44 protein-coding genes and 15 pseudogenes (1 of these 59 cut by a window edge) are annotated in these 57671 nt (G+C 59.5%); 37 read left to right on the top strand and 22 right to left on the bottom strand.

All coding sequences use genetic code 11. The features are described 5' to 3' along the window. On the bottom strand, nt 1–136 hold the start of the coding sequence (locus tag ACVIW0_RS36510) for a nodulate formation efficiency C protein (protein ID WP_461346246.1). 704 nt of this gene lie to the left of the window's left edge; only the first 136 of its 840 coding nucleotides appear in the window; it begins with the start codon at nt 134–136; its stop codon lies beyond the left edge, outside the window. A gap of 1341 nt (nt 137–1477) precedes the next feature. On the opposite strand from ACVIW0_RS36510, the pseudogene ACVIW0_RS36505 reads away from it, so the two are divergent. The 4 genes and pseudogenes from ACVIW0_RS36505 (at nt 1478) to ACVIW0_RS36490 (ending at nt 4671) form a co-directional block, all read left to right on the top strand. After that, a pseudogene (locus tag ACVIW0_RS36505) lies at nt 1478–2244 on the top strand (IS5 family transposase). 883 nt (nt 2245–3127) lie between these two features. Further along, a pseudogene (locus ACVIW0_RS36500) lies at nt 3128–3280 on the top strand (transposase); the annotation flags it as partial. Continuing rightward, entirely contained in the window at nt 3208–4230 is a 1023-nt protein-coding gene (locus ACVIW0_RS36495; protein WP_461357528.1) for an IS3 family transposase, read from the top strand. The pseudogene ACVIW0_RS36500 and the gene ACVIW0_RS36495, both read left to right, overlap by 73 nt. Nucleotides 4231–4449: 219 nt before the next feature. Next, the gene (locus tag ACVIW0_RS36490; protein ID WP_461346248.1) at nt 4450–4671 is read left to right on the top strand and encodes a hypothetical protein; all 222 of its coding nucleotides are present in this window, start codon (nt 4450–4452) and stop codon (nt 4669–4671) included. 4 nt (nt 4672–4675) lie between these two features. On the opposite strand, the pseudogene ACVIW0_RS36485 reads toward ACVIW0_RS36490, so the two are convergent. Continuing rightward, nucleotides 4676–4909: pseudogene (locus ACVIW0_RS36485) on the bottom strand (DDE-type integrase/transposase/recombinase); the annotation flags it as partial. Between the two features lie 677 nt (nt 4910–5586). After that, on the bottom strand, nt 5587–5760 hold the full coding sequence (locus tag ACVIW0_RS36480) for a 6-carboxytetrahydropterin synthase (RefSeq protein ID WP_461346249.1): 174 nt from the start codon (nt 5758–5760) through the stop codon (nt 5587–5589). A gap of 68 nt (nt 5761–5828) precedes the next feature. Here ACVIW0_RS36480 and ACVIW0_RS36475 point away from each other — a divergent pair, with 68 nt between their 5' ends. The 3 genes from ACVIW0_RS36475 (at nt 5829) to ACVIW0_RS36465 (ending at nt 8630) form a co-directional block, all read left to right on the top strand. Further along, on the top strand, nt 5829–6176 hold the full coding sequence (locus ACVIW0_RS36475; RefSeq protein WP_461357527.1) for a hypothetical protein: 348 nt from the start codon (nt 5829–5831) through the stop codon (nt 6174–6176). After that, nucleotides 6064–7197: an FAD-dependent oxidoreductase gene (locus tag ACVIW0_RS36470; protein WP_461346251.1), complete on the top strand. Its 1134-nt coding sequence runs from the start codon at nt 6064–6066 to the stop codon at nt 7195–7197. Before ACVIW0_RS36475 ends, ACVIW0_RS36470 begins: the two co-directional genes overlap by 113 nt. A 1160-nt stretch (nt 7198–8357) precedes the next feature. After that, nucleotides 8358–8630: a hypothetical protein gene (locus ACVIW0_RS36465; protein WP_461349791.1), complete on the top strand. Its 273-nt coding sequence runs from the start codon at nt 8358–8360 to the stop codon at nt 8628–8630. A gap of 297 nt (nt 8631–8927) precedes the next feature. Here ACVIW0_RS36465 and ACVIW0_RS36460 read toward each other — a convergent pair whose 3' ends face one another. Further along, nucleotides 8928–9221 (bottom strand): hypothetical protein, encoded by a 294-nt coding sequence (locus ACVIW0_RS36460; RefSeq protein ID WP_461346252.1) that lies wholly within the window; start codon nt 9219–9221, stop codon nt 8928–8930. Between the two features lie 869 nt (nt 9222–10090). Here ACVIW0_RS36460 and ACVIW0_RS36455 point away from each other — a divergent pair. Then, complete coding sequence (locus ACVIW0_RS36455; RefSeq protein WP_461346253.1) at nt 10091–10558, top strand: helix-turn-helix transcriptional regulator; 468 nt, start codon at nt 10091–10093, stop codon at nt 10556–10558. Between the two features lie 388 nt (nt 10559–10946). Here the strand turns inward: ACVIW0_RS36455 and ACVIW0_RS36450 are convergent, their stop codons facing one another. Beyond that, on the bottom strand, nt 10947–11489 hold the full coding sequence (locus ACVIW0_RS36450) for a hypothetical protein (protein ID WP_461346254.1): 543 nt from the start codon (nt 11487–11489) through the stop codon (nt 10947–10949). A 441-nt stretch (nt 11490–11930) separates the two neighbouring features. Here ACVIW0_RS36450 and ACVIW0_RS36445 point away from each other — a divergent pair, with 441 nt between their 5' ends. From ACVIW0_RS36445 to ACVIW0_RS36435, 3 genes are all read left to right on the top strand, one after another. Next, entirely contained in the window at nt 11931–12965 is a 1035-nt protein-coding gene (locus ACVIW0_RS36445) for a di-heme-cytochrome C peroxidase (protein ID WP_461346255.1), read from the top strand. Then, complete coding sequence (locus tag ACVIW0_RS36440; protein WP_461346256.1) at nt 12937–13593, top strand: c-type cytochrome; 657 nt, start codon at nt 12937–12939, stop codon at nt 13591–13593. Before ACVIW0_RS36445 ends, ACVIW0_RS36440 begins: the two co-directional genes overlap by 29 nt. Before the next feature lie 566 nt (nt 13594–14159). Continuing rightward, complete coding sequence (locus tag ACVIW0_RS36435) at nt 14160–14579, top strand: globin domain-containing protein (RefSeq protein WP_461346257.1); 420 nt, start codon at nt 14160–14162, stop codon at nt 14577–14579. 102 nt (nt 14580–14681) lie between these two features. Here the strand turns inward: ACVIW0_RS36435 and istB are convergent, their stop codons facing one another. Both istB and ACVIW0_RS36425 read right to left on the bottom strand, forming a co-directional pair. Next, the gene (gene istB / locus ACVIW0_RS36430) at nt 14682–15539 is read right to left on the bottom strand and encodes an IS21-like element helper ATPase IstB (protein WP_461356696.1); all 858 of its coding nucleotides are present in this window, start codon (nt 15537–15539) and stop codon (nt 14682–14684) included. Further along, the gene (locus ACVIW0_RS36425) at nt 15539–15916 is read right to left on the bottom strand and encodes a Mu transposase domain-containing protein (RefSeq protein WP_461346258.1); all 378 of its coding nucleotides are present in this window, start codon (nt 15914–15916) and stop codon (nt 15539–15541) included. Before ACVIW0_RS36425 ends, istB begins: the two co-directional genes overlap by 1 nt. A 217-nt stretch (nt 15917–16133) precedes the next feature. On the opposite strand from ACVIW0_RS36425, the gene ACVIW0_RS36420 reads away from it, so the two are divergent. Together ACVIW0_RS36420 and ACVIW0_RS36415 are read left to right on the top strand one after the other, a co-directional pair. Next, nucleotides 16134–16649 carry a transposase family protein gene (locus ACVIW0_RS36420; protein ID WP_461357526.1) on the top strand — a complete coding sequence of 172 codons (516 nt, stop codon included), beginning with the start codon at nt 16134–16136 and terminating at the stop codon, nt 16647–16649. Then, nucleotides 16535–16801 (top strand): annotated as a pseudogene (locus tag ACVIW0_RS36415) (ISL3 family transposase); the annotation flags it as partial. The gene ACVIW0_RS36420 and the pseudogene ACVIW0_RS36415, both read left to right, overlap by 115 nt. 72 nt (nt 16802–16873) lie before the next feature. Here ACVIW0_RS36415 and ACVIW0_RS36410 read toward each other — a convergent pair. The 3 genes from ACVIW0_RS36410 to ACVIW0_RS36400 form a co-directional block, all read right to left on the bottom strand. Next, on the bottom strand, nt 16874–17050 hold the full coding sequence (locus ACVIW0_RS36410; RefSeq protein WP_461349792.1) for a hypothetical protein: 177 nt from the start codon (nt 17048–17050) through the stop codon (nt 16874–16876). 154 nt (nt 17051–17204) lie between these two features. Next, the gene (locus ACVIW0_RS36405) at nt 17205–17753 is read right to left on the bottom strand and encodes a hypothetical protein (protein ID WP_461346259.1); all 549 of its coding nucleotides are present in this window, start codon (nt 17751–17753) and stop codon (nt 17205–17207) included. A 226-nt stretch (nt 17754–17979) separates the two neighbouring features. Then, nucleotides 17980–18378 (bottom strand): RidA family protein, encoded by a 399-nt coding sequence (locus ACVIW0_RS36400; protein WP_461349634.1) that lies wholly within the window; start codon nt 18376–18378, stop codon nt 17980–17982. 1675 nt (nt 18379–20053) lie between these two features. Between ACVIW0_RS36400 and ACVIW0_RS36395 the strand changes: the two genes are divergently transcribed. Together ACVIW0_RS36395 and ACVIW0_RS36390 are read left to right on the top strand one after the other, a co-directional pair. Continuing rightward, on the top strand, nt 20054–20500 hold the full coding sequence (locus tag ACVIW0_RS36395; protein WP_461346261.1) for a hypothetical protein: 447 nt from the start codon (nt 20054–20056) through the stop codon (nt 20498–20500). A 386-nt stretch (nt 20501–20886) separates the two neighbouring features. Then, a pseudogene (locus tag ACVIW0_RS36390) lies at nt 20887–21167 on the top strand (IS6 family transposase); the annotation flags it as partial. A 100-nt stretch (nt 21168–21267) separates the two neighbouring features. Here ACVIW0_RS36390 and ACVIW0_RS36385 read toward each other — a convergent pair. Continuing rightward, the gene (locus ACVIW0_RS36385; RefSeq protein ID WP_461346262.1) at nt 21268–21852 is read right to left on the bottom strand and encodes a DUF1842 domain-containing protein; all 585 of its coding nucleotides are present in this window, start codon (nt 21850–21852) and stop codon (nt 21268–21270) included. 302 nt (nt 21853–22154) lie between these two features. On the opposite strand from ACVIW0_RS36385, the pseudogene ACVIW0_RS36380 reads away from it, so the two are divergent. From ACVIW0_RS36380 to ACVIW0_RS36350, 7 genes and pseudogenes are all read left to right on the top strand, one after another. Continuing rightward, nucleotides 22155–22403, top strand: a pseudogene (locus ACVIW0_RS36380) (3'-5' exonuclease); the annotation flags it as partial. A 109-nt stretch (nt 22404–22512) separates the two neighbouring features. Further along, nucleotides 22513–23031 carry a 3'-5' exonuclease gene (locus tag ACVIW0_RS36375; RefSeq protein WP_461346263.1) on the top strand — a complete coding sequence of 173 codons (519 nt, stop codon included), beginning with the start codon at nt 22513–22515 and terminating at the stop codon, nt 23029–23031. Nucleotides 23032–23898: 867 nt separating this feature from the next. After that, nucleotides 23899–24462 carry a hypothetical protein gene (locus ACVIW0_RS36370; protein ID WP_461346264.1) on the top strand — a complete coding sequence of 188 codons (564 nt, stop codon included), beginning with the start codon at nt 23899–23901 and terminating at the stop codon, nt 24460–24462. A 340-nt stretch (nt 24463–24802) separates the two neighbouring features. Beyond that, a complete protein-coding gene (locus ACVIW0_RS36365; RefSeq protein WP_461346265.1) occupies nt 24803–25579 on the top strand; it encodes a cupin-like domain-containing protein in 777 nt (258 codons plus the stop codon). Further along, nucleotides 25572–26550, top strand: a pseudogene (locus tag ACVIW0_RS36360) (threonine/serine dehydratase). Before ACVIW0_RS36365 ends, ACVIW0_RS36360 begins: the two are co-directional and overlap by 8 nt. Nucleotides 26551–26568: 18 nt before the next feature. Next, nucleotides 26569–26747: pseudogene (locus ACVIW0_RS36355) on the top strand (ISL3 family transposase); the annotation flags it as partial. Between the two features lie 34 nt (nt 26748–26781). Next, a pseudogene (locus ACVIW0_RS36350) lies at nt 26782–27777 on the top strand (ATP-binding protein); the annotation flags it as partial. Nucleotides 27778–28530: 753 nt separating this feature from the next. Here ACVIW0_RS36350 and ACVIW0_RS36345 read toward each other — a convergent pair. From ACVIW0_RS36345 to ACVIW0_RS36335, 3 genes and pseudogenes are all read right to left on the bottom strand, one after another. Beyond that, nucleotides 28531–28668: a hypothetical protein gene (locus ACVIW0_RS36345; protein ID WP_461346267.1), complete on the bottom strand. Its 138-nt coding sequence runs from the start codon at nt 28666–28668 to the stop codon at nt 28531–28533. A 4-nt stretch (nt 28669–28672) separates the two neighbouring features. Beyond that, a pseudogene (locus ACVIW0_RS36340) lies at nt 28673–29820 on the bottom strand (IS3 family transposase). Between the two features lie 1015 nt (nt 29821–30835). Further along, nucleotides 30836–31105 (bottom strand): annotated as a pseudogene (locus ACVIW0_RS36335) (transposase domain-containing protein); the annotation flags it as partial. A 252-nt stretch (nt 31106–31357) separates the two neighbouring features. Here ACVIW0_RS36335 and ACVIW0_RS36330 point away from each other — a divergent pair. Beyond that, nucleotides 31358–32545: an IS110 family RNA-guided transposase gene (locus ACVIW0_RS36330; RefSeq protein ID WP_253610619.1), complete on the top strand. Its 1188-nt coding sequence runs from the start codon at nt 31358–31360 to the stop codon at nt 32543–32545. On the opposite strand, the pseudogene tnpC (ACVIW0_RS36325) reads toward ACVIW0_RS36330, so the two are convergent. The 3 genes and pseudogenes from tnpC (ACVIW0_RS36325) to tnpA (ACVIW0_RS36315) form a co-directional block, all read right to left on the bottom strand. Continuing rightward, nucleotides 32516–33955, bottom strand: a pseudogene (gene tnpC / locus ACVIW0_RS36325) (IS66 family transposase); the annotation flags it as partial. The gene ACVIW0_RS36330 and the pseudogene tnpC (ACVIW0_RS36325) sit on opposite strands and share 30 nt — an antisense overlap. A 47-nt stretch (nt 33956–34002) precedes the next feature. Beyond that, entirely contained in the window at nt 34003–34323 is a 321-nt protein-coding gene (gene tnpB / locus ACVIW0_RS36320) for an IS66 family insertion sequence element accessory protein TnpB (RefSeq protein ID WP_430642467.1), read from the bottom strand. Nucleotides 34324–34346: 23 nt separating this feature from the next. Beyond that, the gene (gene tnpA, locus ACVIW0_RS36315) at nt 34347–34748 is read right to left on the bottom strand and encodes an IS66-like element accessory protein TnpA (protein ID WP_253624599.1); all 402 of its coding nucleotides are present in this window, start codon (nt 34746–34748) and stop codon (nt 34347–34349) included. 659 nt (nt 34749–35407) lie between these two features. Between tnpA (ACVIW0_RS36315) and ACVIW0_RS36310 the strand changes: the two genes are divergently transcribed. The 4 genes from ACVIW0_RS36310 to ACVIW0_RS36295 all read left to right on the top strand — a co-directional run bounded on the left by ACVIW0_RS36310 (nt 35408) and on the right by ACVIW0_RS36295 (nt 41993). Continuing rightward, on the top strand, nt 35408–35614 hold the full coding sequence (locus ACVIW0_RS36310) for a hypothetical protein (protein ID WP_461346269.1): 207 nt from the start codon (nt 35408–35410) through the stop codon (nt 35612–35614). 467 nt (nt 35615–36081) lie between these two features. Then, the gene (locus tag ACVIW0_RS36305) at nt 36082–37515 is read left to right on the top strand and encodes an IS701 family transposase (protein ID WP_461346270.1); all 1434 of its coding nucleotides are present in this window, start codon (nt 36082–36084) and stop codon (nt 37513–37515) included. Between the two features lie 1117 nt (nt 37516–38632). Further along, nucleotides 38633–40435, top strand: a complete 1803-nt coding sequence (locus ACVIW0_RS36300; protein ID WP_461346271.1) for a hypothetical protein — start codon at nt 38633–38635, stop codon at nt 40433–40435. 115 nt (nt 40436–40550) lie between these two features. Continuing rightward, complete coding sequence (locus ACVIW0_RS36295) at nt 40551–41993, top strand: hypothetical protein (protein ID WP_461356695.1); 1443 nt, start codon at nt 40551–40553, stop codon at nt 41991–41993. Nucleotides 41994–42002: 9 nt separating this feature from the next. On the opposite strand, the pseudogene ACVIW0_RS36290 reads toward ACVIW0_RS36295, so the two are convergent. The 3 genes and pseudogenes from ACVIW0_RS36290 to ACVIW0_RS36280 form a co-directional block, all read right to left on the bottom strand. Further along, nucleotides 42003–42203, bottom strand: a pseudogene (locus ACVIW0_RS36290) (transposase); the annotation flags it as partial. A gap of 255 nt (nt 42204–42458) precedes the next feature. After that, the gene (locus ACVIW0_RS36285) at nt 42459–42668 is read right to left on the bottom strand and encodes a hypothetical protein (protein WP_461346273.1); all 210 of its coding nucleotides are present in this window, start codon (nt 42666–42668) and stop codon (nt 42459–42461) included. Between the two features lie 178 nt (nt 42669–42846). Further along, nucleotides 42847–43236: a hypothetical protein gene (locus ACVIW0_RS36280; protein WP_461346274.1), complete on the bottom strand. Its 390-nt coding sequence runs from the start codon at nt 43234–43236 to the stop codon at nt 42847–42849. 386 nt (nt 43237–43622) lie between these two features. Between ACVIW0_RS36280 and ACVIW0_RS36275 the strand changes: the two genes are divergently transcribed. Further along, complete coding sequence (locus ACVIW0_RS36275) at nt 43623–44516, top strand: ArdC family protein (protein ID WP_461346275.1); 894 nt, start codon at nt 43623–43625, stop codon at nt 44514–44516. Nucleotides 44517–45249: 733 nt separating this feature from the next. Here the strand turns inward: ACVIW0_RS36275 and ACVIW0_RS36270 are convergent. Further along, nucleotides 45250–45528, bottom strand: coding sequence for a helix-turn-helix domain-containing protein (locus ACVIW0_RS36270; protein WP_461346276.1), 279 nt, complete (start codon nt 45526–45528; stop codon nt 45250–45252). 679 nt (nt 45529–46207) lie between these two features. Here ACVIW0_RS36270 and tnpA (ACVIW0_RS36265) point away from each other — a divergent pair. The 6 genes and pseudogenes from tnpA (ACVIW0_RS36265) (at nt 46208) to ACVIW0_RS36240 (ending at nt 51322) form a co-directional block, all read left to right on the top strand. Further along, entirely contained in the window at nt 46208–46681 is a 474-nt protein-coding gene (gene tnpA / locus ACVIW0_RS36265) for an IS66-like element accessory protein TnpA (RefSeq protein ID WP_461349635.1), read from the top strand. Continuing rightward, nucleotides 46662–47015, top strand: a complete 354-nt coding sequence (gene tnpB / locus ACVIW0_RS36260) for an IS66 family insertion sequence element accessory protein TnpB (protein ID WP_028344496.1) — start codon at nt 46662–46664, stop codon at nt 47013–47015. Before tnpA (ACVIW0_RS36265) ends, tnpB (ACVIW0_RS36260) begins: the two co-directional genes overlap by 20 nt. A 52-nt stretch (nt 47016–47067) precedes the next feature. After that, nucleotides 47068–48481: pseudogene (gene tnpC, locus ACVIW0_RS36255) on the top strand (IS66 family transposase). 54 nt (nt 48482–48535) lie between these two features. Then, nucleotides 48536–49057, top strand: a complete 522-nt coding sequence (locus ACVIW0_RS36250; RefSeq protein ID WP_461356694.1) for a hypothetical protein — start codon at nt 48536–48538, stop codon at nt 49055–49057. 8 nt (nt 49058–49065) lie between these two features. After that, the gene (locus ACVIW0_RS36245; RefSeq protein ID WP_461346278.1) at nt 49066–49377 is read left to right on the top strand and encodes an HD-GYP domain-containing protein; all 312 of its coding nucleotides are present in this window, start codon (nt 49066–49068) and stop codon (nt 49375–49377) included. Between the two features lie 1621 nt (nt 49378–50998). Then, on the top strand, nt 50999–51322 hold the full coding sequence (locus tag ACVIW0_RS36240) for a hypothetical protein (protein ID WP_461346279.1): 324 nt from the start codon (nt 50999–51001) through the stop codon (nt 51320–51322). Between the two features lie 4 nt (nt 51323–51326). On the opposite strand, the gene ACVIW0_RS36235 is transcribed toward ACVIW0_RS36240, so the two are convergent. After that, complete coding sequence (locus tag ACVIW0_RS36235; RefSeq protein ID WP_461356693.1) at nt 51327–51530, bottom strand: hypothetical protein; 204 nt, start codon at nt 51528–51530, stop codon at nt 51327–51329. Nucleotides 51531–51572: 42 nt separating this feature from the next. Here ACVIW0_RS36235 and ACVIW0_RS36230 point away from each other — a divergent pair, with 42 nt between their 5' ends. The 3 genes and pseudogenes from ACVIW0_RS36230 to ACVIW0_RS36220 all read left to right on the top strand — a co-directional run bounded on the left by ACVIW0_RS36230 (nt 51573) and on the right by ACVIW0_RS36220 (nt 57082). Beyond that, nucleotides 51573–52976: a sensor domain-containing diguanylate cyclase gene (locus ACVIW0_RS36230; protein WP_461346280.1), complete on the top strand. Its 1404-nt coding sequence runs from the start codon at nt 51573–51575 to the stop codon at nt 52974–52976. Nucleotides 52977–53749: 773 nt separating this feature from the next. Next, on the top strand, nt 53750–55234 hold the full coding sequence (locus ACVIW0_RS36225; RefSeq protein ID WP_461346281.1) for a putative bifunctional diguanylate cyclase/phosphodiesterase: 1485 nt from the start codon (nt 53750–53752) through the stop codon (nt 55232–55234). A gap of 660 nt (nt 55235–55894) precedes the next feature. Continuing rightward, nucleotides 55895–57082, top strand: a pseudogene (locus tag ACVIW0_RS36220) (IS256 family transposase). The last annotated feature ends 589 nt before the right edge of the window (nt 57083–57671 follow it).

The following is a 57671-nucleotide window of genomic DNA, read 5'->3' as shown; positions in this document are numbered from 1 at the left end:
GCGCCCGCCAGGTTGATTTGACGTTATGCACGAGCGGGATGTCGTTGGCGCGAACACTGCTGTTTGTGACGGCTAGGTCAGCGCAGCAGATCAGCAGAAGGGCGAGACAGAACGAGAGCGCGCATTTTCCAGCCATTTCTCACCTGCTGCCCGGATCTACCTGTTCTCTCTGGGCGGGCTCAATCCTAGGGGGACCGCGACTTCGCTGTCCTCAGCACTGAAAGTTAGCGGCGACGTGACGACGCGCCCGTCGGTATCGGCCGAGCAGACGCCGCCCTATCCTCATGTCACGCGCCGCTAACCTCAGTGGCCAGCCACGGCCTCAAGTTGCGATGGTAGCCATGCCTGAGGGAGGGCCCGCAGGCACGCCCAAGGATCTGCATACTTCGTGCCAGCCGATGGTCGGCGGTTCGTTGTGTTTTTGTGTTAGCTTTAGCGACTTTCCGACATGGTCAGGTCCCGATCCCTGCACAGGCCTGTCCACAGCCGCGTCTTATCGACGTTGTCATCTGGGTAACTATCGGACGCGAACCCTCGCTGCCAACCCTCACATGATGAAAAGCGCGCTTCAGTTATCGTCCTCGGCGTTGTTTGAGTTGGCGCCGTGGCAGCAAAGTCGACGCCAAATTCCGGCCGAGCCTTTGGGTAGATGCGATTAAGGCTTCCAACGCGGCCGCCTGGCGCTTTAACGCGGCCACGCTGCGCTCCTGGAGCTTGAGTGCGACATCGGTCAGCTGGACGTGGCGGCTCTACGGCGGTAACGACACGGAGCCTCTCTTTGGACGCAGGTCGGTATGGAGCAGATCTTCAGCCTCAAACAAGCGGTTGACACGTTCCCGCGTTCGAACCTCTGCACGCGCATTCGCGAGAGACCGCGCCAGACAATACGATCTCGACGGGGACCCATCATAGGAAGCGTCGGTTCAGTGGCCGTCGTCTTCGTTCGATGATTTCGTTAGCTGGGCGCGCCAGCAAATGGATCGCTGACCCGTGCGACCGATACCTACGCAAGCTGGTAGGTGTGGGCCTTGTATTTCCGTGTCAGTTGCGGAGCATAGATCGCTGGTTTGTGGAGCGCACGCTCCGTTTAGTGCTGGAGCTGTGTAGTGCGCGGCGACCTCCCGTACATACCTTGCGTCATTTTGCTGGGACTGGCTTCGCTGGCCGTCCCTGCGGCTGAAACATTCATGCAATGAGGTGACCGAGGCGATCCTTTCCGGAACGCAGCAATATGGATGGTTGGTTAGTAACAGTCGCCATCAAGGAAGACGACGACGAGTATAGGCACAGAACTTACGCGGTCGCAGACCAAAGGAAAGCCGTGAAGCTAGCCTTGAAAGATAGCGGCGCAAAGGCCGCAATGGTCAACTGCCCGCTCGAAAATGGGATGTTGTAAACTCTGGGCCTAGGTGGTGTGGACTCTAAGGATTCCCTTTTTGGAGCAATCAGATTCAAGGCTGCTTTTGGGGAGGCCGCCTTGGGTGTGATGGACCCGTTTGGTATTGAGCGACGCGGCGTGGAAGCGGATGGCGCCGTTGATCATAGGGCGCCCCGATCAGAAGGGCTCGACCGGGCGCGACAACCGAATGTTCGTTGAAGGAGTGCTGTGGATCGTGCGTACGGGGTCTCCCTGGCGCGATCTCCCGGAGGTCTTCGGCGATTGGAACAGCGTGTTCCGGCGCTTCAGCCGATGGAGCACCAAGGGTGTTTGGTGGCGGATCTTCGAGGCGATGTCCGATGATCCGGACTTCGAATATCTGATCGTCGATTCCACCATCGTTCGGGCGCATCAGCACGCTGCCGGCGCCAAAAAAGGGGGCTGAAGATCAGGCGATCGGCCGCTCGCGCGGGGGCCTGTGCACCAAGATACATCTGGCCGTTCGAGGCTTGGGATGTCCGGTGCGGTTCACGCTGACCTCGGGTCAGAAGGGCGATGTACCGCAAGCCGCCGCATTGATCGAAGGCTTGTCCGCCGAGGTCGTCATGGCCGACGCCGCCTATGACGCCGATCACTTGCGCCAAGCCATCGCCGCCAAAGGCGCGCTCGCCGTCATTCCCAACAACCCGTCACGCGCGCTCAAATACCCGCTCGACAAGCATCTCTACGCCCAGCGTCATCTCGTCGAATGCTGCTTCTCAAAGCTCAAGCAGTTCCGACGTGTCGCAACCCGCTTCGAAAAAAAAACGGCCCGGAATTACCGGGCCGTCGTCACTCTCGCTGCCATTGTTCTATGGATGCGCTAGTGTCCACACCACCTAGAGCCCGGAGAGTTCATCGTTGTGCATGATGAAGAGATTGATCCGATCCCTGGGGCGGCCTCGGCGCGACTAGGGGCGCGTTCGATCTCGTTCAACCGCGTCGGATTGACGGCATGCATGTCCGGAAGCTCCCACGAGCAGTAAGCTGGCGTGCCGAGATAGCGCGCAATTTGCTTTCCTCCTCTTTCTGATCTTCTGGCACGCGGGTTGCTGAGCCATGCATGGCTTGGTCTCTGACTGACTGACCTCGTGAGGGCCAAGCCGCGCATCGCAACTCGCACGGTCGGCGGTCCCCGCCCTCCGTGCGCTTCTTCTGAAGGCGCGATGATCAGCCGAGCCGTGGCATCATGATCGTCTGGCTCAGGAATTGCTAGGAGACGTACGGGCTTGGCTGCTCATGCATTCGCGCTGCACCTTGCGAGCCGTCAAGCCTGCGCGGGTGGACCTACCTCCACCCGCGCTTCCTTCTCCGTCGCCCTTGAGGCCGCATTAACAGCACGCCGTGGAGATCATGGCATGACCCGTGACGAGGCTTTGAAGAACGCTATAGCAGCGCTCAGAGGGTGCTCGGAGGGAAGATCGGAACCGGCGCCGTACTCGCCGCGATTGCGGAGCTATGGCGACTGGTTCGCCACCTAGAAAACAGAAGCTCTCCTCATAGGCTAGAACTGAGATGGCAGCAAGGTGGATGGTTTCGGTCGGCGTCGTCAAAGACGGCAAGCTTCGATATGTGACTTATGCCGTCGCTATGGCTGATCAGGCGGAAGCCGTGAAGGCCTCATTGGATGTTGATCTGAGGCCGGCAAACTGGACCATTATTGGCTAGAGTTTTTCGCACCGATTCCCCGGCTGGGAGGAGCGAAGGACGATGAAGGCCTCGAGGTTTTCGGACGCCCAGAAGGCGTTCATCCTAAAGCAGGGCAGTGACGGGATTGCGGTGGCGGAGATCTGCCGCAGGGCCGGGATCAGCCAGGCGACCTACTTCAACTGGAAGAAGAAATACGACGGGCTGCTGCCGACCGAGATGCGACGGCTGAAGCAGCTCGAGAAGGAGAACGGCAAGCTGAAGAAGCTGGTGGCGGACCTGTCGCTCGACAAAGAGATGCTGCAGGACGTGATCCGCCGAAAGCTATGAAGCCTGGCCGGAAGCGCAAGCTGGTCGACGAGGTCTGTGGCGAGTGGCAGGTGTCGATCCGCAGGGCCTGTGACGCTCTCGAGTTTGACCGCTCGACCTATCACTACAAGTCCCGCCGCTCCGGCCAGGCTGCCCTCGAACAGAAGATCAAGGAGATCTGTCATGTCCGCGTTCGCTACGGCTACCGTCGTGTTCACGTCCTGCTCCGCCGCGAGGGTTGGCGTCATGGCCAGAACAAGACGCGCCGCATCTATCGCGAATTGGGCCTGCAATTACGCAACAAGACGCCCAAGCGCCGGGTCAAGGCCAAGCTGCGCGATGACCGCAGGCCGGCCACACGATCGAACGAGACCTGGGCAATGGACTTCGTCCATGACCAGCTGGCGACCGGACACAAGCTTCGCGTGCTTACCATCATCGATACCTTCTCCCGCTTCTCGCCGGCGCTGGCGCCACGGTTCACCTTCCGCGGCAGCGACGTCGCGGAGGTGCTGGAGAGGGCCTGCAAGGAAGTGGGCTTCCCGGCAACGATCCGGGTCGATCAAGGCAGCGAGTTCGTGTCGCGCGACCTTGATCTGTGGGCTTACCAGCGCGGCGTCACGCTGGACTTCTCGCGGCCCGGCAAACCAACCGACAACGCGTTCATCGAGGCCTTCAATGGCCGCTTCCGGGCCGAATGCCTCAACGCCCACTGGTTCCTGTCCCTTGCGGACGCCCAGCAAAAAGTGGAGGATTGGCACAGATACTACAATGAAGAACGGCCCCACGGGGCGATCGGCAATCGACCGCCGATTTTGCTGCAAAACCACGTCGGCGCAACCAGCCCGCCAACGTGACCAAGGCGCAAAACTCTAGTTCTGGGTGGTCCAAACTTCGGTCTCGCTGCAAAAACCACCGAGACTCTAACTCCCGCTGGATGAAAGTTCAGTGGCAGGTCAAGCGCTTATGAGATGTATACACATGTGCCATGTAGCAGAACTTTGACTTTGTTTTTTGATCTACGACAATGGTCCCCTATTCGGGCATGATTATCGGTTCCACAGGATCGTTGGCCGATGACAATCAATCGCCTGCTCGCCGGAAGTACCTATACGGAAAAGGAGCGGAAATCGCTTAATTGGGCTTACCGGCTCACGCTGGAATCGCTTGGGTTGGTCGAGCGGGGAGACCCACTTTGCGAATTTGTCGCGCTCAAGGTCATTGAGGTCCGCGCGCGCGGCGTAACGAACGCATCAGCCATCTCGCGGCTTGCAATCAAAGAGCTGAAGCTTAATTAGGCCGCTTCAGTTGACGCCCGTTCGTCCCATAGTCCCAGTCGATGCGGGTTTCCTTGTACCAGGCCAGCATGGCGTTACAGGTGAGTTTGGTGCCGTTGTCGGAGACGATCAGGCCGGGTTTGCCGCGCCGCGCGACAACCGTCGTCAGTTCCCGCGCCACACGCCGGCGGGAGATCGACGTCTCAGGAATGGCACCCAGACATTCCTTGGTGACATCGTCGACGATATTGAGGATGCGCGCCGGCCCGACCTAGTTCAATAGCGATCGGGACATCCCGCGGCCCTTCCACCTCCAAGAATTGGTAGTCGCACTTCGTGATGAGTGCGCCTAGAGTTAACTGGGGTGATCCAACTCGTTGGATTGCACACATGGTAACCGATTGCCTGGTCTTAATTGGTCACCTGGAGAGCGTCGGCCTTCAGAACGTAACGTTTGCGGTTACCATGCCTGCTGCGACCGACGCTATGAGGCTTCGCTCGATTTCGGGGACATCCGTTCTGAACTCGACGCCAGACACGGCGGACTTGCCTTGGCGATTTCCGCACTCAGTGAACGGGCACCCGAGGGATCTCGGCATCGAGGAAGCGAGATTTGTCAGATCTGTGACGATGATTGGCAGATCTGGCCGCCCAAGCTCCATTAGGCGCCACAAAGTTGGCTTGCAGTTCGGCCTCACTTGCGAACGGTGCACCGGATGAAGGCGATAGGCAGTCCGACACAAGCAGCTCCGTTCAAAATCTACGCTGATCGCATGATCGAGATCGGGACCAACACCATCAACGTTCTACAGATGGCGTCGACTTTGCGGCTCAGGCGCAGCTGCGAAGACCCATTTTTTGTCTGTCCCAGCTCATGGCTTCACTCAACCGACCCTAACCTCCACCCAAGACTCGTCGTTCGCAAATCGGCACACTCTAGCAGCCAAGAATGCGGTCAAAGAACCAATCGACGATCACCGCGGCGGTCGGATTTTCGAGTCCTTCGACATCGTTTAGATGTCGGTGATCGACGAGTTTCAGCAGCGGCCGCACCTCAGCGTCCATCTCAGCGAAGTGGCGCCAATTGTGCTCTTCGACGGCGGGGCTCACGCCGTGACGCACGCCAACGAAACTAGGTTCGGAAGGATCTGAAGCGGGGTTTGCGACTGTCCGGCCAGATGCAGAGCGGCATGGTCGCGTTCAACAGGGGGCTCGCTTCCAATCCCGCGGCGCTCTTCGGCGGTAGCACGGCGAGCGGTCTTGCGCGGGAACGCGCGACCGAAGGCATCAAGGATTCCCTCGAAACGAAGTACATCGCAGTCTCGCTGTATCGAGCGGATGAACTGCACACAGAGAAGGCGCAGTGGCGCAGTTCACCACGAGAGATGAACAACGGACGTGTAGGAGGACAACATGGGCGCGGTCAAGAACGTTATCGTCGTGGGCGGTGGTATTGGTGGCTTGGCAGCCGCCCATGCGCTTCGACGCATCGGCGTGTTTGTTCGAGTCATCGAAATGGGAGATAGGAGCGACCGGATCGGGACTGGCATCACCCTACTTGGGAATGCGCTACGAGCGCTCGCCGAATTGGAATTGGTGGAAGCGTGTCTGCAAGGCGGTCACGGGTGGGACGTCGTATCGATACGCGACGCCGCCGGAAACCCGCTGCATCAGCAGTTCTTGCCAAGAATTTGGGATCCGGATCGTCCAGCCGCGCTAGGAATCATGCGGCCGCGCCTCGGGCAGATCCTGGAGGAGGCCGCCAGGACGAGCGGCGCCGAGATCGCCTTCAATACGACTGTCACTCGGATTGATCAGGACGCTGAGGGCGCGACGGTGCAGCTCTCGCACGGCGAGACAGATCGCGCAGACTTGTTGATCGCGGCCGATGGCGTTTATTCCAAGACGCGCGAGCAAATCTTCGGCGGAGAGTTCAAGCCGCAATACGCCGGCCAAGGAGTGTGGCGTTACACTGTTTCTCGGACCGAAGCTATGGACGGCTTCATCCTCTATCGCCATCCGACGGGGAGAGTGGTTGGCGCGCTGCCGCTGTCGAAGGAGCTGTGTTACCTATTCTTCCTGGAAAACACGGATGAAAAGCTTCGTGTCGCTCAAGATCAGGTTTGCGATTATGTTCGAAACCTGCTCGCCCCATTTACGGCGCCCGAACTGATCCAAGCGGCCGACTTGGTCGGCGAGGGCAATCATATAAGCTACCGCCCGTTCGACATATTGATGATGCCTGCACCATGGCACCGCGGCCGCGTCGTATTGTTGGGTGACTCGGTTCACTCGCTGACACCGCAGATGACGTCGGGCGGCGCCATGGCGATCGAGGATGCTCTGGTCCTCGCTCAGGAACTCCATAGCAGCCACGACCTGGAAACCGCGCTCGCAAGGTACTGCGTTCGACGTGAGGAGAGGGTCAAGCGCATATACGACATCGGATACGCCATTTGTAACGAAGAGCGCAATCCGATGCATAGCCGAGAATATCAGATAGGTCTTCTTCGTGAAGGCTACGCATTCCTGTCTGCGCCTGCCTGATTCGAAAACGGCCGCCGAAGTCAATTGGAGAACAACCAAGATTATGAAAAAAATAGCTCCGAGTGGGCGCCGTGTTCCGGGCAAACGTGCTTCTGCCCACTCGCTCAGAGGCAGCGTCTATTTCGGCCGCAACTACCGATTAAATGATTTAATATTACAGAGTTTGAGAGGAGGACTGGGCGGCACAGCTCGCGCCGACGACGCCGCGCTTCTGACCTGAAGTGAAGACGCGGCGGGGATTTCGCGCGTCGTGGCCGCCGGTAGTCGTTGTCGACATAGACCCGCTCGATCGCGCAGCCGGATCCTGATGCTCCACGGACTCCAGCCCCAACGGCAAACGACGCTTGACGCTACAGCATCAACATCGGATCGGGCTCCTACCTATTCTGGGGGAGGCCGTCGCTCCCTGGCCCCTCATCCTCTATTCATCCTAGGACGCCCGAGCTAAAGACGGGCTGAGATCGGTGACGGCGCTAGAAGAGGAGCGCGGCGGCATGTTCGAACAACCACCCTTCCATTCATATTCAACCGCGGCTCGCATCTGTATTGACATTACGGTCTTAGGCGCTGCTCTGCTGGTCGGGATAATAGTGATTCACGTCGTGCCGTAAGGCGGCCTCAATGGTTAGTCGGTTTCCTCGCAAACATTGCAGGATTGTCGGGCGCATTTGCGATGTTGGCCGCACTCATATGTCTGGTCCCCCGTCGGCGCGCTCGCGTCGCTTGTTCTGATAAGAAAGATAGACTTGTCGATGGCATCGATTGGCTGCTGCTCGACGTGTTGCATAGGCAACGACAGCCTTCGCCCAGCTTCGCGCGCGGGCACCATAAACCTTCGTATCGTTCCATGTCCCTTTAGATGCCTGACGTTTCCCTACGTTCAATTGAGCCGCCGATCGCGATCGTCCTATTTTCAGGTAATGCGGTCGCGCCCCGCTATCGCTGCCCTCCTTGGGCATTCCTCCCTAGACTTGGGTCGCTTGCGGCAACGTAGGCGGCACTTCTTTTGTACGCGGTAAGGCGATGCTGTCAGGCGGCGCGATTCCGCCGAGCGTCGATTTCGCTGCTCCGCGAGCCATAAGCAATGCGCCGAAGCATTTTGGCGAGCCAGGCGAACGGTTCGACGTTATATGGCGTCGCACAGTCGAGCATCGGCATCAGTGACCGTCAAGAACCGCATTCCGCTCGACAACTACTACCTGCCCGGCGACCTCGAACGACAGATCCGGGCTTTCGTTGTAGAGCGTGGCAGGTTTGTCTTGGGCCCTGCTCAGTTACTATTCGACATTCGCTACGTGCTGCAGATGAAGCCGCGGTTTGGTCCTAAAGTCGAGGATTACCGCAAAGTCAGAGGCAGACCGGCATCCAAACGCTGCAGATATCCAGGGTCCGCGTTGGAATTCGCTAAAGTTGCTGAAGCCCAGCTTCGCTAGGGCGGCGTTGTCGGGCGGGCCATGCACCTATGCAAGCCGGTAGTTGTTGGGACTCGGATTGCCGTGTCAAGCTGCCGAACGCAACGCGCCGAATTGTGCAGGTTGATCGTGTTGCCGGAGTGCACGCTCCGTCCTCGCGTCTGGAGCTGTGTGGTCCTCGGCGACCTACCGTACCTAGGCTGCGTGATTTTCATGGGCCTGGTCTCCATCGACATCATAGTAGTCGCAATACTTATGCAATGAGGTGAAGACAGCGCCTACTTCGCGTTCCCGGAGCGCAGCAGGATGGACGGTTGGTTAGTGACTGCTGCTGTCTTCAAGGAAGATGGCGACGACGAAGAATTCAGACACGTAGTATACGTGGTTGCCGTCGCTGACCCGGCGGAAGCGGTGAGGATGACGATAGCCGACTGTGACGCAAGGGCCGGAATGCTTAACTGTCCGCTTCAAAAAGAGCAGTTGCAAAAGCTCGGTTTGGAGCCCGGCGAACTGATCGCGATACACGACGGCAATCATCCAATCCCCGCGCCCTCTCGGCGTCATTAGCCACGTCTGGTTTCGTTCAAACGGCGTCGGGTTGACTGCGTGCATGTCTGAAAGTCGCACGAGAAGTGCACCGGGATTGCGCCGTTTACTCTCCGGTCGTCTGGCACGCGCGTTGCTGAGCAGTCGATGGCTTGGCCGCTTATTGATTGACCCTCGTGAGGGCCAGGTCTGTTTGAGGTGCGACGGCGTGCGGGCGGTCGTCAGCAGTCGCCCGCACGCTTTTCCGTCGCGTCGGCCTCACTGTGCTCTGTCGATACCGCGCCGTTTGGCTCTACTTCTGCACGGTGCCGTGGCATGCGAGTTGTTGAGAGGCTTATCGGCTTGGCTGTTTATCTTCACGCAACACGGACCAAGCTTGTCGTAGCAAACTCCGCGCGGGCGGTCTCCAAATGCTCGCGCGTTCTTTCGGAGTCGCAGGCCGCGCGGCCGGCCATAGGGGGGCTGTGGAGATTGTTCCGTGACCCGTGATGAGGCTTTAAAGAACGCGATAGAGGCGCTGAAGGGATGGTCCGAAGGGAAGGCCGATACGAGCGTCGTACTTGCCGCGATTGCGGAGCTTATGGCGACCAGGCCGCCACCAAGGCCGCCTTCAAAACCCGAGCTTTCTTCATAAGGAATGTGTTGCAATGGACAGGCTGGAATTTATACCGGGTTTCGAGGCAGCTATTCGCTCCGCCGACCCTGAGAAGCTGGCCGCACTTCGGGAGATCGTCCGCCAGCAAGGAGGCCCGGACGAGTTCGCGAAGACGCGCACAGAGCTTGTACGCAAACATCCGCTTACACTCTTTAGGTCTTCAAGATCATCTGCGACGCGGCGCATCAGGAGCCTCGCTCATGAGAGGGCAAGCCGATGAAAGGTAAGCTCGACAATCGCGCTTTGTTCGTTGATGACTTGGTCAGGGTGGCTGCGAGCGATGACAGATAGCAATGACAACATCATCCCGGACGTCGGACCGCCTTCCATCGACCTGACCGGGATTTACATGACAGCGGTTCAATTGGCCGCGCACTTCAAGATTACACCTGCAACGATCGTCCGTTGGGCGGAACGGCCCAACTTTCCATGCGCGAGCACTTCCGCCGGAGAGGCAGCTTGGCTTGTGACAGACGTGCAAGAATGGAACCGCCAGCGTAAACGCGCATACCGCGCCGCGCTGCGCGCCCAAGAGAAGGCGGTCGAGACGGCCGTGGAGAGAGCTCGTCACCGCCAGCGCTTAATCGCCGCGTTTGCTCGCACATGTCCGCCGCAGGTCGAGCGATCGGCTGTTCCGCTGTCGGGCGCGCCTCTTTCGCGCAAGATGATCGTCCAAGCGGATGGTTCCCTTGCGCCTGCGCCCAGTGAGCAGCATGACCGGCGCACGATGCCCAAAAATAGCCGCTGATCGTACCAGATCGGCGACCACAGAGAGGGCGCACGCAGTTAATCGCATGCGCTACAGTCGATCCACAACCCAACGCCGCCCGCTTGAAATACATGCGGACGGCGTTGGCTCTAGCCCTAGGAGGGTGTATGCAAAATCCTGACTTGGACAAAGTATGGATGAGGGGGCGCGCCTTCGCCATCCGTATGACTCCGGTACTCCCCAATGAGTAGGGGAGCTGTGCCGCGAGGTCTAGGGTCGCGGGCGACTAAGTTACTCCGGCCTCAGCCCATGCCGGGGCGACCCGGACAATTTTAACCGAGTCGAGTGCGGTAATTGATGGAGCCGGCGCGGAGATCGCCCCGCATGTCGTTGGTGGCGTGAAGCTCCATGGCTAAGCGTTCGGCGTTTAGGACTTTAGGCGCCGATTCAGCGCTTCAGCAAAGCGTCGTTCGAAATCAGCCTTACGCTCCGCAATGGGGCGATCGAAAAAGTTGTCACGGACAACAATTCCGCGACCCTCGTCTGCGTCGATATGATCGATGTTGCAGTCCTTGAACGTGCAGCCGGTGAAGGCGAGCTGTTCGGCGCTGCTATCGAGCACGATGGTGCATTTCACGAAGGTGCAGCCATCAAAGCGGGCAAAATGAACCTGGCCGCGGAAATCAAATAATTCGGCGTGAAAGGTATCATTCCAGAATACGCGTTCTTCGTGGATATCGGTCACTGTTTCGCCTTTTAGCCCTTCGTGCCGCTGAGTTGCCTTCCGTCGAGCCCTTCGACACGCACCGTCAAATACCTTGAACCGACCGCGAAGCTGTGGGCCAGCTTGACGCTCCCGGACTCCTCGGCGAAGCGTGAGGTTCGCGACGGCTTCAAACTCTTCGGCAGCGAGATTGCGGCCGCGATTCCTGTTCAATTCGCTGAGCAGGTCTTTACGGTCACGCCTCATGTTTCTTTAGCCCGTCAGTCATTGCTCGTGCGCTTCAACGGCCTAGTTTGCACGTCGTTCTCACCGGAAGATTGTCGATCAGTGAGCGGCGCCTTGAAGAGCGTTTTGGTCGATCCTGCGCCATTCCAGATCGACATCGGGAAGATCTCTCGGAACCAATCTGGCAGTGAGGCTCCGCAATTGCTATGCCGCACGCCTGTATGCCTCCGACAAATCCAGGGCGACGCGATGATCGTTTTCCGAATGCAGTTGCTTCCGCCAAAACTTGGTAGGTTGAAGTTTGTTGGATAGCGCCCTTTGATAACCAATGATCCGATGGCCTGCAGGCCGAACCTGCAGGCCGAAAGGCAAGCCCAGGTTTGCCGGAAAAGGCGGAAAAGGCGCGGATTTCGGCGAAAGTTGCCTCGGGCTGTTGCGACAATGGAAGCGGTAGGACACACGATGCTCCGCACTCTCTTTCTGATCGCCTTAACGTTTGTCGTCACGACAAACTCGGATGCTCAAGGCACCGACGCCAATCCCATCTATCTTGACCAGGGTGTGGATTGGACCGCGGCAGCGAGAGCTGACTTCTATTCGCGCGATCAGGGCTCGCGTTTGATTACGTTGTCTTGGATGCAGGCGCTGAAGCAAAGGAACGGACAGCCATTCCTCGCGCATGGTTTGTCACGGTACGGCTATCTACCGAATCCTGCAAACACGGCCAATCTTCCCGTCGGCTTTCACGCTTCAGGCCCTCAAGACTTCCAGGTCGTCGGAATGATCTGCTCAGCCTGTTACACGCGCCAGATCGAAGCTGATGGCAAGGTGTATCGGGTGGATAGCGGTCCGGCGTTTGTAGACTTCTACGCATTGCTTGGCGATCTGGACAAGGCTGTGGGCGACGTGATTGCCAGTGACAGCTCGTTCGCTCCGTTTGCTGCAGCTGTCCTGCGGTCCACAGCGCCGGACGCGGCCGACGCTGCGGATCTTCGTCGGCAGGTCGGGGGGTGGTACTTGCGGTTTCACACGCTTATTGTGCGCGCGCTGCCCAAGACCGGCTGGGGAGTTGGCCGTCTGGACGCTGTGGGGATGATTTTCAACCGCATATCCGGACTGGACATAGGCCCGCCGCCCGACTTAATGATCCCAGGAAACATGAAAACCGCGGACGCTCCCGTGAGATACCCATTCCTCTGGAATTCGCCGCGGCAAGATAAGACGCAATGGCCTGGATTCGCAAAAAATGGAAATGACATCTTGGGGCTGGCTCGGAACGTTGGCGAGGTTCTGGGAGTATTCGCTACGTTCGAGCCGAAGCGTCAGGGTGTGATCATCAATTTCCTTGACAATAATTCCACCAATTTCGACGGCCTGAGCCAGCTTGAAAACCTGGTGAAGCGGATCGGCCCTCCGAAATGGCCCTGGACGATTGACGCTGCTTTAGCCGCGCGCGGCAAAGCGATTTTTGAAAGGGATTCCGCTGAAGGGGGGTAGCGGTTGCCACGGGATAGAAGACGGAGAGCAACGCTTTCCATTTGTAAAAACATGGCGAACTCCGGTCCAGAACGTTGGTACCGATACACGAGAATACGACATCCTCGCCTGGAAGGCGAATACGGGCGTGCTGAAGGGAGCGTACATTCCCTTCGCGACCGCCCCCCTCAAGGAGAACGATGAGATTCTTAACATTCTTGCGACCTCGGTCATTGGTTCGATCGCGGAACACCTGTTGGCCGGCGGCGCCCCTTCAACCAATGCACGGGTAGCAGCGGCGCCAGATCCGGGATCGTCGGACACACCGGAGTCTCTGGGGCTGGTGCGGCTACCGCCAACGCTGCAGGATCTGCTAACGGCTTTCGATACTGTCAGCACCTCGGAAGCAATCAAAAAGGCTAGGCGTCAGGGAGCAGAACGAGCGTCTCACGCTCAGCTGCCTCCGTGGGGCTCCTACGAGGCCAGTGTTCTGCAGGGTATTTGGGCCGCCGCACCTTATCTCCATAACGGATCGGTCCCGACGCTGGCGGAATTGCTCAAGCCATCAGGGCAGCGCAGATCGCAGTTTAGCGTCGGACGCAAATACGACATTGAAAACGTGGTCTTGCTGTCACCAAGGAGCCGCTGAGCGATACTCTATCCGTGACGGATTGCAGCAATATCAACTCTGGAAATAGCCGATGCGGCCACGAGTACGGGACAAGTTTGAGCGATCAGGACAAAAAGGCGTTGCTTGAATACCTCAAGACACTGTGACCCTCTTAGGCTCCCCTCTTTGACCGGACTTCCAACATGCTGCCGGTCCCACTATCGTTTGCGCAAAACGACCCTCATTCGCCGAGTTCTCGCTGTCGGCGCGAGCATTGGAATGGACATCTGATCCAGCGCAGCTGCTCAAGGTCGCACGAGTGGTGACCCAACTCCTGCCCTTCTGCCGTATGCGTCGCTTGTGTGTAAGAAAAGAGGTTCCACATGCTCCCAATCTCAACAGCGCATGACAAAGAGTGCGTTCGCTGTGGTTCTGGATTAGTCACCCTCGAGTGGCACGAGCGCGTCTCCGCGAATGAAGCTCAGGATCTTTGGCGCTGCTGGAACTGCAAACACCAGTTTGTCTCCGTCGTCACTTCAGATGAGAGAGAGCCCTTAGCGGCAGAGATTACAAGACCATTCTTTACGAGCCTGCTCGTCTAACCAATGACGCCCGAGCAGGTCGACCTTATCAGGACATCATTTGACGCGATGTGGCCGATCCGCCGCGACCTCGCCGACCTGTGCTACAACAGGTTCGTCGAACTAGCTCCAGATGCAAGACAAATGTTCGGCGGCGATACTGAGAAGCAGCGGATGAAGGTGCTGGATATGATCACAGCGCTGGTCGCCTCGCTCGACGAAAGACCGATGTTCCGATCGCTGATCGCGATTTCCGGTCACAAGCACGCCAGACTTGGCGTTCAGCCGTCGCACTTTGTCGCAATGGGCGAGGCGTTGATGTGGAGCTTTGAGCGAAAATTCGGCGCTTCTTTCACCCCTGAGCTGACAGAGACCTGGCAAGCACTTTACGCCACCGCCCAGAACGAGATGCTCCGCGCGACTGGCCAGCATAGTTCGTTTTGACATTGGCGGATGCGGCACCCAGAGGAGTACGTCACGGCACAATGTCAAACGCCATCCGGAACTGCCCCCTTTGCGTCATGAAGAACTGCCCCACCATCGGGTTCATGATGTCGGTTGCAGGTTTGCTCCGCCTCTGACGGGAGGAAGGGAGGCGGAGCCGACCGGAGGGCCGTCAGCGGCGGGCGGCTTGATGAGGCCGCTCTTTCGCTGGGCGCGGAGCCGGTAGCTGTCGCCGCGGATCGTCAGCACGTAGCTGTGGTGCAAGAGCCGGTCGAGGATCGCGGTGGCGACCACCGGATCGGCGAACACGGTGCCCCATTCGGAAACGCTGCGGTTCGACGTGATCAGCATGGCGCCGGTTTCGTAGCGGCGGCTGACCAGCTGGAAGAACAGATGCGCCGCGTCGGGCTCCAGCGGCAGGTAGCCGAGTTCGTCGACGATCAGCAGCTTTGGCTTCGCCAGCGCGAGCAGTTTCCCGTCCTGGCGCGGGTCGCCATGCGCCTTGGCGAGGCCAGCGACCAGCGTCGTCGCCGTGGTGAACTGCACCGTGTAACCGGCCAGGATCGCCTCTCGTCCGAGCGCGATCGACAAGTGCGTCTTACCGACGCACGGCGGGCCGAGCAGCAGGACGTTCTCGCCGTTGGCGATCCAACGTGACGCGGCCAGGTCGCGGATCTGCTTCGGATCGATCGACGGCTGCGCCTCGAAGTCGAAGCCTGCAAGCTCCTTCACGGCCGGGAAGTGTGCGAGTTTCAGCGCCATCTCGATGCGGCGATGATCCTTGCGCGCGATCTCGCGCTCGCACAGCAGGATCAGCGTCTCACGCGCCGACAGGTTCGCGCGCGCCGCCTCGTCGAGCAGGCTGTCGAGCTGGTCGCGGATGCCAGAGAGCTGCAATCGTGCCAGCATGGCGTCGAATGGATCGATCGGTACTTCGGTAGCCTTCTTTGTGCGCGCCATCAGAAGCTCCCTCCGATCGCTGCTTCGTATTCGGCAAGAGGACGCAACAACGAGGGCAGTGGAGACGACCCCGGCACTGTCGGTGTCGCGATTGCCGATCGGCAGACCGCGCCATTGCGACCGGCAACCCCGTCGAGGTGGGCGGAATCGACGATCCGCAGCCAGCGCCCCTCCGATTGCTTGTGGACCGCAACCTCGCGCATGCCATGGCGGATGCGCACCTCGCCGGCCGCAACCGTCACCGCCACGCGCTCGCCGATCAGCCGCCACGGCACCGAGTAGCTGTTCGTGTCGATCTCGACAGCACAATCGTTGCCGACGACGCGGGCCAGTTCGCGCAACGATCCGAACGACGGCTGCCCGCCGAGCGGCTTCAACCGGTGTGCCTTGCGCGGCGGCGATCAGGGTGAGACTCCAGCGACAATCAAGGGTTCTTCCGCATATTTGGTGCAGGGTGCGGGATTCACGGACGGTGCGAATAAGGTCATAAGGCTGGAATCGCAGTCGACGCCGTGATTCGCCTTGCACCAAGCATTCCGCTCGCTGATTTCGCCCGAGCTCTTAATTGTCCAGATACTTCCCCAAACTGACAGGGTGGTGCTCGTGGCTCGACCAAAAGCAGCGGTCTCGCTCTGTCCCTGTTGCAGTAACCAAACTCATCGGGTCCACAGCCATTACACGCGACGGTTAGCCGATCTGCCATGGCAGGGGCAGCTGGTCGAAATCCGTCTTCAGGCGCGACGGTTTCGGTGCGCGAATCCCAGATGCCTGCGCCGAATATTTACCGAGCGGCTACCAACGACAGTACGGCCGAGAGCGAGACGAACAATCCGTCTCGGCGAGAGCCAACTGGCGATCGGCTTTGCTGTGGGCGGAGAGCCCGGCTCGCGCCTATCGCACAAACTCGCTATGCCGGTAGCGGCGATACCTTGCTCCGGATGGTTCACTCGGCGCCCTTACCGGATTTTGCTGCTCCGACTGTCGTCGGCATCGACGATTGGGCTTGGCGTCGTGGCCAGCGATATGGAACGATCATCTGCGATCTGGAGCGCAATTGCGTGCTCGACCTGCTTCCGGATCGTAACGCCGGCAGTGTTGCTCGCTGGCTGAAGAGGTGGCCGGGGATCAAGATTGTGGCCCGTGATCGTGCGGGTCTTTATGCTGACGGCGCCCGCTGTGGTGCGCCCAATGCAGTTCAGGTCGCGGACCGTTGGCACTTACTTAACAGTTTGGGGGATGCTTTGCGTCATGCGATCGGTCGCCATCGTCACAACCTAGCCGCAGCGGTGCAAATCATGGCAGCCGGAAAGACTCCGATCACCGGCGTTTCCGCGTCAGCGCCGGGCCTTGCACAATTGCGAGCGGATAGACGAGCTGCACGACGCGAACGTTGGGATGAAATTTGTCGTCTCCGCGCGCAAGGTTGTGCGACATCCGGCATTGGCAAACTGCTCGGTGTCGACAGGCGCACTGTCCAGCGTTGGCTCGCCGCCGGCGGCGAGCCAGAGCATGCGCATCCTCTCGTCTGCCACGGAAAGGCGCCCGTGGGTGCGACCGGTGCTCGTGCTCTTGAGCCGACATTCCGCGGTCCGCTGAATTGGAAAGTCTCCAACGCGCGTATCGATGAATACTTGCGCGGAGTGAGACCGCTCACTGTGTCCGCAACTACTTGCCGATCGAATATTCGATTTCGACTTGCGACTCATTTACCCCTGCTTTGGGATCGCCGTGGCCAGTGGTTCGCGCAATTCCCCGAATACTAGCCAGCGTTCCCGTGCCGCCCGTGATGTACGAGACAGCCGTGTTGCTGAGCTTTCCCGGCCCGGCGCCATGAGCCAGCACAGTGCCGCGGGTGAAGAACTTGTCGCCGTTCTCGAAGACATAGACATTGTATATGCTGGCAGGACCATTATTGTCGACGTAGTCAGAGACGCCCCGCGTCCACGTTTCCTTGATCTTCAAACCATTGACGACAGGAGCGTTGGTCGGAAAGGTGCGATAAATTTCAAATGATCGCACCTGATGGCCCGCGACGTCGCCGACGTCGAGAAACTGCTGTTGTGTGTATTTGGCATTTTCCGCGCCCGCTTTGTAGGATACGCGCTGTGTCTGTTGGGCGAAGGCATCGCTGACCGGGGCAGCAACAGCGAGACATATCAGAGCCGATATCCTTAGATTAGCCGATATCCTTAGATTAGTAGCGCGTCGTTCCATGGTAACCTCCTGGACTAGCAACTGAACGCCTTTGTGACGTTCCGGCCTCGTGATTTGCCGCGCTATTTCGCGGCAACGCAAAACGCAAAGTCGTCCGTGCCCGCGACGCGTGCGTCAACGGTTCGTTGTGCGGCCTAAGAACCGGCAGAGCACGTCGGCACGGCGACTATCTTCAACCTTCGTGTCAAAGCTTTTCCAAGTGGAAAGAGTGCGATCGACAGCAAAGCTACTGTACCTCAAGGATCATTTCGACTTCGACCGCGGCACGGCGCGGAAGCGCCGCCACGCCCAGTGAGGAGCGACCATGTTTACCAATCGATTCGCCGAACACCTCGATCATTAGGTCGGAATATCCATTGATCACCCTGGCTTGGTCACCAAAGTCATCGGCCGAGTTCACCATGCCGACCACTTTGACAACGCGCTTCACCCGATCGAGGCTACCCAGCGCCGCTCGCACCTTTGCCAGCATGATCAAGCCTGCTTGCCGGGCAGCCTCATAGCCTTGTTCGACGGTCAGATCCCGGCCGAGCTTACCCTTCGGCTCGGTGAGACACTGCCCGCCATGAACAGGAGATTGCCCACTTGAACCGCGTTGACGTAGCTGCCGACCGGCGCGGCTCAGCCGGCAGTGTGATGTTCTTCTCTCTCAAGCGCGCCTCCGCGCTCGACGAATTCTCTGCCTGCCACCCTCAAATGCGGACGCTAAGATCACCAAACAAAAGGCGACAACCCCCGCAAATTCCTTCATCGAGCGCTCCCGCACTTACCCGTGAACGTAAATCTCTAAGGTGGCCCTACCAGCAGTGATCCCGTAGTTCGCGTCTGTCTCAAGCGTGCCCAATCCATCCGTCTGCTAGTTCGTGCGCTCCTCGCAACCAAAATCACCTGCGTCGTTGCTGAAGCGCCGTGGCCCGACCAGAGCCAGATGCGCACATGGGGCACTGGTCATCTGCGAGAGCAATTCCGGTTGTCATCGATCGGCGCGGGCGAAAGCGAGCCATCCGCCTGGACGATCATGCGGCGAGAGAGAGGCGCGCCAAGCGGTGGAACCGTCGATCGCCGGATCTGTGGCAGATAGGGGCGAGCAAACGCGGCGATTAAATTCTGGCGGAGCCGTGCCTTCTCGACGTCCGCCTCTACAGCTGCCTCTTTGGCACGAAGCGCAGTCCGGTATGCCCTTTGGCGTCGGCGGCGCCAATCGTGCACCGCGCTTGTCGGCCAATGCACTTCTCCATTTAGAGCCGTTGCACGCGGAAAATCGGGCTCTTGTGCCCAACGGACGATCGTCGCTGGCGACTTCCTGAAGTGCGCGGCTAACTGCACCGCGGTCATCTGGACCCCCATTAGGTTAGTCGGAGGCGACGCAAAGTTCGTGGTGGCAGCGTCCACAGCGGTGGTGTTGTCGGTCATTAAGTTGGCGTCCAAATGGTGAGATGCTGCTAAATTGCAATTAGCCACGCTGTCGACCAGTACTGCATGCCTTCGAGCGCTCCTGACGAAATGCAATCAAGTCGCGAGTGTTCTCCTAATCGAAGATGGAAGCGGGACCAGCGAACGCTTCGATCCAGATCAGGACGGGATCAACGCGCACCGCATCTTTATCGATCGCGACCCGCAATCCGCGGCACCGGTAGCGACGGCGAAAGGCGATCGCATCGCCATACCTCACATCTGTGACCTCCATTTTGCGACTACTCCGACAGATCCGTTAGCGGATATTTGTCACGGTCGTGCTGGCAGGTCGCCGGCCGTTCGACGTTGAAGGATAAGGCATTTCGGCCTGAGTAGACGACTGCTCAATTTGGTAGGTCCAATTTTAGGATTGAAAGCTGCCGATGCGCTTACGTCAGCCTGACTATCGATTTGACGACGCCTTATGCGGCAAGTCCTTGCGATGCCCGCGCCGACTCTGCTCGCAGCCTTCGCTCAACGTCATCACCCCGAGTTTGGATTCAGATGAAAGCGGGGGCAGCACTACAGCAGATAAGATGTCGTCACTTCGCCGCTATGCCTACAGGCTACGAGGTGTGAGTGACGACCAAGGTAATCAATGTCAAGGAAAAGCGAGTTGACCTCACGGTGTCGGCAAGCGACGGCAGAGAGGAGACCGGTCGCGAATGGTGATCGACCTTCGTTCGTCAACGAGCGCCTTGCGAAAAAGAGGAGCTTGCAACATAATGGTCGGCCTGACATTGCGGTCAGCGTTGACACAACGGGTGCCGGACCTGCTCTGAGGGAGCGGCAGCGTCTTGCGGTCGTAAAAGACAAATCGGGTGCGACCAGATGGCGAGAATAGTATGACTAGTCAGTGGCAGTATCAGGTTAGGTTCGATGTGAATGATTCTGCCGCGGCGGAATCGTTGCGCCGACAACATCGAGGTCCGATACTGGCGCGGCTGTTCGATATCCTCGCCAAGCGTGGCGCTGCGCTGAAATGCCAGTTCGACGCCTTTGCGGAGTATGTCGCCGCAGCAGAAGAGCACGGCGTCGAGAATTATCCGCTCTACCATTGGACAAAGGCGACGATCGAGAATCCGGCGAAGAAGGAAAAGTTCTTGAAGTCCTTTACGCTCTACGTGGACGGCCAGGAGGTTTATGCCAAGGAGATTGCTGACGCGCTGGAGGCGGACTTGCAACCGCTCGCCACGAGCGGACTCGTCACGAGAATATCCAAGTACGACACCAATCCTGCCAACAATCCCCAGCCGCAAAGTCACTTGCGCGCTGCACGCGCCCCGGACTAAGCGCTCTGGCATGTCCGCTCTTGCGTCGCTGTCCGGGAAGGAGTGGACATCGAACGCGTCTAGTCATAGGCGGTCATTCCGACCAAGACTAAGTGCCGCGCTTCACGTCCGCGTTGCGGTGGCGTGATCGAGGCGGCTGGCAAGTGGGACCTCTGCGGCTCCGGGGCGGCCGCGCAGGTGGGCCGCTATCGGGTGAGACTGGCGTTTGGCTCCGTCGCGTGATGCGGGGTTACCCGAACTACCACGCGATCCCCGGAAACCTGGAGCGGCTCGGCATGTTCCGCGCTGAGGTCTGCCGGGCCTGGCTGCGCTCGTTTCGTCGACGCAGCCAGCGCTCTCGCATGACCTGACGATTGAAGCGGCCGAGGGGTAGATGACCGGCAGGCCGACCGCCCGGGACCCTCTTATCGCCGCCAGTTTGGTTGTGTATCCGTTTTCCCTTTTGCGCATGATCGAGGATGACATTGAGGTGACCTATGAAACCAGTGCGCCAGTGGGGACGGAAATTCGGCAACGTGTTCTCTGACCGTATCCGCCAGCACGCTTCGGGTCTTGGCGACAAATGGACGCTGAATGAGGTCGTTATCTCGATCGTGGGCGAACAACATCGGCTCCGGGTTGGCTCCGGCGCGCTGGCGATCACAATGGCTTCGTTCTCGACGTTCTCAACGTCATGATTCAGCTGCCCGATACTTCTTCGCGGTATAAGCTCGAGCACATCTCAATCCGGAAAGTGTGACGAGCCAAGGCATCCACCTGCTCTGCGCTCAGCTCCGCCGTCGAATCGACATAGTCTCTTGACGACGGCTACTCATTAGGGAGCTTGGACCCTCCACAAAGAGCTGAACGAGCAACCCGGTCTCGATTGTCGGGCAGGAGCCTTGCCGACCCCGACCTTGATGCTTCATGATGCGACGGCTGGAGACACCAGCTTGACCGGCGCAGCCTCGACCTCCTGCCAAAACGTCGGGGCCACTGCGATAACGGTGGGTGGCGATTCCTGATTGCCAGCTCGGGTCAAGGGTCATGCGCAGATCGACGTTGGGCAGAATTACCGGTCCCAGCCCGGCATGGGGCGGCCAGTGAATCGGCGGGTAGCCGGTAAGGAGTACTAGAAGTAGTGTCGGGGCCGGCGGGAGCGCCGGCAGCTGGCTATAACTGCCCTGCAGCGAGGTGGCGACATCGAGCGGCGATTTAACGGCTTGGGTGATGTTGCCGAAACCTTGGACCCGCCTGTTCGTCGTGTCGACGACCAGATCCAGCTTGAAGATTATGCCTCCCGGGCGGCTTTCGCCAATCTGATAGCTGGCATGAAACAATCCGACCTGGTCTTTGGTTGTCGTATCCGGCATAGAACTATCCCTTCCCATTTTAGAGGATTGATCGGCTAATCAGCCGCGATCATTTGGCCGACTGCCGCACGTAGTCGTCAGCTTCTCCGCCGGGATCGCCTTCACCGGAATCAGGCGCGTGCTATTGCTGCCGGACACGACGATTTGCGGCATGGAGCGCCCGAATGATTAAGGTGACAGTCTATGCTTCCCGCCAGCTACGTGGCGTAGAGATTCTGCTGCGGCGGCATCTGCAGCGGTGGGGACGAAAGGGATCGTAAACGGGGAAACGGTATCCGCGGAAGCGGGCGAAACTGGAGCGCATGGCGGCGGTCCTGGAGTCGAGCGGGCGATATCGGATCCTCCGGCGCCTCGAGCCGCGGTCAGTCTATTGCTTGCCGGACGAGACGGCCCGGCTGCACCGAGGCATATTCCTCGATATCGAGACCACGGGTCTGGATCAGGCGCGCGACGAGATCATCGAGATCGGCATGGGACCGTTCGACTTCGCCTCGGACGGCCGCATTTTCTCCGTTCACGAAGCTTTCAGCCGCTTCCGCGATCCCGGACGCCACATACCCGCCGAGGTCACCGCCATCACGGCCATCACCGACGACATGGTCACGGGTGGTTCGATTGATCCCGCCGAAATCGAGGCGTTTTTGGGGCGAGGCCGTCGTCGTGATCGCGCACAACGCCGCCTTCGAACGGCGCTTCGCCGAGCGGTTGTGCGGTGCCTTTGCTCGCCTCGCCTGGGCCTGTTCCTGGTCGGAAATCAACTGGGCGGCGGAGGGCTTCGTCGATGGCACGCGACTCGGACAGCTTGCAGCCGCCTGCGGCTTCTTCCACGACGGACACCGTGCCGTGCACGACTGTCGCGCCGGCCTGGAGATCCTCTCTCGCATGCTACCTCGGAGCGGGCGCCGCGGCCTCGACGTTCTGCTCGAATCCGCTCGCGCGCCGCGGTGGCGCGTCCGGGCCATCGGAGCCCCGTTCGACCTCCGCGAAACCTTGAAACGGCGCGGTTACCGCTGGGATCCGGGCGAGAGCGGCGGGCTGCGCGCCTGGTTCATCGACGTCCCCGACGGGACGGTCGAGGGCGAACGCGGCTTCCTCATGCGGGAGATCTACCGCCGAGATGACGTCGAGATCGAGGCGCGCCGCATCGACGCGTTCGATCGGTACTCCGATCGTTGCTGACCGGGCGTCCACGTCCGTCGAGCGGCCCCGCGACAACGACAAGTCCGCGGCGCGCCAGCGCCATCTATGATGGTGCGAAACGTGACACGAAGCTTTTTGGCCGAACCGCGAAGCGCGAATAGCGCCGAATGGCGAAAGCACCGTTTCGAGAGCTCCCGCCTCAGCTACCTGCTAAATGGCCCCGGTTTCTTCCATCAGGCTCACAGGGCGGTCGACGACTGCCACGCCGCCGCTTGAGATTCTCGCGTTCGAGCTGCCGACGACCGGAACGTGTGCGCTCGCCGCCCTGCTGGAACGGGCTCGCAAAACGACCACGCGGCTATGGGCTGCGCAGCCGCCGTTCGAGCCCAAAGACGTCCTTAAGCGGCAAGGCTACAGCTGGAGCGACGGGAGCGATCCAAAGCTCTTCTCGTCTCCGCCAGTTGCGTGGCATGCCGCGATTTGAGGGCTATCGCAATTACCTCGCAAACTATCGATTGCTGCCGAGCCCGCACAAAGTCGAGCCCGCGCAAACAAGCCTACCAGATAAGGTAGTTGAAGCATTGCTGTTAGCACGGCAACCTCCAGCTCAGATTCAGCTTCAGGCGATTGGCGCCTTACTAACCCAGTGGTGAGCTGAACCGGGGATACGATCTCGCGCAGCGGGGACCGGAGTGCGGCTCCGAACAGATTGCACTCGCTAACAAATCTGCATCAGTAACTAACGGAGAGGATAGCCCAATGAGTCATGAAACGCTTGTGGATCTATCGCAAGACTTGCTGGTCATCACGGCGAGATTCCAGGAGCATCTCGAAGATGTGGCAGACCAGATCGACCTCGCGACGCGCTCTGGCGCACGAGAGCCGAGATCGCGGGCTAGGCGCGCATTGCGCGACGAGAACCTGACCCGTGCACGTCTCGATCGTGTAGCGCGCTCAGGGTTGCGGGCCGATCGTGCGGTGCGCTCGCTGCGCGACGAGGAGTTGCGTGCCGAGCTCGCCGATCGTGCGGCGCGCTCGCTGCGCGACGAGGAGTTGCGTGCCGAGCTCGCCGATCGTGCGGCGCGCTCGTTGCGCGATGAGGAGCTGCGGGCCGATCGTGCGGCGCGCTCGCTGCGCGACGAGGAGTTGCGTGCCGAGCTCGCCGATCGTGCGGCGCGCTCGTTGCGCGATGAGGAGCTGCGGGCCGATCGTGCGGCGCGCTCGCTGCGCGACGAGGAGTTGCGTGCCGAGCTCGCCGATCGTGCGGCGCGCTCGTTGCGCGATGAGGAGCTGCGGGCCGATCGTGCGGCGCGCTCGCTGCGCGACGAGGAGTTGCGTGCCGAGCTCGCCGATCGTGCGGCGCGCTCGTTGCGCGATGAGGAGCTGCGGGCCGATCGTGCGGCTCGCTCGCTGCGCGACGAGGAGTTGCGTGCCGAGCTCGCCGATCGTGCGGCGCGACTAGCGAGATGAGGAGCTGCGGTCCGATCGTGCGGCGCGCTCGCTGCGCGGCGGAGGAGAGTGTAACGGCCGTGCGTACAACGCGTGATCTGGGAACGGTGGCCGCCCGATTGTGAAGCGAGTCAGTCTCCTTCTGAAACCTTCACACCGCCAGAATCGACGTATCGGCTGTTGCTCGCATTCGAGGAGGGACACGATGGTTACCGTTTCTGGAGGTCACTGCACCACGGAAGAGTGGGTTGAATGAGGGCATCCTTCATAGGCATGACCTCAAGCAGTACGGCTACCGCGATGAAGTCATAGATGGAGCTCCTTCACTCGGTGCGACGGAGTTCCAAGTTTAGGAGCGACCATGAAGCCGTCCGTGGTTAGCAGAGCGTGGCTGGAGACCGCGCAACCGGTCGATAGCGTCGCTGCTCCGAGTGCAGAGGAGTTTTATCGACGATTTGTGCGGCCGGCGCTTCCCGTCGTCATCAAAGGCGCGGCATTAAGCTTGGGCGCTATAGAACGTTGGAGCTCCGGCTACTTAAAGGCAGCAGCAGGCCATAGGCGTGTGCCCATCGAATTCTCTCCGGATAAAGAGTTCGCTGTCCCAGAGCGGATTGGCAAAGATCAAACCCACTCGACCTTTGGGCGCTTCGTCGATTATCTGCTCTATGGCGACGCAGCAAGTCAAACGACCTATTATCTCGCCCAGATTGATACGTTGCGGTATCTCCCTGAACTTGTGGGTGATGTCGTTCGTCCGCCGTTCGCCCCACTCGCGAATATCATGAGGCCTCCATACTTATGGATGGGAATCGGCCGTAACGCCTCGAAGCTGCATTACGATTCCTACGACAACCTGTATGCAATGATACGCGGTCGTAAGCATATTACCTTGTTCCCGCCGACGGACCGCAGGAATCTCTACCCATATAACGACCATCCTAAGCATCGTCACTTCAGTCGTTTAAATCTTCGCCTGCCAGATATCGATCGGTTTCCGAGATTATTGAACGCGCGGCCTTTCGAATGCGTACTGTGTCGTGGCGATATTCTTTACATTCCCGAAGGGTGGTGGCACTATCTTCGATCACACGGACTTAACGTTGCGGTGAACTGGTGGTGGATAGAAGGGCATGCCTGAGGGTGCTGGCACAAGCCTTGTTGGCCACATAGTTGCGGCTGAAGCTCGCATCAGATCACTTGTGAGGGAGACTTTTGTCGACCGTTCCCCTGTTCTTTCGGGTTTGTCCGGGGGTGGGGAGGTGTGGCTCAAGTACGAGAATCTTCAGCACACGGGATCGTTCAAGGTCCGCGGCGCTCTCAACAAGATCCTGTCCCTCTCCAAAGATGATCTCGCCCGAGGAGTCATCGCCTCGTCAACGGGGAACCATGGACTTGGCGTCGCCTATAGCCTTTCCGCGCTGAAGGCTCGCGGGACCATTTTTCTGCCCGCGACTGCCTCTAAATCCAAGATCATCGCTCTTGAGCAGCACCAATCCGTCGAGCTGCAGTTTTTCGGCGCGGATGCGGTTGCCTCCGAAGCGCACGCGCGCGAAGTCGCGGTTGCGCAACATAGGACATACATCTCACCCTATAATGACTTAGACGTTATCGTGGGTCAGGGCACCATTGGCGTTGAACTTGAGCGGCAATGCCCCAAGCTAGACGCGGTGTTCGTATCGGTCGGTGGCGGCGGGCTTATCAGCGGCATCGCTAGTTATCTCAAGCCCCCGCCATCCTGACCTCCGGATCGTCGGCTGCTGGCCTGAGAACTCCCCGGCACTGTATCTTGCGTTAAAGGCTGGAAAAATAGTGGACGTGTCGGAGACCCCTACATTGTCGGACGGTACTGCGGGCGGGATCGAAAGTGAGACCATCACTTTCAATTACGCCAGAGATCTCATAGACGAGTGCGTCCTGGTTCGGGAAAACGAAATCGTGGACGCTATTCGGCTCGTGCTCGCGGGCCACAAGATGGCAATCGAAGGAGCCGCAGGAGTAGCGATAGCCGGCTATCTGAAGACGGCGGAGCGATACGCTGGCCAGAACGTCGCCGTCGTGGTTTGCGGCGGTAACATTTCCCATGAGATGCTATGCTCAATCCTCTGCTAACAAGCCGGGACAGGTCCCGTCGCCTCGTTCGCCAGTGGGGCCGCGAAAGATGAAGCGGTGGTTCGAGCAGCAACGCTTTGCCCTGGTCCAACGGACAGACTGAAGGTCAAACCACGAACCTTAAGCTCGTCGGGCGCAAATGTAATGGCCGCGCGAAAATCGATCTCCTTCAAGCCAGATTGATCGGCGCAGAATGATCGGAGATGCACCAAAGTTGCGCCAGAGCCCCGGATTGCCGATCTGATCAACTCGGCAGCCGCAAGGGGAGCCGACCTGACCAAGCATTTGTTGGCCTTCAGCCGCCGGCAACCACTGCAGCCGCGCTCGACCGACGTCAACGAGCTGGTGGTCGATGCTGCGCGTCTGTTGCGTCCAACGCTGGGCGAAGACATCAAAATCGAATCGATGCTGGCGCACGATCTGGCACCGGCCCTGATCGATCCCAGCCAGCTCTCGACGGCGATCCTCAACCTCGCCCTGAATGCGCGCGACGCCATGCCCGCCGGCGGCAAGCTGACGTTGGAAACCAGGAATGCTGTGCTCGACGAGAATTATGCGCGCCTCAATGCCGAGGTCAGACCGGGTCAATATGTCATGCTGGCCGTGAGCGACACGGGAGTCGGAATGCCCGGCAACATACTCGACAAGGTGTTTGAGCCGTTCTTCACGACCAAGGACGCGGGGAAGGGATCCGGGCTAGGCTTGAGCATGGTCTACGGCTTCGTCAAGCAGTCGGATGGCCATATCAAGATTTCTAGCGAAGAGGGTTACGGCACGTCTGTGAAGCTCTATCTGCCGCAGGCCGCGGGGCCCCCGCAGGCTCCGGCCGTTGATGCCAGTGTGGCGGGAAGCGAAGGAGGCGACGAATCCATCCTGCTGGTCGAGGACGACGTGCTGGTCCGCGAATATGTCGTGACGCAGATCAGCCGCTTCGGCTATCACACGCCGGCCGCCCGCGATGCCGCCGAGGCGCTGGCCATCATTGACCGGGGCGAAAGCATTGATCTCCTGTTCACCGACGTGATGCTCTCGGGCGGGATGAACGGCCGTCAGTTGGCGACCGAAGCGCTCAAGCGGCGCCCCGCGCTCAAGGTACTCTATACCTCCGGTTATACGGAGAACGCGCTCGTCCATCATGGCCGGCTCGACCCCGGCGTGCTGCTCTTGCCGAAGCCTTACATCAGCGCCGACCTCGCGCGGATGCTCAGGATCGCGCTGACGTCGTGAGCAGGTAGGGCAGGTTTATCTAGGGCGGATGAGCTGGAGCATATTCGGATCAAGTTGCGCGGTATCCTGCGGCGACGAGATGGCTTAGACATTCATCCGGGCGTGAACGTATGGGCCGCCCCGCTGCAAGCGTCATGATGGATCGTTTGAACAGTCTACACAGACGTATCCGGCATGTCGGCCTCTGGCCACTGCGAAGATGGAGACCGGCCAGATCGTGGACAAAGGCGGCGGCGGAGAGCGGCGAGATCGACCTCCCGCCCAGTCTTGTAGCGCGAGCATTCGATTTCCAACCAAGGATCGCCTCCGCTGATGGCCTGGTCGATCGTGGGGGACGTCGATCGCCCCCCTCGGGCCACAGCCTCTCGTTCCAGGATTCGGTTGTCGGCCTGACTGATCAGCCTCTCGCCCTCAGCACGACGCGTCCTGTGCGTCCTGCGAATCGAACCATCCTAGGCTCACGACAGGGAACCGGCCGCTTACATGCGCTACAACAATGTCGACGTGCCGAAGGAGCATTTGCTCGGCCCTCAGGGCGGCGGATTTATCGTCGCCCAACCGAGTTATCGCGGCCGGCTGGTTCGAGAACGCCTTTGATCGAGCTCGATACGCTTACGATGAAGTTGAGCGACTTCCAGCCGAGCTTGGTCACCTTGCGGATCGCTTGGGCACCAAGTTGCCATGGTGAAGAGCGTATCCGCTCCGGAGTCCTTCAGCGTAACGATCTCGGAATCTACCGTCGAGTCCGAGGTTTCATAAGTGACTTTCCTTGACGATAATGGTCGATGCTTTTTCGCCGAGCCCGTCTTTGAGGCCCTTCACATAGTCGTTGCCGGCGTCATCGTTCTGGGAAAAAAGCGCCAAGTGAGCTGCTGCCGGTTTGATGGACACCGGGTTAAGCTAATCCCACCTTGCGCTCGAACTCAACCGGGCTGAGATAGCCGATGGTCGAGTGCCTGCGGGTCGTATTGTAGAATCTCTCGATGTAGTCGCGCGTGCCTCGTCTCTGGTGCTGTAGGTTTTGCTGGCGGTGCGTTCGGTCTTGAGCGAGGAGAAGAAGCTCTCCATCGCCGCATTGTCCCAGACGTTGCCGGAACGGCTCATGCTGCAGACGATGCCATGGTCGGCCATCAGGCTCTGGAACTGCTCGCTTGTGTATTGGCTGCCCTGATCCGAGTGGTGCAACAGCGCATCCGGCTCACCCCGCCGCCAGATCGCCATCAGCAGCGCATCGGTCACCAACTGAGCCGTCATGACGGCGTTCATCGACCACCCCACCACCTGGCGTGAGAACAGGTCGATCACCGCCGCCACATAAAGCCATCCCTCGGCTGTCCAGAGATAAGTGAAGTCGGCGATCCACTTCTGGTTCGGCCGCTCGGCAGCAAACTGTCGGTCCAGCAGGTTCGCCGGCACCGTCTCGAGCTGCCGATCGCCGCTGTCCTTCGGCAAGCGCCGCCGGCGCGGCCGTGCCCGCAGGCCCTGTAGGCGCATCAGTCGTTCGATCTGGTGCAGGCCACAGTCGGCCCGTCGGCAAGCAGATCACGCCACACTCGGCGCGCGCCATAGGTGCGGTCGCTGGCCATGAAGCTGGCCTTAACCTTGCCACCGAGCTCTTCGTCGCTGCGGGATGCGGGATTTGGCGCTGGGAGAGCGGTTCAGCCAGGCATGGAAGCCCGACCGCGACACCCCCAACGCATCGCATAGCCATGCCACCGGCCAGATCGCCCGGTACTTCGCGATGAAGCCGAACTTCATGTCGCTTCCTTCGCGAAGTAGGCAGCGGCCTTTTTTAGGATGTCCCGCTCGGCTTTCAGCTTGGCGACCTCACGCCGCAGCCGTTCGATCTCCTGCTGCTCAGGCTTCATTTGCCCGTGGCCGGGAAAGGCCTGCACCGGATCGGAGCCGAACTCCTTGACCCACTTGCGCAGAACATTCTCATGAACGTCCAGGTCGCGGCCAGCTTGCACCACCGACACCTTGCGTTCCCTGACCAGCTTGACCGCCTCGATCTTGAAAGCGACCGAACTTCCGTCTCTTCATCGCCCACCTCCGGCTTCATGAAACACCTAATCTTGGTGTCCATCAAACCGGCAGCAGCTCATACCCCCTAGCTCGGTCGGTGTCTGCCCAAAATCGAAGTCGATCCCCGGACCGTCATTGGATTCAGAAGCTAATGCGGCGGTTGCGCTCTATCCACCCTAAAGCCATAAGAGATGTGAGGCGACGCACGACCAAGAAACGGCCGACGTGACTGACCCCACACCAGCCAACATCGGCGCCCGATATTGCCCGCCGGGATGAGCTTCTCGCGAGAGATGATCGAACTCAGCCGGCGACGTTCAACGCCAAAATTGCGATGACCGCGGTTACGACTGCGACTGTCATGGTAGCCGTCTCGAAGCCGACCCCCAGTTTTTGTTCTCACTGAAGGCCCACCACAAAAGAGTCGATCCAAAAAGGATAGAGGCGCCGCCGTTAACGAAAGCGCGATGAGCGCGGATATCGACAACGTAAGAAGTAAGAACGGCTATTCCCAGGATCAGAAGCGCTGATCCTGTTATCGCCGTCAAAGCAAATGAGCCATCTTTTCTGAGTCCGAGCATCACTCCTACTCCCATGATTGATCAGATTGGCGACGCGTCCTGATACAACTTTGGGGGTATCTCCACTACGCCGAATGTAGAGAGCTTGACAGTCCAAAGCGTACGGTAGAGGCCGCCAATTATCTGGGCACTACCATCTAGCGAGGCGCCGCACCGAAAAGCTGCTCGCCGAACTATCTCTAATATGGTCCGCGAGAGGCAAACGCCGTCGCGTGCGGACATTTCGTCGAATGGGTTTTTCCGACGACCCCTGCGCGTAAACCTCGTCGCGTGCAGGCGTCGTACTCGTCTGCCAGCCTGCACTTCGATGGTCCGCGCGACCGCTGCGATCAGCATGGGATATCTTTGTCTTCGCCAATGGGTCAGATAGGCGTACCGTACGCATACGACGAAGACCGCCTGATTGACGCTGCGCGCGGGCACAGTGAGCTCTATGATCGGTTGGGTGATGGTCAGGCGGCCTGCTGACCGGCGGGCTTATCGGCCTGGCGCAGGAGCTTCCATTCCCAGGGCAGCAGTTCGTGCAGACGCGATGCGGGAAGATCGGCGATGCGGGCAAGGACGTCGGCGAGCCAGGCTTTCGGATCGACGTCGTTGAGACGACAGGTCGTGATCATCGTCAACATGATGGCGGCACGGTCGGCACCACGCTGGCTGCCGGCGAAGGTCCAGTTGCGCCTTCCCAAGGCGATGCCTCTCAATGCGCGCTCAGCACAATTGTTAAAGGGCATGATGTTTTCAGCGCTCAAACCCGGTGGAGAGGACTGGTCGTCCGGATTAGTCTGTCGAAGCCGGGATAGGGGCGCTGGAGCACGAAACGGTGGCAGGCCGCCATGACCATGAGCTGTGAGCTCGCTTTGTTACTTGGCCGCCCCCTACGACTTGCCCGGCTGCGCTGCGAGCGCGGATCCGTAGATGTCGTGCAAGCCACTGGCTCCTAAGACAAAGGAGAACCAAGCATGCAAATCGTTGGCATGGATATCCACCGATCGTTCGCCCAGGTGGCGATCCTGGAGGACGGAACAATAATCCGACAGCTCCGCGTAGAGCTCGTTCACGATAGGCTTGTCGCCTTCGCCAAGACACTCAGCCTCGAGGATGAGGTGGTCATCGAGGTGACGGGCAACAGCGCCGCGGTCGAACGTCTTCTGCGCCCGCACGTTAAGCGCATCGCGGTCGCCAATCCGAGGCTCGTTCGGGCGATCGCCTATGCGCGAGTCAAAACGGACAAGGTCGATGCTGGGACCCTGGCAAAGTTGCATGCTGCCGGCTTCTTGCCGGAGGTCTGGGTTGCTGACGAGGACACCTACAGCCGCCGGCGCCAGATGGCCGAGCGCGCTGGCGTCTTGGCGCAGATCATCCGGATCAAAGGACGCATGAAGGCTATCCTGCATGCCAACCTTATCCCGCCCTACAAAGGCTATCTGTTCGGCAAGCGCGGACAGCATTGGCTGGACAGTCTGCCTCTTCCACCGGAGGAGCGTGCAATGCTCTGGCGTCTGATCGCGGAACTCGAACGCGTGACGAAGCAACTGTCGGAGATCGACAAAGTCGTGGCCGAGCAGGCTCTGGGCGATCCACGGGCCCTCAAGCTGATGACGATCCCCGGCGTGAGTTCGGTTGTCGCATCGAGTGTACTGGCCTCCATCGGCGACATTGCACGCTTCCCGTCGCCGGATAAGCTCAGCAGCTATTTCGGGTTGACTCCGCGGGTTCGGCAGTCAGGCGAGCACCCGGCACGGCATGGCCGGATCTCGAAGCAGGGCAACCGTGACGCCCGCAAGATGCTAGTTGAGGCGGCGTGGTCAGCCAAGACGGCGCCGGGTCCGTTGCGAGCATTCTTCAACCGCACGCAGAAAAAGCACGGGGCCGGGGTCGCAGCCGTTGCGACGGCGCGCAAGCTCGCAGTCATGATCTGGCACGTCCTGACGACCGGGAAGGACTACGCTTACGCGCGGCCAGCGTTCACGGCAATGAAACTCCGGAAGGTGGCTCTAAAGGCTGGGGCTCCCCGTGCCTACGGCAAGGCTGGCCCGGGCCGGGACTATTGGATCAAGGAAATCCGCGAACGGGAAGCTGGTTACGTCGCACGCGTCGAACAGGCCTACGAACGCATGGTGGCTGCCTGGAAGGAAAAACCAAAAAAAGTTGCCACGAACTGAAGGTAAGGACTTCTCAACACCATCCGTGGTCAAGCAGATCCTGCCATCGTCGAGGAAGCGGCCGAAGTCGTCCCAGCGCCTGAGCATGTAATTCATAGGCTTCAGGACCTCGGAGGAGCGAGAGAGGGTTTCGCGCTCGCGCAACAACCAGGCGTGCATGTCCCCGAGGAGCGGCTTGCTCTTTTCCTGGCGCACGGCGCGCCGCTCGTCGGCGCCGCGGCCGTTGATGGCGCGCTCGATCTCGAACAACGCATCGAGGCGTCTGACCGCCTCCAGCGCGATCGGAGAGACCGGTTTGCCCTTCTTACCTTCCCGGGCATTTTTCTCGATGTCAGCCAGCTCGAAGAAGCCCCGCCGCGCATGGGCAAAGCAAAACGCCGGCGTGATCGGCAGCACCTTCTTCTGCGGGTCGAACAGCGGCTCGAAGCCGTTGTAGCAATCGGCTTGCAGGATACCGGCGAAGACGGCCAGATGCTTCTGGGGATGCTCGCCTCGTCGGTCGCTCGAGGCGTAATAGACCGCCGCCGGCGGCGCAGGCCCGGCGAAGGGCCGGTCATCCCGCACATAAGTCCAGATCCGCCCGGTCGTGCACTTGCCCTTCGCCAGGATACGGATGGTGGTGTCATCGCCATGAAGGCGCTCGGCCGCGAGCACATGGCGTTCGATCAAGTGGAAGAGCGGCATGACGGCGAAGGTCCCGTGGCCGACCTGGTCGGCCAGCGTCGACAACGGCAGGTCGATCCCCTCGGCCTTGAAGCGCGCACTCTGGCGGTTGAGCGGGATATGCATGCCGAACTTGTCGAACAGGATCGTCGCCAGCAATTGTGGGCCGATGAAGCCGCGCGGCGTCGCGTGGAACGGCGCGGGCGGCTGGCTGATCTTCTCGCAATCGCGGCAGGTGAACTTCTCGCGTACCGTCTCGATCAGCTTGAAGCGGCGCGGGATCTCCTCCAGCGTCTTGGTCACATCCTCACCGATCTTCGCCAGCCGCGATCCACCGCAGCAGGCACAGGTCGTTGGAGCCTCAATGACGACGCGCTCGCGTTCGATGTCATCCGGCCATGGCTTGCGCACCGGCCGCTTGCGCATGAAGGGGCGAACGTTCTGCGTCTTCGCCGCTGCGGCCTGCGCGGCAAGCTCATCCTCGCTCGCTGTGGTGACGAGTTCTTCGAGCTCCAACTCCAGCTGCTCGAGCAGCCGTGCCGAGCGCTCGGAGCGCTGCCCGTACAGTTCGCGTTTGAGCTTCTCGATCCGCAGCTCGAGATGCGCGATCAGCGCCTCGTTGTCCGACAGCTCCGCCTGTGCACTGGCAGCCACCGCCTCGGCTCGCAGCCGCGCCTCACGCTCGGCCTGCAGCGCCGCCAGGGCACTCGCAAGGTCCGATGGAAGATCGTCCGGCTTCGATATCATGAAGCCATTGAATCAGATCACATAGCAGATTCAAACCGTAAAAGCGGCTATCCGACCCGCGTCGGCCGATGGGTTTCTTGAGGGTTACGCCAATCGATCCCGGACAGCAGATAGCTCAACTGCGCCGGCGAGATCGTTACCGATTCACCGGCAACCGATGGCCAGATGAACTTTCCTCTCTCGAGTCTTTTTGTGAACAAGCAGGCTCCCTGGCCATCGTGCCAGATCGCCTTCACAAGATCGCTGCGGCGACCGCGGAAGACGAACAGATGACCGCTGAGCGGGTCTTTGTGCAGCACCTCCTGCACTTGGAGTGCCAGCGACGGAAAGCCTCTGCGCATATCCGTGTAGCCTGTCGCGAGCCACACTCGCACATTCCCCGGTATCGCAATCATCGGCGTCCAAGCACATCGAGGACCCGCGCCAGCGCCTCCGGATCGACGTGCGCATCCACCCGGATGCACCGTCGGTTGCCGAGATCGATCTCTATCAATCCAGTACGCGCGGCTGCCACGGAGCGAACTCGGCCATCAACCGTAGGCAAAAGCTTCGGAGTTTCCTCAGCCGATGCCGCTACGGCGGCGATCTGCACCGGCGTAAAAGATGGTACAATTTGTTCCGATGTCCGTGCTTGTCGACGCCAGGTAAACACCAGGCTGGCCGCTACTCCGTTGCGACGCGCAACCTCAGTCACCTTCGCGCCCGGCGCCAACGTCTCCTCGACAATCCGTGCCTTGTCGTCCTGCGACCAGCGCCGCCGCCGCTCCAGCCCGCCCAAAACCTCGACCCGCATCGCCTGATGACCTTAAAGCTAGACTTAAGGTCACACGCTTCGCGAATTACCACCCGTCACGCAAGACGGCCCCTGTCGGATGCGTACGGCGTACCCGCCGTGCGCAATCTCTATTCGATAGCCATGAACCAAGCCGCGATCGCCTCCTATTCGGAGTCGTCTACGGGTTTGGTTGCATGCGAATTGCGATAATTGGAAAAAGCATGATCTGAAGGAGGAGGAGATTTTGATGCAAAAGTATTTTAGTCAGCACTTTCAGGGCTTGGTCCGAAGGTGTATCCGGAGCAGGTGGCGCCAGAATAATCTGTGCATCGCTATGGTGTTCTTATTCCCGCCTACACCAACTGCGGCGGCCTTACGGCACGACGTGAAGCATTATTATCCCGACCAGCAGAGCCGCACCTAAGACCGCAATGCCAATACAGATGCGAGCCGCAGTTGAGTAAGAATGGAGGTGTGGTTGTTCGACCATGCCGCGCTCCTCTTCAAGCATCTTTGCTGACTTCTTTAGCTCGGCCGCCCGAGGATGAATAGCGGATGAGTGGCTAGGTAGCGACGGCCCCCCAGAGTAGGTAGGAGCCTGATCCAATGTTGATGCTGTACCTTCAAACGTCGTTAGCCGTCACCGGCTGGTCGCCGTGGAGCATCAGGATCTGTCGATGTCTAAAAAGACTGCCAGCTTGCGCCCCGACGTTAGGAAGCGCATCGCCCAGATCGAAAGTATGACGCTGGTCCAGATTCAACGGGTCATGATGGATTGTGTGTCCGATCGTTCTGCTGGCAGGATGACGACATGTGAGGGCAATGCGCTGCGCCGAGCACTGAACAAACGGGTTAGCATCCTCAGACGAGAATTTGTCACGTAAGAGTCGCGAGCTGGTCAGGCAAGGCACTGACGTTGCACAGCCGTAGCACACGCATTTAGCTGGGGGAGCCTAGATAAATGAACTCTTCTAGGTGGGAGTTGCCAGGCAAGCGATTTACCCGATGGTCTAAGCTGGACGACCTGCGGGTAAACGAACTGTGGGAAGCCGGGCGAACGACGAAGGAGATTGCGAGTGAGCTAAAGCGCAGTGAGTCGGCAATCAGAGCCCGGGTCGCCACCCTTGCACGCCTAAAGAAACGACCCACGGTGGTGGATTAGGATGAAGAGGAGCGGCGTCTTTTATGTGGGCTCCCTTGCTCTCGGCGATCATTGCCGGCTAGTGACGACATGGGGCGAACTCGGCGCATCCGCCCCTTTGTGCGCCCCGCATTAGTCTGACTGAGTCACAAAACAGCCGGCTAGAATCAATGATGGTTGCAGCATGGACCATTAGCCGATGAGGCCGACATGAGCGCGCGTGGCACGAAGACGAGCGAGAAGCGATTTGAGGCGTATTTGGACGGGCTTGCCAGTGTCATCGGTCATGCTGATCGGAAGGCGCCGCTGCGCAACTATTGCGTCGGCCTGATGGCCTGTGGCGGTCGCAAGAGCGTGGAGCCGATGGCGGCGGTGACGGCTCCGGAGCGGACGGCGGCCCAGCATCACTCGCTGCTGCATTTCGTCGGCAGCGGCGCCTGGTCGGATGAGAAGGTGCGGGGCAAGGTACGCGAGATGGTCCTGCCGGCGATTGAACGCCAGGGCCCCATCGAAGCCTGGATCATCGATGACACCGGATTTCCCAAGCAGGGGCGACATTCGGTCGGAGTTGCACGGCAATATTGCGGGCAGCTCGGCAAGCAGGATAATTGCCAGGTGGCGGTGTCGCTGTCGATTGCCAACCACCACGCCAGCTTGCCTGTCGCTTACCGCCTTTCTCTTCCGAAGGAATGGACTGCGGACCGCGATCGGCGGCGCAAGGTGGGCATTCCCGCCGAAGTCGGCCAGACCAAGCCGGAGATCGCGCTGGAGCAGTTGCGGTGGGCCTGTGCGAGCGGCCTTCCACGCGGTGTCGTGCTGATGGACGCTGGCTATGGCAACAACAGCGACCTGCGCACCGAGATCACGGCGCTGGGATTGACCTATGTGGCGGTTCTTCTGTCGAGCACGACGGTATGGGCGCCCGGCACCGGTCCCTTGCCGCCGAAGCCATGGTCGGGCCGCGGCCGTCCACCAAAACTGATGCGCCGCAACCGTCAGCATCAGCCGACCACCGTCAATTCGCTCGCGATCGGACTGCCGGGCCAAGCTTGGCGCACCATAACGTGGCGGCAAGGAACGAACGAAAAACTGACCTCGCGCTTTGCCCGCGTGCGGGTTCGTGCCGCGCATCGTGATTATTGGCAAACCACCCGGCGATTGGAGGAATGGTTGCTGATCGAATGGCCGAAAGGCGAGGACCAGCCAACCAAATACTGGCTTTCGACATTGCCGGAAGATGTGGCATTCCGGACTCTCGTTGAGACGGCTAAATTGCGCTGGCGCATCGAACGTGACTATCAGGACCTCAAGCAGGAGGTCGGGCTCGGTCACTTCGAGGGACGCGGCTGGCGCGGCTTTCATCATCACGCAACGATGTGCATTGCGGCCTACGGATTCCTGATCTCCGAGCGGGAGACGATTCCCCCCTCAAGCGCTCGGCGCGCCCGGCCGATCCCGCTCAATCGCATTCCCGCAGATTACAGACCCCGCAGATCTGCCGCTGCGGACCCAACGTCACATTCCAAATTCGATCGCGACGATGCGACGACGGCTCGAACATGGGCTCGTCCAAATGCTGTCGAGATGTCCTTGTTGTGCGATCAAGTTCGACCACTACACAGATCATCGTTTGTGACGCAGTAAGATTAGGTAGGCGACATGAAAACAGCAGGTCCGAGCGGCGTCAGCTGCGGTCGCGTTCGCTTACCATCGCCGCTGCGATGTCATCGGCGTGTACGAACGCGAAACCAAAACGTGCAACGAGATTAGCGTCGCCGTATGCGGAACACGAGTGGACGGATACGACCACGACAGTGAATGCCAGGTCAGCGGTTTGTTACCATACTTATATCACCACGGCGCGAAGTCGCCTTGGATATTGAGCCCTGGGACGTCGGAGATATGGATCGGCTATGAGGACGACACGTCGTCCTTCTTCTCGGTGAAAATCATTAGCGGTCACGTTCAGGTATTTGATTGCCGCCTAGTCCTGAACTTCACATACACAATATGGTGGAGAACCGCGCAATCCGATAGCTGTTGATACCCCTCGGTTTGCTGAGCCGGGTGATTTCTACGGAGGACTTAGGCCGGAACGACGTCGAACTGGAGAGCTGCGAGGCGGCCGGCGACGCTGGAGCTGGCGTCCAGCGTCTCTCGTTTCCGGCGCTCCAATAGCTTGACGGCAGAAGCGCTTCTGGCCCAGATCGCCATCGCCAAATATGCCAATGGCGAGCCGCCTTACCGCCAGAAGTAGGCGAACACATTCACGCCGTTTCGCTCCCACAGAAGCTAATTCAACGGAATGTGCAATCGCCACGCGCTCGCCATCGACATCTCGACGTACAGGTAGGCGATGGCTTTCGATATCAGCAATCGCCTCCGTTCCGGCCCGGTGCGTGAACCGCACCAAGTTGCTGATTCAACTGTTGTGAACCCTTGGCATTCGCGGCGGAGGCGAATGAACGCCTCCCGGTTTTGGTAGTAGTCCAAATGAGTGCCAGCAGCTAGCGTCTCAACGATCCGTAGAACACTTCGGACCCCGAAGTTGCCGCGATATGCTAAAACGTTATTTCGAATCGAAGGACCCTAGAGTCCACCATAATGGCGGAGCCAATCTGGTCAGGCCCCGCGAATGACAGCTTAGAAGACAGAGAGGTTTGTCGTCGACCGCCCGGTTTAGAAAGCCGAGGCATATACGCACACACAATCACCTGCGAATGCGATACAAACCGCGGCGAACCGCGGAGGAGATCAGGTTATGGAGATCACCAATTTCGGACTCCCTGCCTTCATCGAGGACTTTCCGCCGAATAGTCCCGAATATGCCGACCTGAGCCATCGTTGGACCATCAACGTCAACGGCTGGATCCAGCAGGCGACTCCTGATCCAGCCTATTACTTCTACAATCCACTCTACACTGATATCCCTTTGGGCACGGAAGCAGTGTTGGTCGAATGGGTGGCGTTTCCGGGTCGACTTGACCAGTACTATTCCAAGACGCCGCCAGTCAGTCCACCGAACCCATACAATCTCCTCCAGACCCAGGTTTATGAACTGGCCGACACCGGCTATTACGATGCCGGTCGGAAAACGTTCGAGAACATTCCGGCGACGCTCTGTCCGCAGGCCGATTGGGGCGAAACGCTGAAGACGTTCGGACCATACGGCCCGCGCGGCTGGCTCGACGAATATTGCGAATGGTCGACGGTGCGCGATGGCGACGGCAATCTTGTCCGGGTCGATTTTGCCTGCGAAAACCCTGAGTACTGGAATACGATGTGGAAGGTGTCACAGGAGCGGGTGCGCGAGCTCTACGAACAGACGCTTAACCAAGGGGCGCCAGTCGTAAACCAGATCAAGGTCACGCTCGACGACCTTACCCTGTTGGATTCGAGTGGCAATCCCGTGATTGATCCTGACACCGGCGAGCGCGCGTACAATCCGCTCAACAAATGGAATTCGGGGCCGATTGCAACGCGCGGCGGCGCCGATCCGTATGGCGGGGTTATGCATCTCACCAGCACGCCGAATACCTTGCAGACCGAGCTCGGCCTCGCTGGCGCCGCCACGATGCAATACGTGCCGCCCCAGTTTCAAAGCGATCCGGCCAGTCGTAACAGCGATTCCCAGGCGCTGATCTGCTGCGGCAACTACGGCCAAGCATATCGCCACAGCGATCCAACCATCGGCCAGACCGTCAATCAGGTGGTAGGCGGGCAATATGCTGGCGTGCCACTGCGCGCCTGCCTCGCCAATCCGGTCGGGCTCTATATCCAGGTGCCGGATTCGTCGAGATTCGCCTTTGGGCCCAACATCGAGGTCGGCGTCGACGTGCCCGGCGACGCCAAACCAATCGACATTTACCAGATTCTGCGTGGCTCGGCCGAGGTCGTCGATCCGGTCAGTGGGGCACCGTTCCGCGGCAACATGGTGCTACATGCGGCCGTGCAGATTCCAGGGAACTGGCTCGCCATGAATCCGAATCTAACGCTGGCCGACATGCTGATTAACGGTCAGCCAATTCAATGGGCCGGTCAAATTGCGAACCAATTTAAGGTCGGCTTGTTCGCTCGGCCGCTGTCGGCGGACCGGGCGGCGCCGCTCGCCGATTGCTCCAGCACGACACCGACGCCCGGCGCGCCACTGCAGTGCGTGTGGGCGGGCTTGTGGGACGCAATGAGCGAAGTCAATGAGCCGTGTCCGACCGGCGCCAAGATGCCGCTCACCAGCAACAGCACCTTCATCGCGCCCTGGCTGCCGGCTGACGGTTCGGCGCAGAACCTCGTGCTGACCTGCAATCCGACCAGTGAGCCGGTCTCGGTACAGGTCCAGCTTGCCGACGGCTCGGGGCCGGATCCGAGCATTGCGGTTACCCTTCACAGCGCGACGCCAACCTTCTACGCGGTGCCGGGCAATTCGTATCCAGGCAATTACACGGCACTTGCTGTCACCGTAACGGTGCCGAGCGGCGCCACCACCGGCCTGCGCGGCATCCAGATCATCCAGACCATCAGCAAAACCGTACTGGCTCTTCCGGCCGCGGTCTACATCAGGGACTAGGGCCATGGCATACTGCTCGCGGACACTGGTCCTCGCCGCCGCTCTGTTCGCATTCGCGCGCGGCGGTCCGGCGCTGGCGCAGCCGACCGACGCCAATCCCTGCGGTGCCATCGGCGTGACCCAGGTGCAGCCGAAGGCGATACTGCCAACTTATTTCAGCGCCGCCTCGAAGAATCAGATCGCAGCAGACTGCTTCGCCTGGCAGGAGTTCATTTACCTCAACTGGAAGGCCGACCCGAAGGTTTCGGGGACGCCGGATGCGAATACCCCGTGGTCGAGTTTCGGCATGCCGGAAGATACCTCGGCGACGGTCTGGGAAAGCTTCCTCTCGGCGAGCCAGGCGTTCACGCAATCGGACGCACGCGCCAAATCGGCTTGGCATGACAAGCGTCCGTCAACGAAAATGCTGTTCAATGTGTCGAAGCTCGGAGACGCTGTGCTCGAAAACATCGGCCAGGCTGGCAATGGCAAATGGATCACCGACCAGCGCGGCGTTCCGGCGTTCTATGAGATCCTGTTGAACGAGGACGAGTACGCCTACATCACCACCAATGTGTTCGACGATTTGGATCTCACCACATTCGCCGGCCAGCGCGCCTGCGCCTCGCAGCAGGGCCAGAGCGGACGCGGCGGCTTCAATCTGCCAGCCGGAAATGCGCTAGGCAACACAGACGTCGACTGCAAGGGCAAGGTCACTACCTATGGCCAAGGCGTCGGCGCCATCGAGATCAAGGCCGCCTGGGTGGCGCTGCCCTCGGACGGTTCGCTCAACTACCGTTACAAGACGACGTTGGCTGAATACACCTTGCCTGGCGGAAAGCCTGTTCAGGCGACCATGGGCCTCGTCGGCCTGCATATCATCCACAAGGTGCCGGGCGCCAACCAGTTCGTTTGGGCAACCTTCGAGCAGATTGACAATGATCCCGATGACAACAATGGCAATCCGGTCGCGCCAACCTTGCCGCGCAATCCCAACCAGAAGCAATCTCCGGGCTATACGTTCTTCAATACGAACTGCAACCCGCAGACCGATATCTATTATCGCTGCAAGCCCAACACCCCGCCGGGCGACGCGTGCACAATTGGCAAGCCGCCGACGCCAGACTGCTTTCCCTATTCGGCGCCGATGCAGATCACCCGCATCACGCCGGTGGACTCGCAGGCGAATTCCGTCACTGATTATGCTTGGAAAATCCTGCCGGCGGATTCGGTGTTCAACTATTACCGTCTGATCGACGTGCAATGGCCGAACAGCCCGCAGCCAGTACCGCCGCAGAGCACTGTACCGCTCTCGACCGGCGACATCACGCCGTCGAGCGCCAGTCACATCGTCGCCAACACCACCCTTGAGACCTACTTGCAGACCCAGAAGTCATGCATGGATTGCCATCAATCCGCCAGGATAGGCAATCCAACGCAGCAAATATTTGCTAAAGTTGCCGGCCGCCGGGTGCGCCGCGTCCTGGTCGAGCCGCCAAAAGCGCGAATGGGTGCAACTGATAATCCGGATTACGCGTCCGATTATTCCTTCGTATTTACTGTGGAAACGAACCGATGAGCTGAGAGCAGTGTGATGCTGGGCTGCCGTCCGCTCCGGAGCCGTCACCGCCGCCATCGGCTCCACGCTCTTGCGACCGCCACAGGCCATCAGGCCGACGCAATAGTTGCGCAGCGGCGCCTTCCGATCAGCATGACCGATGACACTGGCAAGCCCTTCCAAATACGCCGCAAATCGCTTCTCGCTCGTCTTCGTGCCACGCCCGCTCATGTCGGCCTCATAGGCTAATGGTCCATGCTGCAACCATCATTGATTCTGGCCGGCGGTTTTGTGACTCAGTCAGACTAGAGCGTTTTCCGATCGCGTTGCGTCGTATCCAGCGGCGGCGAGATAGTTGGACATTCCTCGGGTGAGAAGCGTTTGAGAGCATTAGCGATTGCTTGCCGGAGATCAGGCATGGTGCGCGCGGCAGCGGAGCGCAACAGCGCCTTCAATTTAGAGAAGGGCTGACCTGCCACTGAACTTTCATCCAGCGGGAGTTAGAGTCTCGGTGTTTTTGGCCGCTACGCCTTCAAGAAACTCGATGATGAGGTCTTTGCCGAGTATTCCCTTGTGATCGAGGAATTTGATCAGTCCCACCAGGGTAATCTTCTGCACAAGCAGTAGCGCGAATGTTTCAATGTTTCGCTGTCCATCTTCAACTCCGAGCCGCGACAGGACAGTATCAGCCAGCACGGCGGTTTAGCTATCGGCGTCGTTCGCGAGAACCACTTCCCCGGAGGCCTGGACCGAAATGTCCTTGCTCCGCTTCGGCGGCAGGCGAGTTTGGCTCTATCCAGCCCGTTCCCGCGACGGGCCTCTGGTTTAAATTGGTCTGTACGTCAGGGAGCCCTATTGGGCTCCCTGAACTTCGCTAATAGGCCAGCGGATTGATGTGTCGCGACGGGGGATGAAGAAGCTTGTTGAGTTGGTTTCGGAGAAGGCGAGCTCTCAGTCGTTCGTCTTTCGTCTCCCGGTAGAGCTTCTCATCCTCCGCGTCATAACGACGGTTCTGTTGCAGAGCCAGAACGTATCCTGTTCGCAACCCCGCCGCAGCATCATCCCGCGCGGTCTTCGCTGTAGACGCAGCAGCCCACATCTTTTCTCCGATAGCGCGCTCGAGCTTTTCGGCGGCAGTCGCTGAGATGACACGAGCCAGCGCAGAACGCCGCGCGTGGATGCCAAAGAAACGCACACAACCATAGGCGCAGCGAAAGTTGTCTTTGGGCGACGCGAAAGCCGCCCGCTTGCGGAAAATGTTCATTGAAGATGTCCCTCATGATTGAAGTGATCTCCTATGAACCTCGCCACCCCTACTTCCTGACACTCGGCTTTATGCCCTGAATTCCCGCGATTGGCGGCTCAGGTCATGAGTGCAGCGCTGACGCTCGGTCCTCCAAACCAGCCAGCGAGCGCCTCAAACGTGCGGCATTTTGTCGATCGCGGCCGAGACACGTCGCCGCGCGATATCGCCAGCTGAATGCCCGGTCTCCCGATCGCGGCCGGCCTTGCCCGCGTTGACCTGACGCAGAGCGCCATGCGCCGCAAGGGGCAAGCCCTCGCGCAAGCGCGCCCTTCGGGTGCGGCCCCTGTCTCTCCGCGTCTCTCCGGTCACCGGCAAGGCCGAGCGCCGCCAGAACAGGAGAGACCATGAGCAACAATCGCTTCGATATTCATCAGCACATCACCGACCGCATCGTCGCTGCTATCGAGGCCGGGACCGACAAATGGCAAATGCCGTGGCATCGCGGCAGCGGCAGTCGCCGGCCCGTCAACGTGGCGTCCGGCAATCCCTACAACGGCGTGAACATTCTGGCATTGTGGATCGAGGCGCAGGTCCACGGCTACGGCTCGCATCTCTGGGGCACCTACCGACAATGGGCCGGCAAGGGCGCCATTGTCAGGAAGGGCCAGAAAGCCTCCTACGTCATTTTCTACCGGCAGATTGAGATCGAAGCCGACGATACCGATCAAAACGATCCCAGACGGCGGCTGGTCGCACGGGCAACGCCGGTATTCAACGCCGACCAGGTCGATGGCGACCGCACCGCTGAAGACAAGCCGCAAAGTGCGTTCCCACCCGTTGCTTCCGTCGACGGCTTTGTCGCCGCAACTGGCGCAATCGTGAGAAGCGGCGGTCGTCGCGCATGCTTTTTCCCCTCACGCGACGAGATCCATATGCCCGAAAGCTCCATGTTTACCGGTTCCGCGACGTCATCTGCAAGCGAGGCATACTACTCGACGCTGCTACATGAACTCGTTCACTGGATGGCACCGGCCCATCGCTGCAATCGCGACCTGTCCGGTCGCTTTGGTCGCGACTCCTACGCGATGGAGGAACTCATCGCCGAGCTTGGCGCAGCATTCCTCTGCAGTGAACTCAACGTCTGGGTTGAGCCACGCGCGGACCACGCGCAGTATCTGGCGCACTGGCTCTCCGTGCTTAGAGCCGATAAGCGGGCGATCTTCACAGCCGCTTCAAAGGCGTCCGAAGCCAATGCCTACCTTGCCAATCTGGCGACACCAATTGCCCAGCCGACGTGAGCGCTCAAACCGCGTGGCGCGCACTATCACCGAAGCAACGCGCCACGTTGCAGCGCACCAAGCCGACCAAGCCTCATCTCGATGAGTGGTCCTGTCTTTACGCCAGCGCCGCACCTGCTACTTTGGCCGGATCAAGCTACCGGCGCGCGTCGCAACGAGGAGGTCCTTTGCCGAACAAAAGCCGTGCTGACGAGGTGGCCCAAAGCGCCCGTATCTTGAAGGCATTCCGGTCGCTGCAGCATCCTGCCGACCGACGACGGGTAATCGAATTGGTTGAAGCCATGTCGACAGCCAACGACGCGCCGAGCACGCCGCATCCACCCGCGGGCCAACGAGAGTCCTGAGCCTGCATCTTTGCCGTCTGCGCGTTTCTCACTTGTCTGACGCGCAGTGCGCCCTACTTGAGCGGGCACCAGACCTCTGCGAACTCGACGCTCCATGGTGTGGATTTGCTGCGAGGCATGGCGCTAACATAATAACCACAACAAGAGGGGCGATGCCATGATCCTCGTGCGGCTCGCTCGTTGCTTGGTGGCGTCGGATGCAGGTCTTCTTTGCATCCAACCTCTGTCTCAAATAACGAGAAGAAAAAGGGGCCGTACGAGCGACCCCTTCCTCCTATAACCGCGAGTGCGACGCCCCTCTTGTGAGTCGATTGGACATGCCCCTCAACCGCGCTACTAAAACGACTTAAGACAAACGCTTGCATTGCGATTTCGCGGCGTGTGTATCGCTACTCCTTCTTACGACGGAGACGCGGCTTCGGCCGCCCGGGCGAGGTCTTGAGAATGTCGGCACAGCCGGAGGGCTCGATAAAGAGCTCGGACGGCTCAACGCCGAGCGTTGCGGCAATACGATCGATGACATCAATCGTTGGGTTTTTCAATTGCCGCTCGAGACCCGCCAAGTAGGAACGGTTGATCCCGGCCGCGCGAGCCAACTCTTCTTGCGAAAGGCCCCTTTTTAGGCGGATCCGCCGGACGTTCCAGGCCAGTGTCGCGCGAGGTTTCATGGTCAAAACATTACCATGCGCTCGGCCGGTTAAAACACTGGCTATAGCCCACCATTTAAACCCCAGACCACATTCTTGCTACTTAGTGTCGACGACATCGAACATGGATGCCTGATCATGCATGTCATCCACCAGCGGCGAACCCGGCTCGACCGTGCGCTCAGATCTAAACGTTTGTATGTATTGGATAGATGCCTCAGATCGATTAGGAATATCAGCAGCCAAGGACAACTGCTGCGCAGCACGCCAGCCGCTGCGATAACTGTTTAAGTAAAAGTAATTCCTTGATCGCTGATGCGCACCGAACTTAGTCGCGAGAGCCGCAACCAGGCTATCTGATTTCAACTCAACCGACTGCGTTCCCAACCAGCGTTCGAAATTGACGTCGAAGATCCGCCTTGCACCTCGCTAGGCGCGAGGGCCAGCCGCGACCGGACTCGGCAGGAAGGTGCGGATTCTGGATGGAAGAACACCGACAGAGCCTTTCCGATGTCCGTTCATGTTGTCGCTGATAGCCATGCCAAGCTTGGCGCCATTTCCGGTATCCTGGCCCACGAACACAGCGTTACGGCCGAATAGCTCGCCAACGGCGCTACCGTAAGCGCGAATTTCTCCGCACCTTTTGCTTTTGAGTGCTCTGATGCATGAGGTGTCCACCAAAATAGGTGGACACCTTGTGATGGCAGCGGACGATCAGAAACTGCGGGTCAGACTTGTTGGCCGGAACGGTCGCCGGCGCTACGAGGCGGCATCGAAAGAGCGTCTTGTCACGGCCTGCCTTGAGCCTGGGGTTTCGGTATCGAGGCTTGCACTCGAACATGGGGTCAACGCGAACCTGCTTCGGAAGTGGATCAAGAAGCACACCGCGACCAGGTCGCTGCCGCCGTCCTCACGCCCGGCGTTCATCCCGGTTCAGCTTGAGGGGGCCGCCGATCGAGCCCTGTCGCGGCAAGACAGCGTGGCGACGGTGGATTTGCCGGCGACTTGCGATGAAGTGCGTGGTTCGGAACCCAAAGGGACTCCAGCTTTTTGTTCTCCGGCCAAAGTGAGCGTGTCGCTGCCGAACGGCGTGAAGCTCGCGCTGGAATGCGGCGATGTGGATGCATTGACGGCGATCATCGGAGCACTGGGCCATGTTCAGACTGGGCGGTGACCTGCAGGTCTATCTGCACCGTGAGCCGATCGACTTCCGGGCTGGCATCAACAGCCTTGCGGTCCTGGTCCAGGAGACGATGGCGCTCGATCCATTCACGCCGGCGGTTTTTGCGTTCTGCAATCGCCGTTGCGACCGGATGAAGTTGCTGTTCTTCGACCGGTCCGGCTTTGTGCTGGTCCTGAAGCGGCTGACCGAGGACAAGTTCCGATGGCCGCGCCGCCAGGAGGCGGTCGTCCGGCTTACGACCGAGCAATTGCACTGGATCCTTGATGGCATCGATATCGATGCGATGGTCCGCCATCCGGTGCGGCACTATCAGGTTGCCGGCTGAGCTCTCGAGTTGAGCGGTTGACGCGTCGGTACGGTTCAGATTCAAGAATCCGATGAATCGAACCGGCGATCCGAGTGTTGAAGTGCTGTTGGCGCGCATTGCTGCGCTGCAGGCGGAGAACCATCAACTCGCCGACCGCGTCGTCAAACTCGAGGAAGAACTGGCGCTGGCACGCCTGCATCGTTTTGCGCCACGCAGCGAAAAGCCGCGTGAGCGCGTCGAGTATGACCTGCCCGACGATCAGAAGGCGTGTCCTTGCTGCCGCGGCCAGATGCATCGCATGGGCGAGGCTGTCACCGAGCAACTTCATATCGAGGTGAAGGCGAAGGTTTTACAGAACGTACGCTTCAAATATGCGTGCCGCCATTGCGATCGCACCGGAATCAACGCCCCTGTCGTGACCGCGCCGATGCCGACGCAGCCGCTGCCGGGCAGCGTTGCCACGGCCTCAACGCTGGCGTTCGCGCTGGTTCATAAATATGTCGATGGCACGCCGCTCTACCGCCTGGCGCAGGCCTTCGAACGCGCCGGCGTTCCGGTCAGCCGCGGCGCTTTGGGTCGCTGGGTGATCGGCTCGAGCGAGAAACATCTCTCCCGCATCTATGACGCCCTGAAGCTGCGGCTCAGATCGCAGCCTCTCATCCATGGCGACGAGACGACGGTTCAGGTCCTCAAGGAGAAGGACAAAAAGGCCACCAGCACATCGTATATGTGGGCTTATCGCAGCGGCAAGGGCAGTCACGAGCCCATCGTTCTTCTGGATTATCAGCCGGGCCGCGGCCAAATCCACCCCCAGGCCTTCCTCGGCGATTACCGCGGCATCGTGATGAGTGACGGCTATACCGCATGGCGCACGCTGGAACGGGCCACCCACATCGGATGCATGGCCCACTCCCGGCGGCGCTTTGTCGATGCCCTCAGGGCGAGGAAGAAGGGCGGCGGTCCGCCCGAGCAGGCGCTGCGGTTCTTCGACCAGCTCTACCGGGTTGAAAGGCAGGCGCGGGACGGAATACCGGAGAAGGGTGAAACACAGGCCGACTGCATTCGCCGCTTCCGCCAGCAACATAGTGTTCCCACCCTCAATGCTCTCAAGGTATGGCTCGATGACATGGCCCCGAAGGGTCTTGCCTGACAGCAAGCTCGGCGACGCCGTATCCTACACCCGAAACCAATGGGAATATCTGACGCGCTACACCGGGGACGGCTGCATGCTGATCGACAACAATCTTCTGGAGCGCGACATCAGGGTTTTTGCAACTGGCAGGAAGAGCTGGTTGTTCAGCGATACCGTGGACGGAGCCAAGGCCAGTGCCGTCGTCTACAGCCTGATGCTGACCTGCCGCGCCTCACGTGTCGAGCCGTTAGCGTGGTTGCGCCACGTCCTCACCGAATTGCCTCAGCGCGCCGGCGACGCCGATATTACCGACCTGCTGCCCTTCAACTTCCACAAAGCCGCCACTACCTGAACGGCCCGGTATCGCCCGATACTAGGGCAATCCTTCAAAACCGCCGGCGTCAACGTGCGGGGAAAATCGCGCTTACGCGCTACCGTTCCCACCGCCAACGAAGCGGTGGTTGTTAACGTCGATTTGCGCGTCGTCGAGAACATTGAAACCCTGAAGGGCAGGCTGGCGATCATGTTGCGCGCGCCCAAGCGTGTCTTTGTTGTTGACCAACCCACACGGCTCGCGACGGTCCAAGCCTATGCGCTTGGCGCAACACACGTACTTGTGAGTCCAATCAAGCCGAGGCAACTCCTTGAGAAGCTCTCCACCCGAAACGCTCTGCCGGGCGATTCAACCAAGGTACTTTTGGGCGGCGAAAAGATCGCTTCTGAAGGAGCTGATTGTCTTTCAGCGATGTTTCGAGCTGCCGCGGGCGGCCTTACGATCGACGTGGCGGAGACACGTCGCGCCGGCACTGCGATAGCCGACGTCACCGAGCACGGTCTTGCGAAATGGCTGACGGTCGTTCGTCGTCACCACGAAGGTACGTATCAGCACTGCCTTCTGGTGACGGCATTGCGGTGGACTTTGGCTTAGATCTTGGCATGGTCAGGCAAGACATTGATCGCCTGCATGCCGCGGCGATCTTCCACGATATCGGAAAAGCAACGATACCACTTGCGGTGCTCGACAAGCCCGGCAAACTCGATGACCGTGAGCGATCCCTGATCGAAACCCATCCCGCGGCTGGGTACGAGATGCTCTTGGGAACCGCCGAGGTCTCGCAGGAAATCCTCGATGCGGTACGGCATCACCATGAATATCTCGACGGCAGCGGCTATCCGGACGGTCTCTCCGCCGAGAATATTCCCGACATTGTCCGCATCCTGACGATTTCCGATATCTTGCGGCGGTGATCGAGCACCGACCGTATCGGGCGACCATGTCTCGCGATACCGCTTACGAGGTCCTGGTCGGCATGAAGGGCAAACTGGAGAGCCCGCTGGTTGATGCGTTCCGGCATGTGGCGCTCAGCTGATGACTCCCGACTTCTCTCTACACTCGCGATGCCACGAGCGCGATTCGAACACGGGATCCTGATGGGGACGAAATCGGAATTCGATCACGAATGCCAAGCACAGGCGATTGAAGCCAGGTGACTACGTTTGCTGGCAAGGCACTCCTGATATGGACCTTGGCGTCGTCAGCAGTGTGGGTCGCTTTGGCGTTGTCATCCGGTGGGCGAACGGTCAACAAACCTCGCCGCTCTTCAACGACATGCGGCTGGTGAGCCAGACAGACCTCAATGGCCGCGTCAATCAAGGATAATGCTCAAAACGCTAGATAATAAGGTCCGCCGCGCCACGGCCCACACCTAGCCCCGAGGTTACTTGTTCGCTGGCTCCGTTGATAATGTGCTTGGTCGCATCGGTCGACCAATTCCGGAGATGCAGTTGAGAATGCCGATCTCCGCGACGTGGATCTTCGCGGTGGTCGGCCCGTGTCGCAAGCCGTTTCGGTTCGAAGTAGCCATTCTGCAAAGCAGCTCCCAAACTTTAGTTCGGTCGCGACCTGCCATGTCTGGTTCGGCGCCTTAAGTCGCAAGTCCGACCCACGCGAGCACGATCTTTATGAGCTTCGTGCTAAGCCTATGTTTTCCTTTCCGCTCGAATACAACTTCGCTTCACTTGCGATGGCACACCGCTTGCTGAACGAGCGAAGTGATCCGGTTCGTGCTGTCATCCCAGCCCGCAATCGCGACCCAACGCTCAGATAGGCCGGCCCCGGAGCCAAGTGTGCTCGACGACCGGCCGCAGAAACTTAACGCATCAGAATTGAGAGGAACGTCATGGCTACCCCGAGAACGTCGTGCGCTCCGCTTCTTTCTTTTCCCGCCTGGATTCACCGACGCAGGCGGCTCCTCGCAGAGCCATTTGATCGGACAAGTGTTGGTCCTTGGCTGCAGCGGCGACTTCCTCAAGCAGACCGAAAGGTTGGCCGCGACGGTTCCCCGATTTGCGGGCGGACGCCCCAGTGAAACGCAAGCAAGATATAACCTCGGCCCATGCATGTGGTCGGGGGCTGACGTGTGTCCCGCCTCGTGATGCGACCTCGACACGTAGCGGGCCCTTACGGAATGCGTGGATTGGATCCAATTCGGAGCGCGCGTTCGATTGGAGGCCCTCCTCAAATATGGAAGGGAAGAATAATCATGTCGGGTTGCTGACGTCGCCCTCTTCAACCAGGCGGGGGCGATCAACACAAAAATTCATGTACTGCCGGTGCCTGTGCCGAACTTTTATACCAACATTTCAGGGCGACCAGCTTGCCCAGTGCCAACTAAGCGGAGATGCCGGATTTCGGCAACATTGCGCCATTGGGCGCGCTTACAACGAAGCTGCGCCGCATTTTCTCTAGCAGGTTCTGAATATTAGCCGCCTACAAGATTTGGCAGGTCCTAGCTCAATTCGCTTTTGTATATAGTTGAACTCTCTCACGCATTTCGGCGCGGGGACCACGGCAGATTACGGAGGCCACATGGCACACAAGAAACTCGTCAATCAAAGTGGGCTGACACTTACGGTGTTGCTCATCACGCGCGTCGGCTCAGAGCCGAACCAGTCCGGGCCGATCGTCCCAGCGGCGCTACCGGTGGGCGGGAAGCAGACGATTGAGTACGGTAATGCGCAGAATCCTTTTCTCAATGGGCTTGTGATCTCCTCATCGTCCGATGGTGCGTTTTCGAATGGGTCTCAGATCGTGACGACTCGAGGCAGCAGCTGGGATAACATACTGAACACGCACGATACGCTTACTTTTAGCGGAGCGGGTGGACTGAACGTGGTGGGTTCGAACACATAACCCGTCACGGCGCCAGCGCCGCGACGGAAATTGGCCGCTCGTAGATGATAAGTTGATGCGGGCGCTCCGCCGTACCGCTCAAGGGGGGCAGCTGATGGACCAAAAAGGTGAAGCTCATGACCTCTGCGCTCGTCAGCTTCGGCGGAGACGAATCAGTGATGCCTTCACCTTGTAAAGCGAGATCCGTGAAGGAAGGCCCGAAGTACATGAAAGGACCTCGTGGAGTCATCTTGGAATGACGGTATAGCATATGAGTACCAATCTCGCAGTGCATGGCCCGCCCAAAACGTTGCGGCTGGTCACAGAGGCCTATACGAGCCTGCTCATCATCGGCTTCGCCCTGCTGCCCACTCAGTTCATCGCTTATCTTTATTTCCAGCAAGATCCCGCGCTGAAGTTTGAGGATCACCTCTTCCACGAGTTCGCCATCGCCATCGCCACCCTCGAGGGGCTGTTCGTCACATATGTGACCTGGCGTTGCTACCGGTCTTCAGGCGAGCCTCTGTTGCGTTGGCTGACGCTTGGTTTTCTGGCGTTCGCACTGATCTATTCGCTACACGGTGCCTTCACCGGGATGGCACACCACAATATTTGGCTGTTTCTGCTCTATGGGCCGGCTTCGCGTCTAGCAATGTCGATTTTGCTCTTGGTCGGGCTGCTCAGCTACAATCAGCCGTCAGACGAGTTCGAGAAGCGTTCGGACGCGCGCGCATGGTTGATGTGGATTGGCCTGTTCTTGGCTACGGACATCGGTGTCGCACTGATCGCCTATTCTTCATATGCGGGGCACCCAGCGGTCCGCTTGTCCATGGAGGGCGGCGCATTGCTATTCAGTGTGCTGAATGTCTTGGTCATGCTCATGCGACGGATTCACTCGCCGCTGATGCTTGTTTTTGGCGTTTCCGTCGCGTGGTTCGCGCTATCGTCGCTCGCATTCATTCTAGCGGCGCCATGGAATCATATGTGGTGGCTGGCCCACGCGATCTTTGCTGGCGGGTTCTTTTTGCTCAGCTACGGAGTTGTCCGGGCTTTCCGAACGACGCAATCGTTCGCGACCATCTATAGCCAGGAAGAAATGACGGCCCGCCTAGCTCAATCGATGGCCGATACTCAAAAGGCGCTCCAGCAAGTGCAGCTGAGCAATCAAAGGTTGGAGCGGCTTGCCGCCACCGATCCGCTGACTGGTGCCGGGAATCGGCGCCACTTCATCGAGCATATCGGCGCCGAGATCGCGCGGGCCAAGCGGACCGGTGCCCCATTGTCTCTGCTATCGCTCGATCTGGACCATTTCAAAGATATCAATGACTCACGCGGCCACAGCGTCGGCGATGAAGTCCTGCGCATATTCGTACGAAAGTGTCTGGAGGCGATTCGGCCTTACGACTCCATCGCGCGCGTGGGTGGCGAAGAATTCATGGTGTTGCTTCCGGGGGCGACGCTCGACGCGGCTAGCGCGGTAGCCGAGCGCGTTCGGTCCGCGATCGAGCGTACTGCATTCGACGTCGGAGCCGAACCGCCGGTTGGCGTCACTATCAGTGTTGGAGTTTCGGAGTTCGGGCGCGATGGCGACACGCTCGACCAATTCTTGAACGTCGCCGACCAGCGGCTCTATCGCGCAAAATTTGAAGGTCGCAACCGTGTTGTAGTCGCTTAGGTTATCGTGGACCGTGCACTTCGTCTCAATCCGCCTTGGCCCTACGCCGGTTCTCGCTGTCATTTCTCCGAGAAAGAGCCTCGCCCCCACTAACAAGCATTCGGTCATGGTCCAGCAATTGAAATGTTTGCAGGTGAGTTCGCACCGCAACGGGTTGCTGCCGGGAGCTGCCATGTCGTTGCGTTTCAACTGCGCTAGATCGCCTTCGCTCCGTCGATCGCTCAGTTGCCGATCACCTCACGCTGCGAAGGTCAGCGTCCCGGGTGCGCGCCCGCGGTCATCGATCGGCTCGCCAGGCAATTGGGAGGAGGTCCGGCTCCGAAGCACTACTGGCAGAAACCCAGTCGCACTGATCGCTGCCGCACGTGAACTGGTGTTCGCCCATGCGTTCTCCAGGTGTTCAAGGTCTCGAAGCGGCATATCGAGGACGTAACTTGTTACTTCGGCCGCGTTAACAACGTGCGCACTTCCTGGTCCCTTGAGCACGACTTTGCCGGGAGGGCTTCGCGTCGCCGATATCGCATCACAGCTCGCGATGACGTAATTGAAGCTCGGCACTCGACGCCCAACATCTGGTCCGGTCAAGATTCTTGCTGCGGGCGAGAACCTCACTGGGCCGTGCATCAGGTTTGACTAAGATGAGATTGTCGACATCACGATCGCGCCTATTGCGCTTCGTTTGGCGTAGTTCTGCCACGAGGGATTTCATTGCTCTCTTCAGTGGCCTCGTTCTCGCTTCAGTCTTAGCGCACCTCTATGGGCTTGTCCCTCGCTTGATCCGGTTGGGGCTGGGCTTAGAGTCTGCACTCGACGACATCGTATTCACCATATTCGTTGCGTTCTTACTCAGCGTCTCGCTAGCAATCTTTAGTGTTCGGCGGTATCGACAACTCGTCCGCGAAACTGAAGCACGAATCATTGCAGAAGGAGAAGCCTGCGATTTTGGGCGACACGATCCGTTGACCGGCTTGCCGAACCGCCGCTTGTTCGATGAGGAACTTGATCTGTGCCTTGGCTTCGCCACCGACACGCATCAAGTCGCCATTCTGATGCTTGGCCTCGACGGCTTCAAGCGAATCAAGGACGCGCACGGCCACGCAGCGGGGGACAAGGCACTCGGCGAATTTGCCAAGAGGCTTGCCGACATCTTGCGCAAGGACGGCGTCCTAGCGAGGATTGGAGGCGATGAATTCGGGATCGTCCTGCCAAACATTAGCTCCCTAGAAGATCCCGCCAATCTGGCGCGCCGTATCGTAGCGTCCGCCGCCGACACTTTCGCGATTGAGACTGGCGCAGCCGAGCTTGGTGTTGGAATTGGCATCGCGATCGCTCCGCTTGACGGCATTAATCGCGACGAATTGGTCAGGAGCGCAGAACGCGCGCTTTATCGCGCGCAAGGCGATGGCAGATCGCGTGTTCGCTTTTTCGAGCCAGACATGGACGCGCATCTCGAGCGGCGCGTTCAAATCGAGCGCGAGCTTCGTAGCGCTGTCGCGGCGGACATCATCGAGCCGCACTATCAGCCGCTGGTTTCACTCGCAAATAATCGCATTATCGGGTTCGAGGCCTTGGCGCGTTGGGAAAACAGGACGTTTGGGAATATCCCGGCCGACGTGTTTATTCCGATTGCAGAAGAAACGGGTCTCATCAACGCACTTGGAGATCAGCTTCTTCGCCGCGCCTGTCTTGACGCAAACGCGTGGCCGAAGACGTTTTCGCTTGCCTTCAACATTTCGCCTGTTCAATTGCGAGATTGCGCGCTTCGGGAGCGCATTCTAGCAGCTCTTGCTCAAACCGGTTTGAGTCCATGCCGCCTCGAGATTGAAATTACCGAGAGCGCGTTCGTAGAAAAAACCGGCGCTGCGAAGGCCGTGATCGACGAACTTCGTCAAGCCGGCATCCGCGTCGCGCTCGATGATTTCGGAACGGGTTATGCTACGCTCAGCCAGCTGCTTTCGTTTCGTCTTGACAAGATCAAGATCGACCGCAGCTTTGTGTCGAATCTCGACAATAGTACCGACAGCCGGGTGATCGTTCGTGCTATACTTAACCTTGCTAAAGGATTTGGTTTGACGACGACGGCCGAGGGGATCGAAGACGAAGGCCAGTTGGTCTATCTGGCGGCTAATGGTTGTACAGAAGGACAAGGCTATCTATTCAGTGGTGCCGTTCCAGCCGCGGGTATTCCCGCGCTGCTTGATCGAGAGGCTGGCCGCAGAGCGGTCACTGATGATGGAGCAGGAAGTCTGCTTGCCTGAGTCGACGTGCTGAGTTCTTGAGGAGCGTCCGCCACAAGTGGGTTGCAAAGAAGTCACGCTTGTCCCCAGAACACCTGGAACGTGCTCGGGGGGCTTAATCAAAAAGGGGGCGTTAGATTCGCGACGCTGCATTGCATACAGCATCCGAAATTGCATTGTTGCTATGGGTAAGCGCATTCTCTTGGGCAGGCGGCAGCTTTTAAGAAATCAGATCGGCCCGATCAGTGGGCGGGTGGCTCACCTTTTTCAACAACTCGCGTGAACGCGCAGGGGCTCCGCGTGCGGTCCTATTTCCTCAGGTCGCACGAGCGGCCAAGCCTGATCTTCGACCACTCTCTTCGCCCCGCCGGTGTGCAGATGCGCAATGGTGGAGGACTACAGTCAGACATCTGTCGTTCGGACATCGTCTAACGCGCCCGATACCCCTCCGGTTGAAGTGCCGGAGCTCAATGTTTCAGTCTGGTTCCTGACCGCCAAGCACTGTCGCACGCGCACCCGCTAAACACACTGCCATTGGCACCCGGTTGTGCCGCCAGGCGGAACCCTCCCGACGGGGCCATCTATAATCAGTGACGCCCGCGAGGCCGTATCACTGATAACGTACAGAGTCGGACGGCTTCTTCTAGAATGAAGGAGCTTTGAATGAACGATGGGAATGCCATGGGTCAGGTTATCCAAATTGATGAGGCCCGGATTCGAGATCACCTGGGCGAGATGGTCCGCGGGACGGTGGAAGAGACCCTGAACGCGATGCTGGAGGCCGAAGCGGACCAGCTGTGCGGGGCTGGGCGGTATGAGCCAGCCCGGCGCGGCAGGACACGAGGGCAGGCAGCTACGAGCGAACGCTGCACACCAAGGCGGGCGATGTCAATCTGCAGGTCCCCAAGCTACGGCGGCAAACCTTCGAGACGGCGATTATCGAGCGCTACCGGAGGCGGGAGAGCTCGGTCGAGGAGGCGCTGATCGAGATGTATCTGGCCGGGATTTCGGTTCGGCGGGTCGAAGACATCACGGAGGCGCTGTGGGGCACCCGGGTCAGCCCGAGCACAGTGTCGAACCTGAACAAGAAGATCTATACCAAGATCGAGGCGTGGCGGAATCGCAGGATCGAAGGCGAGCATCCGTATCTCTACCTCGACGGCATCGTGATGAAGCGCAGCTGGGCTGGTGAGGTTCGCAATGTCTCGCTGCTGGTGGCCTCGGCGGTCAATGCCGAGGGGTTCCGGGAGATCCTCGGCATCTGTGAGGGCGCCAAGGAGGACAAATCCGGCTGGTCATCGTTTCTGCGGCATCTCGTCGATCGCGGTCTCAGGGGCGTGCAGTTGGTTGTTTCCGATGGGTGCCGAGGTCTTGTCGAAAAGCGTTGCGGATTATCTGCCGGAGGCCCGCTATCAACGCTGCGTGGTGCATTTTTATCGCAATGTCTTCAGCCACGTGCCGTCGACCCGGGTCCGCGAGGTGAGCCACATGCTCAAGGCCATTCATGCCCAGGAGAGCCGCGCCGCGGCCGACGAGAAAGCCAGGAGCGTCATCGCGGATCTGCGGGCAAGCCGTATGGCCAAAGCTGCTGATCTCGTCGAGCAGGCGGTTCACGAGACGCTCGCCTACTATGCCTTTCCGGACATCCATTGGCGGAAGATTCGAACGAACAATCCGCTCGAGCGCCTCATGAAGGAGATCCGGCGACGAACCCGTGTCGTCGGCGCCTTCCCCGACGGTCAATCCTGTCTCAACTTGGCGGCGGCCCGGCTGCGGCACATTGCCGGAACGGCGTGGTCGACCAAATGCTACATGAACATGCGACCGCTCTATCAGCCACAACTCTCTGAAGCCGGAGCCGTCGCCTGATCAAAAGTGCGAAAGATTCTAGACAGTACCGTATCACTCAACACCAAACGAACTAGTAGACAAGGCTCCCAATGCGAAACCTAATCTGACTTGCGGTCTCGCGGGAGGACATGACGTAGACTGTCCGATTTCTGACATGCTGTCCGTCTGGTCCGCTTACTCAGAAAATTTACTTTACTGATCAAGCCCTCGCAAATTGGCACAAGGTTTGAAGGAAAGGGGCATCGGCCGCAGTCTCTCGCGGAGACCGAGGCTGCAACACCGCGTCTTCGGCTATGGCCATTTTTTCGCAATGATACGAGCTACCACATGGAGTCGGTCTCAATTGCACGTCACAAAGCCTGCCCTCAATGTGGCTCCGCATTGGTCCACCTTGAGTGGCATGAACGCGTCTGTGCGCGGGAGGTCCAGTATCTTTGGCGCTGCTGGAACTGTAGGAACGAATTCGTCACCGTTGTCAATTCTGACGAGAAGGATCCCCCTGTCGCTGAGATCACGAAGCTATTCTTTACCAGCCTGTTAGTCTGATCAATGACGCCTGAGCCGCTGGCACTCGTATTAGAGCGGCACTTGGCTTGCCAATCCAGAG

The sequence above is a fragment of the Bradyrhizobium sp. USDA 4454 genome, assembly GCF_054822705.1.
Note: the sequence above shows the minus strand (reverse complement) of the source record. Positions and strands in the feature narration are given on the sequence as shown.

Excerpts from the sequence above, each read along its gene's own strand:
- ACVIW0_RS36490 (WP_461346248.1), top strand. The coding sequence starts at position 4,450 with ATGACAATCAATCGCCTGCTCGCCGGAAGTACCTATACGGAAAAGGAG.
- ACVIW0_RS36475 (WP_461357527.1), top strand. The coding sequence starts at position 5,829 with ATGCAGAGCGGCATGGTCGCGTTCAACAGGGGGCTCGCTTCCAATCCC.
- ACVIW0_RS36470 (WP_461346251.1), top strand. The coding sequence starts at position 6,064 with ATGGGCGCGGTCAAGAACGTTATCGTCGTGGGCGGTGGTATTGGTGGC.
- ACVIW0_RS36460 (WP_461346252.1), bottom strand. The coding sequence starts at position 9,221 with ATGCACGCAGTCAACCCGACGCCGTTTGAACGAAACCAGACGTGGCTA.
- ACVIW0_RS36455 (WP_461346253.1), top strand. The coding sequence starts at position 10,091 with ATGACAGATAGCAATGACAACATCATCCCGGACGTCGGACCGCCTTCC.
- ACVIW0_RS36450 (WP_461346254.1), bottom strand. The coding sequence starts at position 11,489 with ATGAGGCGTGACCGTAAAGACCTGCTCAGCGAATTGAACAGGAATCGC.
- ACVIW0_RS36445 (WP_461346255.1), top strand. The coding sequence starts at position 11,931 with ATGCTCCGCACTCTCTTTCTGATCGCCTTAACGTTTGTCGTCACGACA.
- ACVIW0_RS36435 (WP_461346257.1), top strand. The coding sequence starts at position 14,160 with ATGACGCCCGAGCAGGTCGACCTTATCAGGACATCATTTGACGCGATG.
- istB (WP_461356696.1), bottom strand. The coding sequence starts at position 15,539 with ATGGCGCGCACAAAGAAGGCTACCGAAGTACCGATCGATCCATTCGAC.
- ACVIW0_RS36410 (WP_461349792.1), bottom strand. The coding sequence starts at position 17,050 with ATGCTCTGGCTCGCCGCCGGCGGCGAGCCAACGCTGGACAGTGCGCCT.
- ACVIW0_RS36405 (WP_461346259.1), bottom strand. The coding sequence starts at position 17,753 with ATGGAACGACGCGCTACTAATCTAAGGATATCGGCTAATCTAAGGATA.
- ACVIW0_RS36395 (WP_461346261.1), top strand. The coding sequence starts at position 20,054 with ATGACTAGTCAGTGGCAGTATCAGGTTAGGTTCGATGTGAATGATTCT.
- ACVIW0_RS36385 (WP_461346262.1), bottom strand. The coding sequence starts at position 21,852 with ATGCCGGATACGACAACCAAAGACCAGGTCGGATTGTTTCATGCCAGC.
- ACVIW0_RS36365 (WP_461346265.1), top strand. The coding sequence starts at position 24,803 with ATGAAGCCGTCCGTGGTTAGCAGAGCGTGGCTGGAGACCGCGCAACCG.
- ACVIW0_RS36330 (WP_253610619.1), top strand. The coding sequence starts at position 31,358 with ATGGATATCCACCGATCGTTCGCCCAGGTGGCGATCCTGGAGGACGGA.
- tnpA (WP_253624599.1), bottom strand. The coding sequence starts at position 34,748 with ATGCGGGTCGAGGTTTTGGGCGGGCTGGAGCGGCGGCGGCGCTGGTCG.
- ACVIW0_RS36310 (WP_461346269.1), top strand. The coding sequence starts at position 35,408 with ATGTCTAAAAAGACTGCCAGCTTGCGCCCCGACGTTAGGAAGCGCATC.
- ACVIW0_RS36305 (WP_461346270.1), top strand. The coding sequence starts at position 36,082 with ATGAGCGCGCGTGGCACGAAGACGAGCGAGAAGCGATTTGAGGCGTAT.
- ACVIW0_RS36300 (WP_461346271.1), top strand. The coding sequence starts at position 38,633 with ATGGAGATCACCAATTTCGGACTCCCTGCCTTCATCGAGGACTTTCCG.
- ACVIW0_RS36280 (WP_461346274.1), bottom strand. The coding sequence starts at position 43,236 with ATGAACATTTTCCGCAAGCGGGCGGCTTTCGCGTCGCCCAAAGACAAC.
- ACVIW0_RS36275 (WP_461346275.1), top strand. The coding sequence starts at position 43,623 with ATGAGCAACAATCGCTTCGATATTCATCAGCACATCACCGACCGCATC.
- ACVIW0_RS36270 (WP_461346276.1), bottom strand. The coding sequence starts at position 45,528 with ATGAAACCTCGCGCGACACTGGCCTGGAACGTCCGGCGGATCCGCCTA.
- tnpA (WP_461349635.1), top strand. The coding sequence starts at position 46,208 with ATGGCAGCGGACGATCAGAAACTGCGGGTCAGACTTGTTGGCCGGAAC.
- tnpB (WP_028344496.1), top strand. The coding sequence starts at position 46,662 with ATGTTCAGACTGGGCGGTGACCTGCAGGTCTATCTGCACCGTGAGCCG.
- ACVIW0_RS36245 (WP_461346278.1), top strand. The coding sequence starts at position 49,066 with ATGGTCAGGCAAGACATTGATCGCCTGCATGCCGCGGCGATCTTCCAC.
- ACVIW0_RS36240 (WP_461346279.1), top strand. The coding sequence starts at position 50,999 with ATGGCACACAAGAAACTCGTCAATCAAAGTGGGCTGACACTTACGGTG.
- ACVIW0_RS36235 (WP_461356693.1), bottom strand. The coding sequence starts at position 51,530 with ATGTACTTCGGGCCTTCCTTCACGGATCTCGCTTTACAAGGTGAAGGC.
- ACVIW0_RS36230 (WP_461346280.1), top strand. The coding sequence starts at position 51,573 with ATGAGTACCAATCTCGCAGTGCATGGCCCGCCCAAAACGTTGCGGCTG.